Annotated in this window: 60 protein-coding genes (2 of these 60 running past the window's edge); 31 read left to right on the plus strand and 29 right to left on the minus strand. The window is 65.2% G+C overall.

Translation table 11 applies throughout. From position 1 onward, the window contains the following. A protein-coding gene (locus tag N6L26_RS06880) for a DUF1489 family protein (protein ID WP_263604882.1) crosses the window boundary here: on the plus strand, nt 1-58 show its 3' portion. Its footprint begins 332 nt before the window's first position; the window shows 58 of its 390 coding nt (coding positions 333-390); its start codon lies beyond the left edge, outside the window; it ends in the stop codon at nt 56-58. A gap of 68 nt (nt 59-126) precedes the next feature. Then, nucleotides 127-369, plus strand: coding sequence for a hypothetical protein (locus tag N6L26_RS06885; RefSeq protein WP_263604883.1), 243 nt, complete (start codon nt 127-129; stop codon nt 367-369). Between the two features lie 57 nt (nt 370-426). Here N6L26_RS06885 and N6L26_RS06890 read toward each other — a convergent pair whose 3' ends face one another. The 3 genes from N6L26_RS06890 to N6L26_RS06900 form a co-directional block, all read right to left on the minus strand. Continuing rightward, entirely contained in the window at nt 427-1,110 is a 684-nt protein-coding gene (locus N6L26_RS06890; RefSeq protein ID WP_263604884.1) for a DsbA family oxidoreductase, read from the minus strand. Then, nucleotides 1,107-1,889, minus strand: a complete 783-nt coding sequence (nudC, locus tag N6L26_RS06895; RefSeq protein ID WP_263607265.1) for an NAD(+) diphosphatase — start codon at nt 1,887-1,889, stop codon at nt 1,107-1,109. The genes N6L26_RS06890 and nudC overlap by 4 nt, the downstream gene beginning before the upstream one ends. A gap of 78 nt (nt 1,890-1,967) precedes the next feature. Further along, the gene (locus N6L26_RS06900; RefSeq protein WP_263604885.1) at nt 1,968-3,278 is read right to left on the minus strand and encodes a serine hydrolase domain-containing protein; all 1,311 of its coding nucleotides are present in this window, start codon (nt 3,276-3,278) and stop codon (nt 1,968-1,970) included. Nucleotides 3,279-3,389: 111 nt separating this feature from the next. Here N6L26_RS06900 and N6L26_RS06905 point away from each other — a divergent pair, with 111 nt between their 5' ends. After that, entirely contained in the window at nt 3,390-3,611 is a 222-nt protein-coding gene (locus N6L26_RS06905; RefSeq protein WP_263604886.1) for a hypothetical protein, read from the plus strand. Here N6L26_RS06905 and N6L26_RS06910 read toward each other — a convergent pair. Further along, nucleotides 3,608-4,642, minus strand: a complete 1,035-nt coding sequence (locus N6L26_RS06910; protein ID WP_263604887.1) for an A/G-specific adenine glycosylase — start codon at nt 4,640-4,642, stop codon at nt 3,608-3,610. The genes N6L26_RS06905 and N6L26_RS06910 overlap by 4 nt on opposite strands. 14 nt (nt 4,643-4,656) lie before the next feature. On the opposite strand from N6L26_RS06910, the gene N6L26_RS06915 reads away from it, so the two are divergent. The 5 genes from N6L26_RS06915 (at nt 4,657) to N6L26_RS06935 (ending at nt 11,575) form a co-directional block, all read left to right on the plus strand. Next, complete coding sequence (locus N6L26_RS06915; RefSeq protein WP_412071315.1) at nt 4,657-5,229, plus strand: DUF721 domain-containing protein; 573 nt, start codon at nt 4,657-4,659, stop codon at nt 5,227-5,229. Continuing rightward, nucleotides 5,226-5,933 (plus strand): DsbA family protein, encoded by a 708-nt coding sequence (locus N6L26_RS06920; protein ID WP_263604888.1) that lies wholly within the window; start codon nt 5,226-5,228, stop codon nt 5,931-5,933. The genes N6L26_RS06915 and N6L26_RS06920 overlap by 4 nt, the downstream gene beginning before the upstream one ends. 109 nt (nt 5,934-6,042) lie before the next feature. Then, nucleotides 6,043-6,783: a DsbA family protein gene (locus N6L26_RS06925; RefSeq protein WP_263604889.1), complete on the plus strand. Its 741-nt coding sequence runs from the start codon at nt 6,043-6,045 to the stop codon at nt 6,781-6,783. 27 nt (nt 6,784-6,810) lie between these two features. Next, a complete protein-coding gene (locus tag N6L26_RS06930) occupies nt 6,811-10,233 on the plus strand; it encodes an AAA family ATPase (RefSeq protein WP_263604890.1) in 3,423 nt (1,140 codons plus the stop codon). Between the two features lie 190 nt (nt 10,234-10,423). After that, on the plus strand, nt 10,424-11,575 hold the full coding sequence (locus N6L26_RS06935; RefSeq protein WP_263604891.1) for a GGDEF domain-containing protein: 1,152 nt from the start codon (nt 10,424-10,426) through the stop codon (nt 11,573-11,575). A 19-nt stretch (nt 11,576-11,594) separates the two neighbouring features. On the opposite strand, the gene N6L26_RS06940 is transcribed toward N6L26_RS06935, so the two are convergent. The 5 genes from N6L26_RS06940 to rpmF all read right to left on the minus strand — a co-directional run bounded on the left by N6L26_RS06940 (nt 11,595) and on the right by rpmF (nt 14,607). Further along, a complete protein-coding gene (locus tag N6L26_RS06940; protein WP_263604892.1) occupies nt 11,595-11,966 on the minus strand; it encodes a MerR family transcriptional regulator in 372 nt (123 codons plus the stop codon). Between the two features lie 8 nt (nt 11,967-11,974). Then, complete coding sequence (locus N6L26_RS06945) at nt 11,975-12,274, minus strand: integration host factor subunit alpha (RefSeq protein WP_197458094.1); 300 nt, start codon at nt 12,272-12,274, stop codon at nt 11,975-11,977. 126 nt (nt 12,275-12,400) lie between these two features. Next, a complete protein-coding gene (locus N6L26_RS06950; RefSeq protein ID WP_263604893.1) occupies nt 12,401-13,366 on the minus strand; it encodes a beta-ketoacyl-ACP synthase III in 966 nt (321 codons plus the stop codon). Further along, on the minus strand, nt 13,363-14,400 hold the full coding sequence (plsX, locus tag N6L26_RS06955) for a phosphate acyltransferase PlsX (protein ID WP_263604894.1): 1,038 nt from the start codon (nt 14,398-14,400) through the stop codon (nt 13,363-13,365). The genes N6L26_RS06950 and plsX overlap by 4 nt, the downstream gene beginning before the upstream one ends. A gap of 27 nt (nt 14,401-14,427) precedes the next feature. Then, on the minus strand, nt 14,428-14,607 hold the full coding sequence (gene rpmF / locus N6L26_RS06960) for a 50S ribosomal protein L32 (protein ID WP_253523415.1): 180 nt from the start codon (nt 14,605-14,607) through the stop codon (nt 14,428-14,430). A gap of 235 nt (nt 14,608-14,842) precedes the next feature. Here rpmF and N6L26_RS06965 point away from each other — a divergent pair, with 235 nt between their 5' ends. Next, entirely contained in the window at nt 14,843-15,241 is a 399-nt protein-coding gene (locus tag N6L26_RS06965; protein ID WP_263604895.1) for an MAPEG family protein, read from the plus strand. Nucleotides 15,242-15,495: 254 nt separating this feature from the next. On the opposite strand, the gene N6L26_RS06970 is transcribed toward N6L26_RS06965, so the two are convergent. Further along, a complete protein-coding gene (locus tag N6L26_RS06970) occupies nt 15,496-16,137 on the minus strand; it encodes an MBL fold metallo-hydrolase (protein WP_263607267.1) in 642 nt (213 codons plus the stop codon). A 120-nt stretch (nt 16,138-16,257) separates the two neighbouring features. On the opposite strand from N6L26_RS06970, the gene N6L26_RS06975 reads away from it, so the two are divergent. Further along, nucleotides 16,258-16,641, plus strand: coding sequence for a hypothetical protein (locus tag N6L26_RS06975; RefSeq protein ID WP_263604896.1), 384 nt, complete (start codon nt 16,258-16,260; stop codon nt 16,639-16,641). A 12-nt stretch (nt 16,642-16,653) separates the two neighbouring features. Here N6L26_RS06975 and N6L26_RS06980 read toward each other — a convergent pair whose 3' ends face one another. Beyond that, a complete protein-coding gene (locus N6L26_RS06980) occupies nt 16,654-17,283 on the minus strand; it encodes a helix-turn-helix transcriptional regulator (protein WP_263604897.1) in 630 nt (209 codons plus the stop codon). Between the two features lie 183 nt (nt 17,284-17,466). Between N6L26_RS06980 and N6L26_RS06985 the strand changes: the two genes are divergently transcribed. The 3 genes from N6L26_RS06985 to N6L26_RS06995 all read left to right on the plus strand — a co-directional run bounded on the left by N6L26_RS06985 (nt 17,467) and on the right by N6L26_RS06995 (nt 18,587). Continuing rightward, complete coding sequence (locus N6L26_RS06985) at nt 17,467-17,682, plus strand: hypothetical protein (RefSeq protein ID WP_263604898.1); 216 nt, start codon at nt 17,467-17,469, stop codon at nt 17,680-17,682. After that, nucleotides 17,672-18,025 carry a hypothetical protein gene (locus N6L26_RS06990; RefSeq protein ID WP_263604899.1) on the plus strand — a complete coding sequence of 118 codons (354 nt, stop codon included), beginning with the start codon at nt 17,672-17,674 and terminating at the stop codon, nt 18,023-18,025. Before N6L26_RS06985 ends, N6L26_RS06990 begins: the two co-directional genes overlap by 11 nt. A 154-nt stretch (nt 18,026-18,179) precedes the next feature. After that, entirely contained in the window at nt 18,180-18,587 is a 408-nt protein-coding gene (locus tag N6L26_RS06995; protein ID WP_263604900.1) for a hypothetical protein, read from the plus strand. Nucleotides 18,588-18,671: 84 nt separating this feature from the next. Here N6L26_RS06995 and N6L26_RS07000 read toward each other — a convergent pair whose 3' ends face one another. From N6L26_RS07000 to N6L26_RS07040, 9 genes are all read right to left on the minus strand, one after another. Continuing rightward, a complete protein-coding gene (locus N6L26_RS07000; RefSeq protein ID WP_263604901.1) occupies nt 18,672-20,105 on the minus strand; it encodes an aldehyde dehydrogenase family protein in 1,434 nt (477 codons plus the stop codon). A 24-nt stretch (nt 20,106-20,129) separates the two neighbouring features. Further along, nucleotides 20,130-21,785, minus strand: a complete 1,656-nt coding sequence (locus tag N6L26_RS07005; protein WP_263604902.1) for an acetolactate synthase large subunit — start codon at nt 21,783-21,785, stop codon at nt 20,130-20,132. Between the two features lie 103 nt (nt 21,786-21,888). Continuing rightward, nucleotides 21,889-22,827, minus strand: a complete 939-nt coding sequence (locus N6L26_RS07010) for a D-2-hydroxyacid dehydrogenase (protein ID WP_263604903.1) — start codon at nt 22,825-22,827, stop codon at nt 21,889-21,891. A 37-nt stretch (nt 22,828-22,864) separates the two neighbouring features. After that, nucleotides 22,865-23,176, minus strand: a complete 312-nt coding sequence (locus tag N6L26_RS07015; RefSeq protein ID WP_263604904.1) for an endonuclease domain-containing protein — start codon at nt 23,174-23,176, stop codon at nt 22,865-22,867. Beyond that, nucleotides 23,173-24,633 (minus strand): cysteine--tRNA ligase, encoded by a 1,461-nt coding sequence (gene cysS / locus N6L26_RS07020; protein WP_263604905.1) that lies wholly within the window; start codon nt 24,631-24,633, stop codon nt 23,173-23,175. Before cysS ends, N6L26_RS07015 begins: the two co-directional genes overlap by 4 nt. A 159-nt stretch (nt 24,634-24,792) precedes the next feature. Next, complete coding sequence (locus tag N6L26_RS07025; protein WP_263604906.1) at nt 24,793-25,464, minus strand: nitroreductase; 672 nt, start codon at nt 25,462-25,464, stop codon at nt 24,793-24,795. 173 nt (nt 25,465-25,637) lie between these two features. Beyond that, on the minus strand, nt 25,638-27,464 hold the full coding sequence (gene cobT / locus N6L26_RS07030; RefSeq protein WP_263604907.1) for a cobaltochelatase subunit CobT: 1,827 nt from the start codon (nt 27,462-27,464) through the stop codon (nt 25,638-25,640). Beyond that, the gene (fsa, locus tag N6L26_RS07035; protein WP_263604908.1) at nt 27,465-28,127 is read right to left on the minus strand and encodes a fructose-6-phosphate aldolase; all 663 of its coding nucleotides are present in this window, start codon (nt 28,125-28,127) and stop codon (nt 27,465-27,467) included. Nucleotides 28,128-28,189: 62 nt separating this feature from the next. After that, a complete protein-coding gene (locus N6L26_RS07040) occupies nt 28,190-28,900 on the minus strand; it encodes a DUF4197 domain-containing protein (protein WP_263604909.1) in 711 nt (236 codons plus the stop codon). A 50-nt stretch (nt 28,901-28,950) separates the two neighbouring features. Between N6L26_RS07040 and N6L26_RS07045 the strand changes: the two genes are divergently transcribed. Next, entirely contained in the window at nt 28,951-31,116 is a 2,166-nt protein-coding gene (locus N6L26_RS07045; RefSeq protein WP_263604910.1) for a primosomal protein N', read from the plus strand. A 56-nt stretch (nt 31,117-31,172) separates the two neighbouring features. Next, complete coding sequence (locus tag N6L26_RS07050; RefSeq protein WP_263604911.1) at nt 31,173-31,688, plus strand: CinA family protein; 516 nt, start codon at nt 31,173-31,175, stop codon at nt 31,686-31,688. Here N6L26_RS07050 and N6L26_RS07055 read toward each other — a convergent pair. Next, nucleotides 31,685-32,110: a winged helix-turn-helix transcriptional regulator gene (locus N6L26_RS07055; protein ID WP_263604912.1), complete on the minus strand. Its 426-nt coding sequence runs from the start codon at nt 32,108-32,110 to the stop codon at nt 31,685-31,687. The two genes, N6L26_RS07050 and N6L26_RS07055, sit on opposite strands and share 4 nt — an antisense overlap. A 41-nt stretch (nt 32,111-32,151) precedes the next feature. Here N6L26_RS07055 and N6L26_RS07060 point away from each other — a divergent pair, with 41 nt between their 5' ends. From N6L26_RS07060 to N6L26_RS07070, 3 genes are all read left to right on the plus strand, one after another. Then, entirely contained in the window at nt 32,152-32,748 is a 597-nt protein-coding gene (locus N6L26_RS07060) for an FMN-dependent NADH-azoreductase (RefSeq protein ID WP_263604913.1), read from the plus strand. A gap of 34 nt (nt 32,749-32,782) precedes the next feature. After that, a complete protein-coding gene (locus N6L26_RS07065; RefSeq protein ID WP_263604914.1) occupies nt 32,783-34,357 on the plus strand; it encodes a cryptochrome/photolyase family protein in 1,575 nt (524 codons plus the stop codon). Nucleotides 34,358-34,595: 238 nt separating this feature from the next. Beyond that, nucleotides 34,596-35,504, plus strand: coding sequence for an OmpA family protein (locus N6L26_RS07070; protein ID WP_263604915.1), 909 nt, complete (start codon nt 34,596-34,598; stop codon nt 35,502-35,504). A gap of 55 nt (nt 35,505-35,559) precedes the next feature. Here the strand turns inward: N6L26_RS07070 and N6L26_RS07075 are convergent, their stop codons facing one another. The 4 genes from N6L26_RS07075 to N6L26_RS07090 form a co-directional block, all read right to left on the minus strand. Then, the gene (locus N6L26_RS07075) at nt 35,560-36,318 is read right to left on the minus strand and encodes a siderophore-interacting protein (protein WP_263604916.1); all 759 of its coding nucleotides are present in this window, start codon (nt 36,316-36,318) and stop codon (nt 35,560-35,562) included. A gap of 77 nt (nt 36,319-36,395) precedes the next feature. Then, nucleotides 36,396-37,139, minus strand: a complete 744-nt coding sequence (locus tag N6L26_RS07080; RefSeq protein ID WP_263604917.1) for an isocitrate lyase/PEP mutase family protein — start codon at nt 37,137-37,139, stop codon at nt 36,396-36,398. After that, entirely contained in the window at nt 37,139-38,167 is a 1,029-nt protein-coding gene (locus N6L26_RS07085; protein WP_263604918.1) for a bifunctional transcriptional activator/DNA repair enzyme AdaA, read from the minus strand. Before N6L26_RS07085 ends, N6L26_RS07080 begins: the two co-directional genes overlap by 1 nt. Next, nucleotides 38,160-38,645: a DUF1203 domain-containing protein gene (locus tag N6L26_RS07090; protein WP_263604919.1), complete on the minus strand. Its 486-nt coding sequence runs from the start codon at nt 38,643-38,645 to the stop codon at nt 38,160-38,162. Before N6L26_RS07090 ends, N6L26_RS07085 begins: the two co-directional genes overlap by 8 nt. Nucleotides 38,646-38,748: 103 nt before the next feature. Here N6L26_RS07090 and N6L26_RS07095 point away from each other — a divergent pair, with 103 nt between their 5' ends. Together N6L26_RS07095 and N6L26_RS07100 are read left to right on the plus strand one after the other, a co-directional pair. Continuing rightward, a complete protein-coding gene (locus tag N6L26_RS07095) occupies nt 38,749-40,290 on the plus strand; it encodes a S1 family peptidase (protein ID WP_263604920.1) in 1,542 nt (513 codons plus the stop codon). Between the two features lie 80 nt (nt 40,291-40,370). Then, the gene (locus N6L26_RS07100) at nt 40,371-40,736 is read left to right on the plus strand and encodes a DUF6232 family protein (RefSeq protein WP_263604921.1); all 366 of its coding nucleotides are present in this window, start codon (nt 40,371-40,373) and stop codon (nt 40,734-40,736) included. Here N6L26_RS07100 and N6L26_RS07105 read toward each other — a convergent pair. Beyond that, entirely contained in the window at nt 40,733-41,563 is an 831-nt protein-coding gene (locus tag N6L26_RS07105; RefSeq protein ID WP_263604922.1) for a TauD/TfdA dioxygenase family protein, read from the minus strand. The genes N6L26_RS07100 and N6L26_RS07105 overlap by 4 nt on opposite strands. A gap of 206 nt (nt 41,564-41,769) precedes the next feature. On the opposite strand from N6L26_RS07105, the gene N6L26_RS07110 reads away from it, so the two are divergent. The 9 genes from N6L26_RS07110 (at nt 41,770) to N6L26_RS07150 (ending at nt 51,007) form a co-directional block, all read left to right on the plus strand. Further along, nucleotides 41,770-42,324 (plus strand): F0F1 ATP synthase subunit delta, encoded by a 555-nt coding sequence (locus tag N6L26_RS07110; RefSeq protein WP_263604923.1) that lies wholly within the window; start codon nt 41,770-41,772, stop codon nt 42,322-42,324. 12 nt (nt 42,325-42,336) lie between these two features. Then, nucleotides 42,337-43,866 (plus strand): F0F1 ATP synthase subunit alpha, encoded by a 1,530-nt coding sequence (gene atpA, locus N6L26_RS07115; protein WP_263604924.1) that lies wholly within the window; start codon nt 42,337-42,339, stop codon nt 43,864-43,866. A gap of 7 nt (nt 43,867-43,873) precedes the next feature. Beyond that, nucleotides 43,874-44,167 (plus strand): putative quinol monooxygenase, encoded by a 294-nt coding sequence (locus tag N6L26_RS07120; RefSeq protein ID WP_263604925.1) that lies wholly within the window; start codon nt 43,874-43,876, stop codon nt 44,165-44,167. 6 nt (nt 44,168-44,173) lie between these two features. Next, complete coding sequence (locus tag N6L26_RS07125) at nt 44,174-45,049, plus strand: F0F1 ATP synthase subunit gamma (RefSeq protein WP_263604926.1); 876 nt, start codon at nt 44,174-44,176, stop codon at nt 45,047-45,049. Between the two features lie 9 nt (nt 45,050-45,058). Then, nucleotides 45,059-45,394, plus strand: a complete 336-nt coding sequence (locus tag N6L26_RS07130; RefSeq protein ID WP_263604927.1) for a hypothetical protein — start codon at nt 45,059-45,061, stop codon at nt 45,392-45,394. A 32-nt stretch (nt 45,395-45,426) separates the two neighbouring features. Then, nucleotides 45,427-46,884 carry a F0F1 ATP synthase subunit beta gene (gene atpD, locus N6L26_RS07135; RefSeq protein WP_263604928.1) on the plus strand — a complete coding sequence of 486 codons (1,458 nt, stop codon included), beginning with the start codon at nt 45,427-45,429 and terminating at the stop codon, nt 46,882-46,884. Between the two features lie 4 nt (nt 46,885-46,888). Further along, complete coding sequence (locus tag N6L26_RS07140; RefSeq protein WP_263604929.1) at nt 46,889-47,146, plus strand: ATP synthase F1 subunit epsilon; 258 nt, start codon at nt 46,889-46,891, stop codon at nt 47,144-47,146. Between the two features lie 146 nt (nt 47,147-47,292). Then, nucleotides 47,293-48,792: an ArnT family glycosyltransferase gene (locus N6L26_RS07145; protein WP_263604930.1), complete on the plus strand. Its 1,500-nt coding sequence runs from the start codon at nt 47,293-47,295 to the stop codon at nt 48,790-48,792. Between the two features lie 97 nt (nt 48,793-48,889). Further along, nucleotides 48,890-51,007 carry a prolyl oligopeptidase family serine peptidase gene (locus N6L26_RS07150; protein WP_318173592.1) on the plus strand — a complete coding sequence of 706 codons (2,118 nt, stop codon included), beginning with the start codon at nt 48,890-48,892 and terminating at the stop codon, nt 51,005-51,007. On the opposite strand, the gene N6L26_RS07155 is transcribed toward N6L26_RS07150, so the two are convergent. From N6L26_RS07155 to glmU, 3 genes are all read right to left on the minus strand, one after another. Continuing rightward, the gene (locus tag N6L26_RS07155) at nt 51,008-51,244 is read right to left on the minus strand and encodes a hypothetical protein (protein ID WP_263604931.1); all 237 of its coding nucleotides are present in this window, start codon (nt 51,242-51,244) and stop codon (nt 51,008-51,010) included. It lies immediately after the preceding gene. A gap of 22 nt (nt 51,245-51,266) precedes the next feature. Beyond that, a complete protein-coding gene (locus N6L26_RS07160) occupies nt 51,267-51,773 on the minus strand; it encodes a hypothetical protein (RefSeq protein ID WP_263604932.1) in 507 nt (168 codons plus the stop codon). A 95-nt stretch (nt 51,774-51,868) separates the two neighbouring features. Then, nucleotides 51,869-53,227, minus strand: a complete 1,359-nt coding sequence (gene glmU / locus N6L26_RS07165; RefSeq protein WP_263604933.1) for a bifunctional UDP-N-acetylglucosamine diphosphorylase/glucosamine-1-phosphate N-acetyltransferase GlmU — start codon at nt 53,225-53,227, stop codon at nt 51,869-51,871. 60 nt (nt 53,228-53,287) lie between these two features. Here glmU and N6L26_RS07170 point away from each other — a divergent pair, with 60 nt between their 5' ends. Both N6L26_RS07170 and N6L26_RS07175 read left to right on the plus strand, forming a co-directional pair. Beyond that, complete coding sequence (locus N6L26_RS07170; protein WP_263604934.1) at nt 53,288-53,959, plus strand: HAD-IA family hydrolase; 672 nt, start codon at nt 53,288-53,290, stop codon at nt 53,957-53,959. A gap of 116 nt (nt 53,960-54,075) precedes the next feature. Next, nucleotides 54,076-54,431, plus strand: partial view of an SDR family NAD(P)-dependent oxidoreductase gene (locus tag N6L26_RS07175; protein WP_263604935.1) — the 5' end (the start) only. 574 nt of this gene lie beyond the right edge of the window; the window shows 356 of its 930 coding nt (coding positions 1-356); the start codon lies at nt 54,076-54,078; its stop codon lies beyond the right edge, outside the window.

Here is a 54,431-nt window from a genome sequence, read left to right on the forward strand (position 1 = left end):
TGGCGATGCGCTGCCCGGCAAGCTGGCGGGCAAGCTCGAACGGCTCGGATTGATCTGACCGCACGGCGGCGCAAAATGGAACATCCGGGCGGGCCAGCCCGTTGGTAGGGTAAAGGAGAAACACTTATGCCCGAACGCCAATCGCTTCACCCCGACAACGAAATGATCGCCGAGATGACCGAAAACGCGACCCCGTCGCAGCAAGGTTCCTCCGGCGGCGAAGTGAACCGCCAGGTCGGCAAGCGCGGCGAGTTGAACAGCGCGACCGATCCCGACAATCGCGAGCCCGAAACGGGTTCGGACAATCCCGCGCAGGATGCGCAGAAGGGCGACAAGACGCTTGCCGCCATGCAGGATTCGCGCGGCTGACCCCACGCCCGCAATCGATAACGCAGCGCCCCGCCCTCACCGGCGGGGCGTTTGCGTTCAGGCCGCGGTTTTCTCCGCCACGCGGCGCAATGCGTCGGCATAGGCTTCGGGCGGCTGCGCGCCCGGGATCATGAACTTGTTTTCCACGATCATCGCGGGGACGCCGGTGATGTTGAAATCCCACGCCGCCTGTTCCTCGGAGCGGACCTTGTGCGCGAACTCCTCGCTTGCCAGCGCGGCTTCGGCTGCCGCGCGGTCGAGGCCGACGCTGTCCGCCACGTCGAGCAGTACCGCATGGTCGCCGATCTGGCGCCTCCGGTTGAAATGCGCTTCGAACAAAGCAAGCTTCAATTCGGTCTGCTTCTCGGGGCCGTGCGCCTCGCCCGCCCAGGTCAGCAGCTTGTGCGCATCGAAGGTGTTCCACATCCACCGCGGCGGTTCGGGATCGTCGCCCTGGTAATCGAGCGATACGCCAGCATTTTGCGCGGCTTCGCGCATACGCCCCTGCACCGCCTTCGACTGGTCGGGGGTCGAGCCATATTTGCGCGCGATATGCGCGGTGCTTTCCTCGCCCTCGGGCGGCATGTCGGGATTGAGTTCGAAGGCATGCCAGCGGATATCCGCCTCGATCTCGCCCTCGAGCTGGGCGAGGCCCTTTTGCAGGCTGCCCCAGCCGACGAGGCACCAGGGGCACATGACATCGGACCAGATATCGATCCGCAAGGTTCTGGGTTCGCTCATCTTTCCATCCACCACTGTATCAGGTGATGCGCTATAGCATGCGGCGGCGGGGCGACGAAGGGGCCGTTCCCTTCCAGCGCCGCGCCGACCTGCTCGCGCGTGAAAAACTCGACTTCGGCCATCTCGGTCTCGTCGATCGTCAGCTCGTCGCTGTCGGCATGGCTGTGGCAGCCGATCATCAGCTGGCTGGGGAATGGCCATGGCTGGCTGGCGACATAGGTCACGTCGCGCACCCGCACCCCGGCTTCTTCCAGCACTTCGCGCGCGACGCCTTCCTCGATACTTTCGCCCGGCTCGACAAAGCCCGCGAGCGCGGAGAAACGCCCTTCGGGCCAGCCGAGGCCGCGCCCCAGCATCAGCCGGCCTTCATGCTCGACCAGCATGATCGTGACCGGGTCGGTGCGCGGGAAATGGCTGGCTTCGCAGGCGGTGCAATTGCGCTGCCAGCCGCCCTTGGCGAGCTTGGTATCGCCGCCGCACTGCGCGCAGAAACGGTGCCGCGCATGCCAGTCGGCCAGGCTGCGCGCGCCGCCATAGAGCGCCAGATCGTCGGGTTGCAGCGTCGACATCAGCGACCACAATTGCGGGTTGGCCATGCGCGGAGTGGCATCGCCGCGCGGCGGGACTGCGGCGAAACAGGCCTTGCCGTCATCCAGCCCGAGGAAGCACAATTCGGCATCTTCGGGCACGTCAGCCAATGTGCCCCAGACCAGCCGGTTGGCATCGTCGAGCGAGGGCATCAGCCCGTCGAGCGCGAGCACACGGGCCTTCCAGTTCATATAGCCGGCGAGCCGTTCGGGATCGGCGCGGACGTGATCGGCGCGGTCGAGGCGCGAGCCGGTGAAGGAAAGCACGTGTTAGCCCTTCGCCCCCTGCATCGCAGCCAGATCGCTCACCACCGCCTTGGGGAAGCCCTCGTGGATCGGATAGGCTTCGGACGGCATGTACTGGGTCATCAGATTGGCGCGCAGTCCCGCCTTGTAATTGACGAAAGCGACCGTGCCCGCGGCCCCGCCCCAGCCATACGAGCCATCGCTCACGCGGCCACCGGCACCAAAGCCCTGGCCTTCGATCCAGGTGCCTTCGGTGGTGGCGGTGTCGGGCAGCAGGTTCGACGTGCCCACGCGCACCGCCAGTTCGCCCATCACGCGCTTACCTTCGATCACGCCGTAGCCGAGCAGCATCTGGAGGAAGCGGTCGTAATCGCGCGGGCTCGACACCAGCCCCGCGCCGCCGAAGGGGAACGGTGGCTTGTCGAGATAGATCGACGCCTTGGCCGGATCCATCGGGATCGGGGTACCATTCATGATGCCGTAATTGGTAGTGAAGCGCCCGACTTCGCTTTCGGGGACGGTGAACCAGGTGCTGGTCATGCCCGTGGGTTCGAAGATCCGCTTACGCAGGAATTCGTCGAACGCCATGCCCGAGGCGACTTCGATCACGCGGCCCATCAGGTCGAGGCCGACCGAATAGCTCCACTTGCTGCCCGGCTGCAGCACCAGCGGCAGCGTGGCGAGCCGGTCGGCGAAGACATCGAGCCCCTCGACCGGGGTTGCGCGGCCGATACCGGGGATCGGGATGCGGCTGACCTGTCCGGGGATCAGCCCCTGGTCGGCATAGGCCTTGGTGATCGGCCCCTTCTGGACGATGCCATAGCCAAGCCCCGCGGTATGCGTGAGCAATTGGCGCACGGTGATCGGGCGTTCCGCCGGGACGACATCGGTGACCGACCCGTCATAGGTCTTCTGCACCTGCATGTTGGCATAGGCGGGGAGCAGTTCGGCAATCGGCTGGTCGAGCCGCAGCCGGCCATCATCGATCAGCATCATCGCGGCCATGCCGGTGATCGGCTTGGTCATCGAATAGATTCGGTAGAGACTGTCGGCATCGGCCTTGGCCGGGCCGCCCAGCGCGAGCGTGCCGCGGGCGATATATTGCGGATCGCGCGTGCCCCAGCCGAGCGTCGCGACCATGTTCGCCACCTTGCGCTCCGACACGTATTTGTCGACCATCGCGGTGACGGCCTGCCAGTTCGCCGCGCCGCCCTGCGCCAGCGCCATGCGGCCCATCGGATTGCCCGCCAGCGCCGCGCCGGCAGTAAGCCACGCACCCCCGCGCAGCAGCGCACGGCGGGAGACCTGGGGGGTGTCGAACTCGCGAAAGGCCATGCGTATCTCTCCGTATCAATATTTGCGCGCGTTTGTGCGGGACGCACACGGGAGCGTCAATTGCGAATCGAAACGCTTGTCAAAGCACGGTGTCCTATCTATGTAGGACACATGCTCAACATCCTCTCCATCCTGTTCGGGATCGTCTCGCTCGTGATCGTCATTCCGGCGACCATTCCGCTGCTCGGCTGGGCCAACTGGTTCGCGCTGCCGCTGATCGTGGTGGGCCTATTGGTGGGTCAGATGTCGTCGAGCAATGGTGGGCGCAATTTCTGCCTCGTCGTGCTGCTGATCGCGGCGATCCGTCTGTCGCTGGGCGGCGGGATTATCTAACCCACCAGCGCCAGCCGCGCGGCCTTGGCGAACAATGTCGGCAGCCCCGCTTCGTCGAGGCGGTCGAGCGGCCACCATTCGCCGCTGCCCCCGACCGCCGGCGCATCGCGCTGGATGTGTACCGACAGTTCGAGCGAGAAATGCGTGAAGGTGTGCCGCACCATTCCCGCGCTTTCCCACACGCCCTGGAGCGGCGCTTCGCCCGATCCGTCGCCGCGCGCGCTCCAGCCGTCATCGGGTAGCGCACGCATCCCGCCGAGCATGCCCGTGCCCGCGCGTTTGACCAGCCACACCGCCCCCTCGCGCTCGATCCAATAAGCGTGCCCCTGTCGCAGCGGCTTGGGTTTCTTCGCTGCCTTGACCGGCAGCCGTGCCGGATCGCCCGCCGCGCGGCCCCGGCAGGCCTGGCTGAGCGGACACAGCAGGCATTTGGGATCGCGCGAGGTGCAGATCGTCGCCCCGAGATCCATCATCGCCTGCGCGAAATCGCCCGCGCGGTCATCGGGGGTGATGGCATCGGCGGCGGTGCGGATCGGCTTGCGCGCACCGGGCAGCGGCGCCTCGATCGCGAATAGCCGCGCGACCACGCGCTCGACATTGGCATCGACCACCACCGCGCGCTGGCCGAAAGCGATCGCGGCAACCGCCGCGGCGGTATAGGCGCCCAGCCCGGGCAATTCGCGCAGGTCGGCTTCGGTCTGCGGAAACCCGCCACGCTGCGCCACCGCGCGTGCGCATTTCACCAGATTGCGCGCGCGCGAATAATAGCCCAGCCCCGCCCACGCCGCCATGACGTCTTCCTCGGGCGCGGCGGCAAGTGTCTCGACCGTCGGCCAGCGCGTGGTGAAGGCGTCGAAATAGGGTTTCACCGCCGCCACCGTGGTCTGCTGCAGCATCACTTCGGACAGCCACACGCGATAGGGCCAGCTGCCATCGGCGGGGCGCGGCGCACCGGGCCGCGCGCGCCACGGCAGGTCGCGCGCATGCGCATCGTACCAGTCGAGCAGGGTTTCGGAGACAGTAGCGGCCACGGCGCGCTTATGGCATGAGCTTTCGCACCATGGGAAGCGACACCACCAGATCCGGCACGCCGGGCCCGAACAAGGGCGCCAGCCGCCGCCAATATTCCCGCCCGCGCGGGGGCGGGGCCAAGCCGATCAGCGATTTGATGCCGCAAATCGGGCGCAGTGCCTTCCGCCGCTTCGGCTTCGTCCAGAGCTCGGTGGTCAGCCGCTGGCCCGAGATCGTCGGCCCGACCCACGCGCGCGTCTGCACGCCCGAGATGATCCGCTTCCCCCCCGGCGAGAAAGCCGAGGGGATCATGCATCTGGTGGTCAAACCCGCGCATGCGCCGCTGGTGCAGCAGGTGCTGCCCGAGATCATCGAGCGGGTGAACCGCTTCTTCGGCTATCGCGCGGTGGCGCGGATCAAGCTGCGGCAAGGCGAGGTTAAGCCGCCGCCCGACAGGGAAAAACCCAAGGCGCCGCCGTCGCTCAAGCCCATTCCGATGGAATTGGGCGACAGCTTGCGTGATATCGGCGACCCCGAACTGCGGACCGTGCTCGAATCGCTGGCGCGCAGCATGGGGTCGCAAGAGAATGGGAATGAGGACACGTGACGAAGAAAAAGCTGACATTGGCCGCGCTGGCGCTGGCCGGGGCCGGAACGCTGGCGATTACCGCGAGCGCGCAGGAACGGCTGATCCTGCCGGGCGGCAATTGGGCGGGCATGCTCGACCGGACCGATGGCGGGCACCGCTTCGGCAATCCCGCCGCCGAGACCAAGCTGGTCGAATTCATGAGCTACACCTGCTCGCATTGCGCGCATTTCGCGCGGCAGGGCGATGGCGCGCTCAAGCTGGCTTATGTCCCCACCGGCAAGATCAGCTATGAAATCCGCCATCTGATCCGCGACCCGGTCGATCTGACCGCAGCGCTGCTCACGCATTGCGGCGATCCGAAGAAATTCGGCCGCAATCACGAAGCGATCACCTATCGCTATGACGAATGGATCGAAAAGGCGCGCACCGCGACGCAGGCCCAGAAATCGCGCTGGCAGTTCGGCTCGCTTTCGGCGCGCTTGCAGGCGATCGCCAGCGATCTCGATTTCTACGACATCATGGAAACGCGCGGCTATTCGCGCACCGAGATGAACCGCTGCCTGTCGGACGAGGCCAAGGCCAATGCGATGGCCGACCGGTCCGCCGCCGATGCCGAACACTATGGCATCACCAGCACGCCCAGCTTCGTGCTCGACGGCAAGCTGCTCGAGGGCACACATGACTGGCCCGCGCTCGAAAAGCAGCTCAAGGACGCCATCTGACCGCAAGCGAACCGGTTTTCGGGGGAAAGCCCTGTGGATACGCCTGCCCCCGCCTTTTCACGGCTGCACCCCCGGGCCTAGCCTCTCCAGTCCAGACACGAGGATATTCATGACCAAGACCCTGCGTTTCGCCCTTGCCGCCCCGCTCGCCCTGGCGCTCGCCGCCTGTGGGTCGTCGGCCGAGGAAACCGGCGACATCGAAAGCGAAGCGATCGCCGCCATTCCCGCGCCCGAGGGCAGCGAATGGCGCACCACCGCGGTCATGACCGAAGACGGCGGCACGCTGGTCGGCAACCCCGACGCGCCGCTCAAGCTGATCGAATACGGCTCGCTCACCTGCGGCACCTGCGCGCGCTTCTCGATGGAGGGCGCCGAACCGCTGATGGAATATGTCGATAGCGGCGTGGTCAGCTTCGAACTGCGCCAGTTCGCGATCCACGGGCCGATCGACCTGATGCTGGGCCGGTTGACGCAATGCGGCCCCGCCACCGCGGTCATCCCGCTGTCGGACCAGGTGTGGGGCAATTTCGAAAGCATCATGGAACCGGTCCAGACCAACCGGGGCGCCTTCGAATCCGCGATGCAGCGCCCTATGGAAGAACGCTTCGTGGTCGCCGCCGAACAGCTCGGCTATCTCGATTTCTTCGCCGCGCGCGGGATCAGCGAAGACCAGGGCCGCCAGTGCCTGGCCGATGTCGCCAAGCTCGAGGAACAGGCCGATTACACGCAGCGCTACAGCCAGGAATACAACATCACGGGCACGCCGACCTTCAAGCTGAATGGCCGCGACGTCGATGCCAACACCTGGGCGGCGCTCGAACCCATCCTCCAGCGCGCCGGCGCCAGGTAAGTCCGGCGCCGGGGGGACAGGACGACGATGCGCATCTCGAAGCTCCGGTTAAGCGGCTTCAAGAGCTTCGTCGAACCTGCCACCTTGCATATCGAACCGGGGCTGACGGGTGTCGTTGGCCCCAATGGCTGCGGCAAGTCCAACCTGCTCGAGGCGATCCGCTGGGTGATGGGCGAAAATTCGCCCAAATCCATGCGTTCGGGCGGGATGGAAGACGTCATCTTCGCGGGCACGCAAAGCCGCCCGCAGCGCGATTTCGCCGAAGTCGTGTTGCAGGGCGCGGACGATGACGGCGACGAGATGGAAGTGGTCCGCCGGATCGAGCGCGGCGCGGGCAGCGCCTATCGGCTCAATGGCAGCGACGTGCGCGCCAAGGATGTCGCGCTGATCTTTGCCGATGCGGCGACCGGCGCGCACAGCCCGGCGCTGGTCAGCCAAGGCAAGATCGCACAGGTCATCGCCGCCAAGCCGACCGAGCGCCGCCAGATGCTCGAGGAAGCGGCGGGGATCGCGGGGCTCCACGTCCGCCGCCGCGATGCGGAAAGCAAGCTGCGCCAGACCGAGACCAATCTCGAACGGCTCGAAGACATCATGGCGGGGCTCGACAGCCAGATCGCGTCATTGCGGCGGCAGGCCAAGCAGGCCGAACGCTACAAGAAACTGTCGGACGAGATAAAAAGCGCCGAGGCGCGGCTGGTGTTTGCGCGCTGGCGCGAGGCCGCTGCGGCGGCGGAGGAAGCCAAGGCGGCCGCCACGCAGGCCGATGCGCGCGTGGCCGAAGCGCAGCAGGAAGCCGATGCGGCGCAGAAAGCGCAGCGCAGTGCCGCCGAGACGCTGGCCGAAGCGCGCGACGAACAGGCCGATCGCCGCGACGATGCCAGCGCGCATGGCCACCGCATGGCCGCGCTGAGCAGCCAGCTCGAAGCGGCGGAGCAGCGGCTTGCCGATCTCGACCGGCAACAGGCGCGGCTCGAAGCCGACCGCGGCGAAGCCGACCGGCTGACCAAGGACGCCGCCGAAGCGCTGTCGCGGCTCGAACGCGAGTTGGCGGCGAGCGAACAGGCGCTGGCGGGCGATGAAGAACAACGCCCCGCGCTAGAACGCGCGCATGAGCAGGCCGAGCGCGACAGCCGCGCCGCCGAACTCGCGCTGGCGCGGGCCACCGCCGACAACGCCGGGGTCGAGGCCGAATGGCGTGTCGCCGAAGCGGAGATCGCGCAGATCAGGACCCGTCTCGACCGCGCCGCTGCCGAAGGACGCCGAATGGCCGAGCGCCGCGCGGCGCTGGCGGGCGAGGATCCCGATGCCGATGTCGATGCCGCCAAGGCCGCAGCCGAAGACGCCGCCCAAACGCTGGCCGACCGGCGCCGCACGCTCGATGAGATGCAGGCGCGCAAGGCCGACCTGCAGGCCAGCCGCGACAGCGCCGCATCCGCCCTCTCCGAAGCGCGCGCCGAGCTGTCCGGCGTGCAACGCGAATGGGAAGCGCTCACCCGCGACCGCGAAGCGCGCGAACGCGCCGCGGCCAAGCGCAGCGGGCGGCAACAGGCGATCGATGGCGTGCGCGCGGCCAAGGGCTATGAACGCGCGGTCGCAGCGGCGCTGGGGCGCGACGGCAAGGCATTGCTCGGCCTGCCCGAAGGCGATGCCGAGGGGCGCTACTGGACCGGGGCCGCCGCGCCCTCGCCCGTCGCCGACAGCCTGTCCGCGCATGTCGAGACCTGCTCCGAGGAATTGCGCGCGCCGCTGGCGCTGATGCATGTGGCGGAGGCCGACGACGGGCGCACGCTCGCCCCCGGCCATTCGCTGGTCACCATGGATGGGCGGTTGCGGCGCTGGGACGGTCTCGTCGTGCATGGCGAAGGATCTGCCGAAGCCGCGCGGCTGGAAGCGGAAAACCGCTTTGCCGAGCTGGAAGAGCGCCTGCCCGCGCTGCGCGACGCGGCGAGTGCAGCGCAGGCGGCAATGGATACCGCGGGCGAGGAACTGGCGCGCTTGCAGCGCGATCTGGTCGGTGCCGAGCGCGAGCTGGCCGGAACCGCCGAGGCCGAGCGGCAGGCATTGCGCGCGCTCGACCAGGCCGAATCCGCACGCGAACGGCTCGCCGCGCGGCTCGAAGAACTGGACCGCAGCGAGGCCGAGCATGACGAGCTGGTCGCTGCGGCACAGTCCGATCTGACCGCAGCCGAGGCCAAGCGCGATGCGCTGCCCGATCCGGCGGCGGGGCGCGCCACGCTCGAAGCCGCCCGCACGCAGAACGAAGCCGCGCGCACCGCGATGCAGGCGCGCGCCGCCGCGCTGGCAGCGCACGACCAGGCGCTGGCGGTGGCGCGCGAACGCGCCTCGGCGCAGCGCAGCGACATGGCCAATTGGCAGGCACGCAGCGGCGATGCGGCGCGGCGGCTGTCCGAAATGGAAACCCGCGCCGAGGAGATCACGCAGGAGCGCGCGGTCACTGCGGCCAAGCCCGAGGGGCTGATGCGCGAGATCGAACAGGGCGACCAGGTACGTGAGCGGCTGACCCGCGAGCTTGCCGCCGCCGAGAAGGCAGTCGCCGAAGCCAATACGCTGGCGCAGGAGGCCGACCGCGGCTTCACCGCGACCAACGAAGCGCTGGCCGCAGCGCGCGAGAACCGCGCCGGCCTGTCCGCGCGTGCGGAAAGCCAGGACGGCCGCCGGATCGAGATGGCGCGCATTTCGGGCGAGCGGTTCCAGTGCCCGCCCCCGCTGCTGCCACAGCGCTTCGAATTCGACGAGGACGCGATCAAGTCGGCCGAGACCGAGAGCGGCGAAATGGACCGGCTCACCGCCAGCCGCGAGCGGATCGGCCCCGTCAACCTCGTGGCATCGGAGGAACTCGCGCGGATCGAGAGCGAGCATGGCGCGAATGTTGAGGAACAGGAGGAATTGCGCGAAGCGGTCAGCCGCTTGCGCGGTTCGATCGGCAATCTCAACCGCGAAGGCCGCGAACGGCTGCGGGCGGCCTTCGAACAGGTCAACGACCATTTCCAGCGGCTGTTCATGCGGCTTTTCGAGGGCGGCGAGGCGCATCTGGCGCTAATCGACAGCGACGATCCACTGGAGGCCGGTCTGGAGATCTTCGCGCAGCCGCCCGGCAAGAAGCTGCAATCGCTCACGCTGCTGTCGGGCGGCGAACAGGCGCTAACCGCGACCGCGCTGATCTTCGCACTGTTCCTGACCAATCCCGCGCCGATCTGCGTGCTCGACGAGGTCGACGCGCCACTCGACGATGCGAATATCGACCGCTTCTGCGACCTGCTCGATGCGATGACGCGCGAAACGCAGACCCGCTATTTGATCGTGACGCATAACGCCGTGACGATGAGCCGCATGCACCGCCTGTTCGGCGTGACGATGATCGAAAAGGGTGTCAGCCGCCTGGTCAGCGTCGATCTTGGCGGGGCCGAGGAATTGCTCGCGGCGGAGTGATCCGCGGCGGCCCATCGGGGCCGGCAGGAACCTGCCGTCCGGCACCTGACTAGGGGAAAACCCTTAGCGTGCGCTAACCCCCTCCCAAAGCGGCGTCGCTAAACATTCATCAACCATGAAAAATTTTAGGGAGGATGATCGCGCACCCGTCCAGGGGCGAACCGAGCAGGAGCTACCTGGGCCTGCCCAGATGCCCGGTCACGACCAAGTACAGCGCGCCGTCCTCAAGAGCCTGGTCGATACCGAACAGCGTTCGGTCATCGCCAATCTGTCGTGCTGGGTCGTCACCGCGATTGCCGCGATCTTCCTGCCGACCGCGATCTATTTCCTTTTCCCGCTGATCTTCCGGCTGGTTGCCATGGTCGGCACCCGTACCACCTTTGCGCGGCTGCGTTCCGCTCTCGACGAAGACCGCTCGTTTGCGCGCGAATACCGCCTGCTTGCTGTGGCGCTGGTGGTGGGCGGCGCGGCCTGGGGTTCCACCCTGCTGCCGATCCTCGCCTATCCGACGCTGCATCCCGCGCGCCTGCTGGTCGCGGGCGGCACGCTGGTCGGCATGAGCATTATCGTGACGATGCTGTCGCCCGCGCCGCGGCTCGCCACCTTCTTCGCGCTTGGGTTTCTCGGCGCATTCGGCGCGGGCCTGGTGATCACCGATACCCCCGACGGGCTGATACTGATGCTCGGCATGACGATCCTCTTCCTGATCTTCATCGCCTATTCGCATGCCTCGACTTTCAGCCAGACGCGCTCGGCGCAATTGCTGGTCGAGAACCGCCGGCTGAGCGACGATCTGCGCGCCTCGCTCGAACGCGCGCTGCACATGGCCGATCACGACAGTCTGACCGGCATGTTCAACCGTCGCGCGTTCTTCGCCCACACCAAGCAGGCACTATGGGCCAAGCGGCTGGTGATCATGATCGACATCGATCATTTCAAGACCATCAACGACCGCTATGGCCACGCCGTGGGCGACGTGGTGCTCAAGCGTATCGGGCGCGTGATCCGCACCGTTCTGGAAGAGGAAGTCGGCACGGAACATTACGCCGCGCGGCTGGGCGGCGAGGAATTCGCGGTCATGGTGCCCTGCGGCCCGACCTTCGAAAACCGCGCGCTTACCGATACGCTGCACCGGCGGATCGCGGGGATTGCGGAACAGATGGAAATCGAGGGGCTGGTGACTACCGCCTCGCTAGGCGTCGCGGTGATGGACCGGCAGCAGACGCTCGATGAAGCGCTGCACAATGCCGATACCGCGCTCTACCGCGCCAAGGCGCAGGGCCGAAACCGGACCGAATATGCTTTGATGTCAGCGAAAATGGCGGCGATCCAGAGCGCGTGACGCGCCTACGCCGAACCCGTCAGTCGAGCGCTGCCACCAGTTGGGCGCGCAATGCTTTCAGCCTGGCCAGCAGATCGCGGTCCACAGCAGTCGCCGGAGCGGTCGTCACCTGCTGCTGTGCTGCAGCCTGCGGATCGGGCGCGCCGCGCAGTGCGGCCTTGGCGCCCTTGAGCGTATAGCCTTCCTGATTGACCAGCCGGTCGATCCGCTCGACCAGATCGACATCCTCGGGACGGTAGTAACGGCGCCCGCCGCTGCGGGTGAGCGGTTTGAGCATGGGGAATTGCTGCTCCCAATAGCGCAGCACATGCGCCTTGATCCCGGTCGCCTTGGCGACTTCGCCGATGGTGCGCAGCGCGCCCGCTTCCTTGCCGTCGTCGAATGTCGCCATGTCTGTCCTCAGCCGTTCGCGATGCGCTCTTTGAGCAGTTGGCTGGCGCGGAAGGTCATCACGCGGCGCGGCGTGATCGGCACTTCGACCCCGGTCTTGGGATTGCGGCCGATGCGTTCCTTCTTGTCGCGCAGCACGAAGCTGCCGAAGCCCGAAATCTTCACATTTTCGCCATCCGCCAGCGCGTCGCACATCTTGCCGAGGATCGCTTCGACCATATCGAGCGATTCGGCGCGCGAGAGCCCCATCTTGCGGTTGATCGTCTCGGCCAGGTCGGCCCGGGTGAGCGTGCCCACGGAGCGCATCATATCCATACTATCCTTCCCCTCAGATGCGACCCTGATCGAGATGCGACCCCCTTCGAAGATTCGCCAAGCAATATAGGAGTTTGCTGCCAGTCTGGCAAATCGGCTGCGGCGCGTTTTCGCGCCGCGCTACATCCGTGCGAGCGAGGCGCCCCAGGTAAACCCGCCGCCCATTGCCTCGAACATGACCAGATCGCCCGGCTTGATCCGCCCGTCGCGCATCGCGGTATCGAGCGCGAGCGGGACCGAAGCGGCCGAGGTATTGGCATGGCGGTCGACAGTGACGACCACCTTCTCGGCCGGCAGGTCGAGCTTGCGCGCGGTGGCATCGAGAATGCGGGCATTGGCCTGATGCGGCACGACCCAGTCGATATCGGCGGCGCCGACGCCGGTTTCGTCGAGCACTTCGGTGAGCACATTGGCGAGATTGACCACCGCATGGCGGAACACCTCGCGGCCCTTCATCCGCAGCTTGCCCACGGTACCCGTGGTCGACGGGCCGCCATCGACATAGAGCATGTCCTTGTGCTGCCCATCGGCATGGAGCCGGCTGGCAAGGATACCGGGTCCGTCATCGGCGACATCCTGCGCTTCGAGCACAACCGCACCCGCACCATCGCCGAACAACACGCAGGTGGTGCGATCGTCCCAGTCGAGGATGCGGCTGAAGGTTTCGGCGCCGATCACCAGCGCCTTGCGCGCCATGCCGGTCCGCAGCAGCGAATCGGCGGTGGCGAGCGCATAGAGAAAGCCCGAGCAGACCGCCTGCACATCGAAGGCGACGCCGCCGCCGCATTCGAGCGCGGCCTGCACCTGCGTGGCAGTGGCGGGAAAGGTATGGTCGGGCGTCGCGGTGGCAAGGATGATCAGGCCGATCTCGCCGGCCTCGACACCTGCTGCCTCGAGCGCCTTGCGCGCGGCGTCGATCGCCAGCGTGCTGGTCGTCTCGTCAGGATCGGCGATATAGCGCTGGCGGATGCCGGTGCGTTCGACGATCCACTCGTCGCTGGTATCGACCTTGTCGGCCAGGTCCGCATTGGTGACGCAGGTCCGCGGCAGCGCCGAGCCCGTACCGGTGATGACCGAACGGATCATTTGCCCGCCACGCTCGACGGTTCGATCGCGCCGAGATCCTGCTTGATGCGATTGGTGATATCGTCCTCCAGCAGCCGCGCGGCGACTTCGACCGCATTGGCGACGCCCTTGGCATTGGCGCTGCCGTGGCTTTTGACCACCACGCCGTTGAGGCCGAGGAAAACCGCGCCATTGTGATTGTTCGGGTCGAGATGGTGCCGGATGAGTTCGGTTGCCGGTCGCGAGACGAGGAAGCCGACTTTCGAACGGACGCTGGAGGTGAATGCCTGGCGCAGCAGGTCGGTGACGAAGCGCGCCGCGCCCTCGATCGCCTTCAGTGCGATATTGCCCGAAAAACCGTCGCACACCACCACGTCGCATTCGCCGCGGTTGATCTTGTCGGCTTCGACATAGCCTTCGAATTCCATCGCCAGCCCGGTGGCGGCGCGCAGCGCTTCGGCGGCGGCCTGGATATCCTCGGTGCCCTTGGTTTCCTCGGTGCCGATATTGAGCAGGCGGGTGCGCGGGCGTTCACGCCCGGTGACGATGCGCGAATAGGCGGCGCCCATGATCGCGAACTGGACGAGGTTGCGGGCATCGCATTCGCGATTCGCTCCGAGATCGAGCATGACCACGTCATCGTCGGTCAGCGTGGGGAGGAGCGCGGCCAGCGCCGGACGGTCGAGTCCGGGCATGGTGCGCAGCGCAAGCTTGCTCATCGCCATCAACGCGCCGGTATTGCCTGCGGAAACCGCGGCGCCGGCATCGCCCTGCTTCACCGCATTGACCGCAAGGCCCATGCTGGTGGTCTTGGCCCGGCGCAACGCGCGGCTCGGCAGCTCGTCGCCGCCGACCACGTCGGTGCAATGCAGGATTTCGGACGCCCCGGCCATGCCGGGATGCGTGTCGAGTGCGGCCTTGATGCGCGTTTCGTCGCCAACCAGCAGGAACTGGAACTTGTCGTGACGCCGACGCGCAAGCGCGGCGCCTTCGACCATCACGCGCACGCCTTCGTCTCCGCCCATCGCATCGACGGCGATACGCGGCAGGCTCATGGCGCTTCTCCGGCTTGGCTGACGGTCTTAAAGACCGACGGCGATGATTTCGCGGCCGTTATAATATCCGCAGTGCGAGCACAGATTGTGCGGGCGCTTGAGTTCGCCGCAGTTCGAGCACTCATGATGGGCCTCGACCTTGAGCGAATCATGTGCACGGCGATTGCCGCGGCGGTGGGGCGATACTTTCCTCTTGGGGACGGCCATGGCGGCACCTGTTCCTCAAACAATTACAGTCAATTTCGGTGGCCGCCCTAGGGGAAGCTCCGGCACCGCACAAGAGCGCGTGAACCCGAATATCCCGACCGTGACGGTGAAGGCGGGCGCTATAGCGAATTTCGCAGGCGATGCAACCCGTCTGTTGGCGTTGCGCGGCACGCGGCATCGCCCTAGCACCGCAACCGTATTCCGTATCGTACGGATCGCATGGGGAGAGACGAATATGGGCATTATCCTGCCGGTTACGCTTACCGCGGCCGCCGCCGCCGCCATCATCAATATCTGGCTCAGCATTCGCGTCGGACAGATGCGCGCGCAGAAGAAGGTTTCGATCGGCGACGATGCCGGGGGCCCGCTGACCGCGCGCATGCGCGCGCAGCTCAATTTCGTCGAGAACACCGCCTTCGTGCTGGTCCTCGTTGCGGCAATCGAACTGGCCGCCAGGGGCGGCGAATGGCTCGCCTGGGTGGTCGCGGCCTACATGCTCGGACGCGTGGCGCACGGGCTCGGCATGGATGGCGGCGCGCTGGCACGTGGCCGCCCGCTTGGAGTGCTCATCACCATGCTGGTCCAGCTGGGCCTCGCCGTAGTGGCAGTCCTGATCACGCTGGGCGTGATGTAAGCGAAAGGGCGTGAGGGGAGCGCGGATGCGCTTCCCTTGGCGCTTGGTTTTCTGAGGTGCGGTCAGGACATCCGTCCTGACCTTGCTGTTCCGTCCCCCATTTTTTCAGTGCGCTAGCGGCATCCGCCGCTAGCTTGCGGCGGCACCAGCCCACGCCCCCTCCCGGCCACCCATAGAATACCGTGCCGTGGGTGGCCGGGAGGGGACGTGGGACGGAACAGCAAGGGTCGGACGGATGTCCGGACCCGCACGCCTCAAGAAAGCGCGTAATCGCTCACGAAGGCGTTGGTCTGGCGTTCCTGGCCAAAGGTGCTGGTCGGGCCGTGGCCGGGGATAAAGGTCACGTCATTGCCCAGCGGCCACAGCTTCTGGGTAATCGCGTCGATCAGGTCCTGGTGGTTGCCCATCGGGAAATCGGTGCGGCCGATGCTGCCCTGGAACAAGACGTCGCCGACCACGGCGAACTTGCTCGGCCGGTGGAAGAACACCACGTGGCCGGGCGTGTGGCCGGGGCAGTGGATGACCTCGAGCGTGAGGTCGCCGACGGTGACGGTGTCGCCGTCATCGAGCCAGCGATCGGGTTCGAACACTTCGGCCTGCATGCCGTATTTCGCGCCGTCTTCGCCGAGTCGGCTGATCCAGAAGCGGTCGGCCTCGTGCGGGCCCTCGATCGGCAGGCCGAGTTCCTTCGCCAGCACGCCCGCCTCGCCGCAATGGTCGAGGTGGCCGTGGGTGATGAGGATCTTCTCCAGCTCGACCCCGCTTTTGGCGACCGCTGCCTTGAGCTTGTCGAGATCGCCGCCCGGATCGATCAGCGCGCCCTTGTTGGTCGCGGTGCACCAGATCAGCGAGCAATTCTGCTGCAGCGGGGTTACGGGAACGATGCCCGCCTTCATCGGCGGGGTAGCGGGCGTTTGCGGGGTGTTTTCCATCAGCCGTGAAAATGGTCCGGTTTATGATCGAAAACAAGGCGCATGTCCGGCTTTGTGCTATCGGGCAGGCAAAGGAGAGTTACTGTGCGAATAGTCGAAGCGATGGCCCTGGCGTCCCTCTTGCTGGCAGGCTGCCAATCCGCCGGCCCCGTCGCGGCACCCGCGCCCGCGCCGAACACGGCCGCCGCCGATGCCAATGACGACGCGGTGCCCGACTATGTCACCGCGATCTGCGGCGAATGCCACGCGGTGAAGGACAATGCGGTATCGGTGAACCCGCAAGCGCCCGGCTTTGCCGATATCGCCAACAGCCCCGGCCTGACGCGCGACACGCTGGTGACCTTCCTGTCGGATGCACACAATTACCCGATGCAGATGGATGTCGACTTGGTGGAAGAGGATATCGAGGTGATCGCCGACTACATGCTCACGCTGCGCTCGGACGATTACGTCAGGCGGCCCTCGTAGCAGCCTGGCGGGTCACAACCGTCCCCCCTTCCACACCACGCGGCCGATGACTTCGACTTCTTCGCGGGCGAGGTCGATCGGGGCGTAGCTGTCGTTGGCGCTGATCAGCGCAATGCGGCCCGGCGCACTCGCCTGCACCTGCTTGACGTGCAGCGCATCGCCGATGCGCACGACGTGGATGCCCTCGCCCGAACGCTTGTTGCGGTCGACAAAAATCTCGTCGCCGCTGCGCAGGGTCGGTTCCATGCTGTCGCCCTCGACGCGGATCGCGGTGAGATCGGCACCCTCCAGCCCCATTTCGCGCAGCCAACGGCGGCTGAAGCGGAAGCTGTCGAAGGAAATTTCCTCCGCCGAGAACGCGCCGGGACCCGCCGAGGCGTCGAGCGGGAGGCGGGGTACGGTGATAAACTCGTCCGGGGTGGAGGCGCGCGCATGGGTTGGATCGGCACCCAGCGCGACCTCGGACACGCCGAAGAACTCGGCCAACCGCCGTCGGTCCGCCTCCTCCAGCTTGCGCGGCGAACCCTTGCGCACGAATTGCTGGAGATAGCTGGGATTGCGGCCGAGCATGGCAGAAAGCGAGGCGAGGCTGGTGCGCCCGGCCTCGGCCAGTTCGACCAGCTTCGCGCGGTCCGGCGTCATTCCGTCACTCATAAGACCGTGCCCTCAAGCCCGCCATCATCCAACCCGCGTCACGCAGGACGGAGCATGCGAGAAACTTCCTATAGCATAGGATTTTTCCTAGACAAGTAGGATTTCGACTGGAACGAATCGAGAACACGGCGAGCGATTCGCCTGTCTGACCAGCCCATTGGGGAGCACGCCATGCTGATCCGATCCGTCGAGAAATTCCTTCGCCAGCACGAGATGGCGGCCACCAAGTTCGGCCGCCTTGCCGCGCATGATCCGCGCTTCGTGCTCGATCTGCGCATGGGCCGCGAACCGCGCGACCGCACCGAGCAGCGCATCCGCGGCTTCATGGCCGGTTTCGAAGCCGCGCGCGAAGCAGCGCCCACGCCGGAGACCGCGCATGTCGGATGAACACGCCCCGCCCCGCCCGCCGCGCGCACGCCGCACCGCCGCCGATCGCCTGCGCGCCGCGCTCGCCGACCTCCACGCGCATCGCGGACAGGTGCTAACGCATACCGAGAAAGGCTGGGCGAGCATCACCTTCGCTGGCACGCGGCACAGCCTTGCGATCCTGTTTGCAGGCGAGGAGGCGGTGGCCGCCGGCGAAGAGTTCGTCGCTGCCCTGCCCGATCATGAGTTCGCAATCCCCGGCCAATTGGTCGCCGATGCCGGCGTGGTAGAGGTCGAACACCGCCTTCTCCCAGAACCGCGGCTGGTGGTGCAATGCGAATTGCTGCTGCTGGAGGAGAGCTGACTGAACTCTCGAATGTCAGCTTTTGTCGCACGACGCGTATCACGGAAGCGGCTGGGATTGGGTGGGAAGCTGATCAAAAATCCGCCTTTTTTAGGTTTACTAGTTTTCAGCCAGATCTACTAGCTTCCGTAGCTCAGCCGGAAAGACCAAAAGAATGATCGGATTCTCGCTAATTCTTGCAGCAGAGGTAATGGTTCAGACGTTTGAACCGTTGCCTGCTGAGCCTTGGAAAGAGACGTTCACGGCGCAATGCGGCGAAATGTTATTCGAGATTGTTCGACCAATATACCCTTCGGGCTTGAAGCCGATCGTTACGCTCAATGGCAGAGACATGGCGGATATTTCGGGACTCTCCGAAGAATTGGACGAACGCGGCGCAGCCTATCGAATGTCTTTTCTCTGCTCACAAAATGCCGATTCGCTTACATTCCGTTGGGTACGTGGAACATTTGAAGATGGTGAAAGCATTGCCTACCACTCAGGAAGTGTTTCCTTTGACAATAGCGGTGTTTTGGACGTGATGTCTTGGCCAGCAACCGAGGAAGACTTCTGGTATCGCTAGCCGACTGATGGCGGCTTTGGGGTCGTCAGCCGAACGACCGCTTTCAGGCGGCCAAAGCCGAAACCTGCCCTTCCCCACTCCTCATCACCCCCGCCGGATCACCAGGTTCCGGATCTCGGTCATGTCCTCCATCGCGAACTTGATGCCTTCGCGGCCCAAACCGCTGTCCTTCACGCCGCCATAGGGCATGTTGTCGACGCGGTAGCTGGGGACGTCGTTGATCACCACACCGCCGACCTCGAGCCGGTCCCAGGCGTCGAACATCTTGAACAGGTCGCGCGTGAAAATGCCTGCCTGCAGCCCGAAGGTGGAGCGATTCACTTCGGCCAGTGCCTCGTCGAAGTCCGCAAACTTCTGCAGGATCGCGAGCGGGCCGAAGGCTTCTTCGTTGAGCGCCTTGGCGTCCTTGTGCACACTTTCGAGCAGCGTGGCTTCGAGCATGTTGCCCTTGCGCCCGCCGCCCGTCAGCAGCGTCGCGCCGCCCGCGACCGCTTCGTCGATCCAGCCCTTGAGGCGTTTGGCCTCGCCTTCCGAGATCATCGGGCCGATGAAAGTGTCGCGGTCCTTGGGATCGCCCGCGACCAGCGTCTTCGTCTTGGCGACCAGCATATCCTTGAAGCGGTCGTAGACATCTTCGTGGACGATGATCCGCTGCACGCCGATGCAGCTCTGCCCGCTCTGGTAGAAGGCGCCGAAGACAATCCGTTCGAGCGCGTCGTCGAGATCGGCATCGTGATCGACCACCACCGCGGCGTTACCGCCCAGTTCGAGCACGACCTTCTTCTTGCCGCAGCGCGCCTTGAGATCCCAGCCGACCGCAGGCGACCCCGTAAAGCTCAGCAGCTTGAGTCGTTCGTCCACGGTGAACAGGTCCGCCCCGTCGCGGCTGGCGGGCAGGATCGAGAACGCGCCTTCGGGCAGGTCGGTCTCGGCGAGCACTTCGCCCATGATGATCGCGCCGAGCGGGGTCTTGCTGGCGGGCTTCATGACGAAGGGGCACCCCACCGCGATCGCGGGCGCGACCTTGTGCGCGGCGAGGTTGAGCGGGAAGTTGAACGGCGAGATGAAGCTGCACGGCCCGATCGGATAGCGTTTCCAGATCGACTGATAGCCCTTGGCGCGCGCGGAGATATCCAGCGGCATGACCTCGCCAACCATGCGCACCGACTCTTCCGCCGCAATGCGGAAGGTGTCGATCAGCCGGGTGACCTCGCCCTCGCTATCCTTGATCGGCTTTCCCGCTTCGACACACAGCGCATAGGCAAGCTCGTCGAACCGTTCGGTAAACCGCTCGACGCAGTGCTGCAGCACCGCCTGGCGTTCATAGCTGGCGAGCTGTGCCATTGGCTCGGTCGCGCGCACTGCCCCGGCAATCGCCTCGTCGATGATCTCGGGGCTGGCGAGCGCGGTATGGAAGGCCACTTCGCCGGTGAACTTGTCGGTTACCGCCAGATCTTTGTTGGGCTGCTGCGCCTGGTTGTTGAGATAGAGCGGGTAGGTGTCTTCGAGCGTGGGCATGTCGTCTCCTTCACCCGGTCAATCTCAGAGCTTCGCACTCAGTTCCTTGATATCGTGATTCAATATCCGGTCGTTCTCCGAGTAATCGACCGGGCAGTCGATCAAATGGACCCCCGGCGTGTCGCGGCAATGCGCGAGCAATTCGCGCAAATGGTCGCTGCTTTCGACCCGGTGGCCATGCGCGCCGTAGCTTTCGGCATATTTGACGAAATCGGGATTGCCATAGGTCAGGCCGAAATCCTCGAACCCCATATTGGCCTGCTTCCAGCGGATCATGCCGTAGGCATCGTCGCGCAGAATCAGCACGATCAGGTTCAGCTCCAGCCGCACCGCGGTTTCCATCTCCTGGCTGTTCATCATGAACCCGCCGTCGCCGCAGATCGCCATGACCTTGCGGTCGGGATAGAGCATCGCGCTCATCATTGCGCTGGGCAGCCCCGCCCCCATCGTGGCGAGTGCATTGTCGAGCAGCACGGTGTTGGGCTGCGAGGCGCAATAGCCGCGCGCGAACCAGATCTTGTAGACGCCGTTGTCGAGGCAAATAATTCCGTCATCGGGCATGCAATCGCGCACCTGCTGGACGAGATGCGGCGGGAAGATCGGGAAGCGCGTATCCGCCGCGAGGCTTTCGGTATGTTCGAGCTCGGCGCGGTGATAGCGCTTGAGCTCCGCGCTTTGCCAATGGTCCTGCCGGGTGATGTCTTCCTTCATCTGCCAGATCGCATTGGCGATATCGCCGATCACCTCGATCTGCGGGAAATAGACCGGATCGACCTCCGCGCTGCGGTTGCTGACATGGATCACCGTGTGGCCGTTGTGGCGCATGAAGAAGGGCGGCTTCTCGATCACATCGTGGCCGACATTGACGATGACGTCGGCTTCTTCGATCGCGCGGTGGCAGAAATCGCCCGCCGACAGCGCCGCACAACCGAGGAACAGCGGGTGCCGCTCGTCGAGCACGCCCTTGCCCATCTGCGTGGTGACGAAGGGGATGCCGGTTTTCTCGATGAATTCGGCGAGCATCTTGCCGGTCATCTTGCGGTTGGCGCCCGCACCGATGACGAGGATGGGGTTGCGCGCCGCAGTCAGCGCGGCGACCGCCTGGTCGACCGCCTTGGGTTCGGCGCTGGGCCGCCGCGCAACGCTGCGCGGGATCGGCGTCGAATCGGTCGGTTCCTCGGCGATATCCTCGGGCAGTTCGAGATGGACCGCGCCGGGCTTCTCTTCTTCCGCCAGGCGATAGGCTTCGCGCACGCGGCTGGGGATATTGTCCCCGGCATGCAACTGGCGGGTATATTTGGTGATCGGTTCCATCATCGCGACCACATCGAGGATCTGGAACTGGCCCTGCTTCGATTTCTTGATCGGCTTCTGGCCGGTGATCATCATCATCGGCATGCCGCCCAATTGCGCATAGGCGGCGGCGGTGACGAAGTTGGTCGCGCCGGGGCCGAGCGTGGCGATGCACACGCCGGTCTTGCCCGTGTGGCGGCCATAGGTCGCGGCCATGAAGCCGGCGCCCTGTTCGTGACGCGTGAGCACCAGCTTGATCTGGCTGGAGCGGCTGAGGCTGTCGAGGAAGTCGAGGTTTTCCTCGCCCGGGACGCCAAAGATATACTCGCAGCCCTCGGCTTCGAGACATTCGATAAACAGGTCGGACGCCTTGCGTGGCTCGGTCATACGCGATTCCCCCCTTCGCGGCCCGCACAGGCAGGCATGAACAGAAATACGCGACCCGAGTCTTCCCGGCTTTCTGCAGGCCTAACAGAGGCCTGCGGGCGTGTCAGTAGCCGAGGCCCAGATCCATCTGCGGCTGGACCGGCTCGCCCTGCTGCCAGCGTTCGAGGTTCTCGATGAAGCGGTCCGCGCTGCGCTGGAACATCTTGGTCTGCGCGCGGCCCGACAGGTGCATGGTGACCTGCGCATTCTCGAGGTCCCACAGCGGGTGATCCTCGGGCAGCGGTTCGGGTTCAGTCACGTCGAGCAACGCGGCCTCGATCTGGTCCTGCTTCAGCGCCTCGACCAGCGCCGCCTGATCGACCACATCGCCGCGCGCGATATTCACCAGCACGCCATTGGGCCGCATCGCGGCAAGCTCCATCGCGCCGATCATGTGGCGGGTTTCGTCGGTCGAGGGGACCGCCAGCACGACCCAGCCGAACTCGCCCAGCTTCTCGCGCCATTCGCCCGGCCTCAGCGCGCCGTCGGCGCCCGAGCGGCGCACCGGCACCACCTTCATGTCGAACGCCTCGAGCCGCGTCTTGATGAGCGATCCGATCGCGCCCATCCCCAGCAGCAGCACGCGCTCGCCCGCCAGTTCGCGCTTGCCCGGGCTGTCGAGCAGCCATTCGTGCCGGTCCTGCGCGCGCACTACCTCGCGATAGCCCTTGGCATGCGCGAGCATCAGCATGACGACATATTCGGCGATGGTGATCGCATTGATGCCAACGCCATTGGTGACCACCACGCCGCGTTCCTGGAGCAGGTCGAGCGGCATGAAATCGAGCCCAGCGTAGATCGAGTTCATCCATTTGAGCCCGGTCGCGGCGCGCGCGATCTCGATCATCGGCTCTTTTTCGTTGAGGTCGAACCAGCCGATCTCGGCCTGCGGAGCGAACTCCAGCGCCTGCTCCTTGCTCGTGAACCAGAGCGGCTCGACCCATTCGGGCAGGCGCGGTTCGACCAGCGGGCGGATCATGGCGGACAGGACGGCTTTGGTCATCGAATTCTCCCTCGATGCCTCCATTGCCGGTCAGGCGCTATTTCGCAAACCGTTCCTTGCGGCGGGTGGCAATGTCGAGGATCGCGGCGGCCACTTCGCCGGCATTGCGCAGGACATGGCTGGGCGGGACCTGCATGATGTCGACCCGGTGGCGTTCCTGCCAGCGTTCGCGCGCGCCGTTCTGATTGGCGCGGAAGGGATCGTCATCGACCTCGATCGCGAGATGCGCGGCGGCGCAATAGAATGGCAGAGTGAAGCCCTCGGCCGCATGATCGCGGGCGAATTGCAGGCCGGGCGGTGCGTCCTTGAGATGCTCCCACAGAAGCGTCTGTGGATCGGCCTTGCTCATAGTTTCCATTCCCAGCCCAGTGGGTCGCCATCCATAACCTCGACGCCCTGTTCCGCAAGGCTGTCGCGGATGGCATCAGAGGTGGCGAAGTCCTTGGCCACGCGCGCTTCCTTGCGGCGCAGGAGTTCGGCTTCGATTTCCTCTTCGGTGATGGCCGCGTCCTTTGGGCGAATTCGTAGTTCGCAGCGTTTGATCTTCAGCAATTGAAGGCCCAACAGGGGGTCAAGCAATCTGACCGCTTCCAATTTTTTCCCACTGGTGAAGAAACCGGCGCCAAGTAGTCCATCCAATTTGGAAAGCAGCAGGGGCGTGTTCAAATCGTCGCTAATTGCGGCGTCGAATTCCTCTTTTTCTTCGTTGGTTAGCCGCTTCAAATCTTCACTTTGCTCAGGCTTGGCACGAAGCTTCTCGACCGCCATCACCATGCGCTTCAGGCGGGTCAGGGCTGCGCCCAGCCCTTCCCACGAAAACTCCAGCTCGCTGCGGTAATGCGCCTGCAGGCACATCATGCGGTAGGCGAGCGGGTGATAGCCCTTGTCGATCAGCAATTGCAGCCGCAGGAACTCGCCCGACGACTTGCTCATCTTGCCGCTGCGCTCGACGAGGAAATTGTTGTGCATCCAGATCTTCGCCCCCGAATGCGTCGCCTCGTCCAGACCGCCGCAGCCGCAGAAGGCCTGGTTCTGCGCGATCTCGTTAGGGTGGTGGATCTCGCGGTGGTCGATCCCGCCGGTGTGGATATCGAAGGGGAAGCCGAGCAGCTTTTCGCCCATGACCGAGCATTCGAGATGCCAGCCGGGTGCGCCCATTCCCCAGGGGGACGGCCATTCCATCTGCCGCGTCTCGCCAACCGGGGTCTTGCGCCAGATCGCGAAATCGGCGGCGTTGCGCTTGCCCGCAACGGTGTCGATCCGGCCCCTAGACTCTTCGGCGCCTTCCTCGGTCACCGCCCGCGCGAGACGGCCGTAGTCCGCGACGGTCGAGACATCGAAATAGAGCCCGCTGTCGAGCTCGTAGCAATGCTGGTCGGCAATGCTCTTCGCGAAGTCGATCATCTCGTCGATGTAATCGGTGGCCACCGACCACTTGGCAGGCTCGCGGATATTGAGCGCCTTCACATCGGCCCAGAACGCCTCCGTATAATGCCGCGCGATGTCCCAGATCGACTGCGCCTTGGCCGCAGCCATCTTCTCCATCTTGTCCTCGCCCGCATCGCCATCGTCGGTCAGGTGGCCGACATCGGTGATGTTGATGATGTGGGTGAGGTCGTAGCCCTTCCAGCTCAGCGTGCGTCCCAGCACATCGGCGAAGACATAGGCGCGCATATTGCCGATATGCGGGTAATTGTAGACCGTCGGCCCACAGGTATAGACGCGCGCCTCGCCGGGATGGACGGGAGTGAATTCCTCCAGTTCGCGGGTCAGCGAGTTGAACAGCTTGAGCGGCGTGTCGGTCATGCGAAGCGCAATGGCGCGGAGGCGGGGGCCGGTCAACACGCAGTCATTGCGAGGAGCCGGAGGCGACGTGGCAATCCATCTTCCGACCTGGCTTATTCCGGTAATGCCGGGTGATGGATTGCTTCGCCTTGCGGCTCGCAATGACTGCTGGTCGGGGTACTACCACCCCTCCCAGCGCACGCTTTCCTCGATCCCGGCGCGCCTTACGGCGAAATTGTTCACCGCGGCTTCTTCGTCGCGGTAACCGATGGCGACACCGCAGAAGAAGGTGTGATCCTCGGGGATATCGACCATTTCGCGGATCTGCGGCGAATAGACCGCCCAGGCTTCCTGGAAACAGGTGTCGAGCCCTTCCTCGCGCGCGAGCAGGCCCACGGTCTGCAGCCACATGCCGATATCGCTCCATTGCGGCGGGCCCATGTATTTGGGCGTGTGGACCAGCATCAGCACCGGCGCCCCGAAGGCGCGGAAATTGTTGGCGAACCACATCAGCCGCTTGCCCTTCTCCTCGCGGGAGATTGCGAGCGCGCCGTACATGTCCTCGCCCACCCCGCGGCGGCGCTGTTCATAGGCGCCGTCGAGTTCGGGCGGATAGACGTGATATTCGGGCGCAAACGCCTCGCGTCCCTTGGGCAGGTCCTGCGCCACGCGGTCGAACAGTGCCTGCATCGGCGCGCCGGTCAGCACGATCCCATGCCATGGCTGCGTGTTGCCACCCGAGGGGCTGCGCTGCGCCTTTTCGAGAATACGGGTAAGCGTTTCGCGCTCGACCGGCTGGTCGGTAAAAGCACGCACGGAGCGGCGCGTCTGGACGGCGTCGGTAACGTTCATTGTGATTTTTCTCTCCTCGTCGCCTGCAAGCAAGCGTCCCCCAAATTTGCGGCTTTGACTTGCCCCCAGGCCGTCGCCCCCGCGAAGGCGGGGGTCCCGCTCACTTCCTCGCCAGCTTCACAGTAGCGGGATCCCCGCCTGCGCGGGGATGACGATGCGCGAACAGGCGCGGCCTATTTCTCAATCTCGAACAGATCGGCCAATTGCTCGATAATCGTCCCGCCAAGCTGTTCGACATCCATGATCGTCACTGAGCGCTTGTAGTAGCGCGTGACGTCATGGCCGATGCCGATCGCGGCAAGCTGCACGGGTGACTGTTTCTCGATCCAGTCGATCACCTTGCGCAAATGGCCTTCGAGGAAACCCGCCGGGTTGACCGACAGCGAGCTGTCGTCGACCGGAGCGCCGTCGGAGATCACCATCAGGATGCGGCGGTCCTCGGGGCGGCGCAGCAGGCGGTCGTGCGCCCACATCAGCGCTTCGCCGTCGATGTTTTCCTTGAGCAGGCCTTCGCGCATCATCAGGCCGAGATTGCGGCGCGCGCGGCGCCAAGGCTCGTCGGCCTTCTTGTAGAGGATATGGCGCAGATCGTTGAGCCGGCCGGGATTCGCGGGCCGCCCGTCGGACAGCCACATCTCGCGGCTCTGCCCGCCCTTCCACGCGCGGGTGGTGAAACCGAGGATTTCGGTCTTCACGCCGCAGCGTTCGAGCGTGCGCGCGAGGATATCGGCGCTGATCGCGGCGATGCTGATTGGCCGCCCGCGCATGCTGCCCGAATTGTCGATCAGCAGCGTGACGACCGTGTCCTTGAACTCGGTATCGCGTTCAATCTTGTAGCTGAGCGCGTGGCCGGGGCTGACCACCACGCGGGTCAGCCGCGCGGCATCGAGCATGCCCTCTTCCTGGTCGAAATCCCAGCTGCGGCTCTGCTGCGCCATGAGGCGGCGCTGGAGCCGGTTGGCGAGCCGGGTGACGACGCCCTGCAGCCCCGCCAGCTGGCTGTCGAGATAGGCGCGCAGCCGGTCGAGTTCTTCATTGTCGCACAGCTCGGCGGCCTCGACTTCCTCGTCGAACTTTTCGGTATAGGCCTTATAGTCGAAGCCTTCGGGAAAGTCGGTCCACGGGCGATTGGGGCGGACAGGCTGCATGCCTTCCTCGCCATCGTCCGATGGATCGCCGTCGGACATTTCCTGTTCGCCCTCGACATCCTGATCGGCGTCGCCCTCGGCCTCGCCGTCGGTCACTTCCGAACGCGCGTCGGCGGCGTCGGGTTCGGCCCCGCCTTCGTCTTCCTCGTCGGTCTCGTCCTGGTCCTCGGGGTTCTCGCCTTCCTCGTCCTCGCCATCTTCGGCATCGGTTGGTTCGGGGGTCTCGGGCAGCGTGAGGTCAAGATCGCGCAGGATGTCGAGCGTCAGGTTCTGGAACGCGCGCTGGTCGTCGAGCACATCGGCCAGCCCATCCATGTCGGTGCCGATCTTGGCGAGGATATCCTCGCGCACCAGATCGACCGCCGCGCGCGCGCCCTCGGGCACGGCTGCGCCGGTCAGCGCCTCGCGCAGCATCAGCGACAGCGCGGTGGGCAGCGGCACATCGGCGGCCGCATCGGCCCGCACGATTGGATCGGCGGCAGTGCGCATTTCGACCGCCGCGTCGAGATTCCCGCGAATGCCCGCATAGCGCGTCGACCCGATCGCCTCGTAACGCACCTGTTCGATCGCGTCGTAGCAGGCGCGCGCGATCGGTTCGGGCGGCGCGCCCTTGCCATGCAGCGCTTCGCTATGATGCCGCAGCCGCAACGCGAAACTGTCGGCAAAGCCGCGTGCCTCGATCGCCTGCTCGCGCGGAAGATTGCGCCCGGGCAATGGCACACGGAAGTTCTTGCCCGACTGGGTCGGCGCATCCGCGCTCCACGCAACCTCGACCTCCGCCTCATGCGCGAGCGCGCGGCTGGCGCCGGTCAGCGCCTGCTTGAAACGGTCGAGAGGGGTCTGTTCGCTCACTTATGCGGTGGGGATCGACTGGCCCGTCTTGTCCCAGTCCTTGAGGAAGCCCTCGATGCCCTTTTCGGTCAGGACATGCTTGAACAGGCCCTTGATGACCGCGGCCGGCATGGTCGCGACATCGGCACCGATGCGCGCGCTTTCGAGCACATGCACCGGATTGCGGATCGAGGCGACGAGGATCTCGGTCGAGAAATCGGGATAGTTGTCGTAAATCAACCGGATATCGCGGATCAGCGCCATGCCGTCGAAGCCGTTATCGTCATGCCGCCCGACGAAGGGTGAAACGAAGCTGGCCCCGGCCTTGGCCGCCAGCAGCGCCTGGTTGGCGGAAAAGCACAGCGTCACATTGACCATCGTGCCATCGCCGGTCAGCTTCTTGCAGGTCTTGAGCCCATCGATCGTCAGCGGCACCTTGATGCAGACATTGTCCGCGATCTTGCGCAGCGTCTCGGCCTCTTTCATCATCGTTTCGTGATCGAGCGCGACCACTTCGGCACTGACCGGACCATCCACGATATCGCAGATTTCCTTGGTCACTTCCATGAAGTCGCGGCCCGATTTGGCGATCAGCGACGGGTTGGTGGTGACGCCGTCGAGCAGGCCGGTGTCGGCCATTTCCCTGATGTCGGCGATATCGGCGGTGTCGACGAAGAATTTCATGCGCGAAGGCTCCGGGGGATTTGCGATTCCCGGAAGGCCTTAGCGCCCGATATGGCCTGCGGCTAGTACTGCGCGCCTGTGCCGAACACACCGATGATCAGCGGATCGCGCGTGGCCTGCGGGTTGCGGCGGATCGCCGCTTCCTCGACCCCGATCTCGCGCCAGATGGTGGTATCGATAGTGCCGGCGAAGCGCGTAACCGCGCCCGCCAGATCAACCCCGGCGAGGCCCTGCACCAGTTCCGCCACCAACGGATCCTGCGCCACCCGCAGCGCATCGCCCAGTTCGGGTACCATCGCCTCAACCAAGCTGCGGCCCATCGAATCGCGCAGGAAGCTGGTCGCGGCGGTGGGTCCGCCGCGCACGAGGTCGATTGCGTTCTGGATACCGATGGTGCGTACCGCATCGGTGACTAGCGGTGCCGCGCGCTCGGCGCCTTCATAAGCGACATCGCCAAAGGCGTTCTCGAGCCGGCTCTTGAACAATGCGGAGGTCAGGATGCGCGACAGCACATCGCCGCGTGTGCCCAGCAGCTCGCTGAAGCCGACCTGTGCGACCTGTTCGTCCCAGAAGCCGCCACCTTCGAGCATTCGCCCGAAAGCGCGCTCGCTCGACAGGAACAGGATGCGCTGGACCGCATCGACCATGCCGAAACCGGGAATGGTCGAACAGGCGGGCAGCAGCAGCAGCCCGCCGCCGGCCATGGCCCCGCCGAGAAAGCCGCGCCGTCCGGTGGGTTTGACGAGAATATCGGTCATATCGGTAGTCCTCATTGTATCCTGCCCTTGTTTCGCAGCCATCGTGCCGCCCATATGGCCGGGCCATGAACCGCGTGCGCTGCCTCGTCCTCAATGCCGCTCTCGGCCCGCTCGACTACAAGGTGCCCGAGGGCATGGATGTCGCGGCGGGGGCCGTGGTCGAATGCCCGCTGGGCCCGCGCACGGTAATCGGGATCGTATGGGAAGCTGAACGGCTCCCGGGAACCGAGGTTCCGGTCGAGAAGCTTCGCAATTTGCGCGGGGTGCTTCCCGTGCGGCCGCTTTCCGCCGCGCTCAGGCGGCTGATCGAATGGACCGCGGACTATTACGTCGCCTCGCTCGCCAGCGTGGCGCGGATGGCGCTGGCCTCGGGAGGCGCGCTCAAGGGCCCCGCGACGATGACCGAATACTGCCTGACCGGCGGCATGCCCGAACGCATGACCCCGCAGCGCGAGGCGGCGATAGGCGCGCTGGAAGGCGAGCAGGCGACGATCCGCGAGCTGGCGGGTATTGCGGGGGTTTCGGAAGGCGTCCTGCGCGGGCTGGTCAACCAGGGCGTGATCGGCCCGATAGAGGTCGATTGCGACCGCCCTTACACTGAGGCGCGGCCCGATTTCGTCGAGATCGCGCTGAGCGCCCAGCAGCGCGAGGCGGCGGACATCTTCTCCGACGCGGTGCGCAAGGCGGATTTTGCCCCCTTCCTGCTCGACGGGGTAACCGGATCGGGCAAGACCGAAACCTATTTCGAACCCGTCGCCGAGGCGCTGCGGATGGGACGGCAGGTGCTCGTCCTGCTGCCCGAGATCGCACTGACCGAAAACTTCCTCCACCGCTTCGAGGAGCGGTTCGGTGCGCCGCCGGTGCTGTGGCATTCCTCGCTCAAGTCGACCGAGCGTCGCCGCGCCTATCGCGCGGTGTCCGAAGGCAGCGCGCAGGTGGTGGTCGGCGCGCGCTCGGCGCTGTTCCTGCCCTTTGCCCGGCTTGGCCTGATCGTGGTCGACGAAGCGCATGAGACCAGCTTCAAACAGGAAGAGGGCGTGCGCTACAATGCGCGCGACGTCGCGGTGATGCGCGGGCATTTCGAGAAGGTGCCCGTGGTGCTCGCCAGCGCCACCCCAGCGCTCGAGAGCCTGCAAATGGCCGAAAGCGGGATCTACGCCAAAATCGACCTGCCGAGCCGCTACGGCGGGGCCAAGCTGCCCACGATCGAGACGATCGACCTGACCGAGGAAAAGCCGCCGCAGGGCATGTGGCTGGCGCAGCGGCTGGTCGAGGGGATCGAGGAGCGGCTGGAGCGCGGCGAGCAATCGCTCTTGTTCCTCAACCGACGCGGCTATGCGCCGCTGACGCTGTGCCGCAATTGCGGCTTTCGCTATCAATGCCCCAATTGCAGCGCCTGGCTGGTCGAGCACCGCTTCACCAATCGGCTCGCCTGCCACCATTGCGGGCATGAGGCGCCCGCCCCCAAGGCCTGCACCGAATGCGGCGAGCCCGATTGCCTCGTGGCCTGCGGGCCGGGGGTCGAACGCATCGCCGACGAGGTCGCCGAACGGCTGCCACAGGCGCGTGTCTTCGTCGCCACCTCGGACACGCTCAATTCGCCCGGCCGCGCGGCGGAGTTCATCGCTGCGGTCGAAGCGCGCGAAGTGGACGTGATCGTGGGCACGCAATTGGTCACCAAGGGGTTTCATTTCCCCGAGCTGACGCTGGTCGGCGTGGTCGATGCCGATCTGGGTCTTGAGGGCGGCGATCTGCGCGCGGGCGAGCGGACCTACCAGCAGGTCGCGCAGGTGGCGGGGCGCGCGGGGCGCGGCTCGAAACCCGGCGAAGTGCTGATCCAGACCCGCCATCCCGAAGCGCCGGTGATTGCCGCACTGGCCGCTGGCGACCGCGATGCCTTCTACGACGCCGAAACCGAGATGCGGCGCGAGGCGGGCGCCCCGCCCTTCGGTCGCTGGGCCTCGATCATCGTCTCGTCCGAAACCGATGCCGAGGCGCGCGATGCCGCCAATCGCATCGGCGGACACCGGCCCGATGTGGCCGAATGCCTGATCCTCGGCCCCGCGCCCGCCCCGATGGCGCTGCTGCGCGGGCGCTATCGCTATCGCTTCCTCATCAACGCCCGTCGCAGCGTGCAATTGCAGCAGGTGATCCGCCGCTGGCTGGGCGCAATCGACCACCCGCCCGGCGTGCGCGTGGCGGTCGATATCGACCCCTACAGCTTCGTCTAGGCGCGACGCGCGCAAGTTCGGGAACCCGGAGTTTCGGCGGGACGTTTGCCCGCCGTATGGCCGAAGAACTCGAAGCTGCCCTCCCCGACGACGTCTGCCGGCTGGCCGAGCGGATCCTTGCCGCCGCCAAGGACCGCGGTTGGCAACTGGCCACCGCCGAAAGCTGCACCGGCGGCTTGCTCGCCGCACTGTTCACCGACGTCCCGGGTTACAGCCACGTGTTCGACCGCGGCGTGGTGTCCTATTCGGATGGGGCCAAATGCGATCTGCTGGGTCTCGCAAGTGACATGGTCGAGAATTGCGGCGCAGTCAGCCGCGAGGTCGCCGAGGCGATGGCCGCAGGCGCGCTCGAACGATCGGAGGCACAGCTGGCAGTTTCGATCACCGGCTTCGCCGGCCCCGGGGGTGAGAGTGACGAGGAGGGCCTCGTCCATTTCGCGCTCGCGGGCACCGACGGATCGTTGATCCATCGCGAAGAACATTTCGGGCCGATAGGCCGCGACGGGGTGCGAATTTCCGCGCTGCGCGCCGCGCTCGACATGCTGCGCGAAAAGCTCGATCTTTCGACCTAGTCCTGTTCGCTGTCGTAGACCGCGCGGGCGGCCTCGACCTTGCCGATATTGGCAATCGCCCAATTGCCCAGCCGCGCCACCGGGTCGCACAGCGAGCGGCCCAGCGCCGTCAACGCATAATCGACCCGCAGCGGCACGCTGGGAGTGACCGTGCGGTTGACCAGCCCGTCACGCTCCAGCCCGCGCAGGGTGCGCGTCAGCATGCGCTGCGAAATACCCGGGATGTCGCGGCGCAATTCGTTGAACCGCCGCGACCCGTCGGCCAGCCCCATGACCACGCGAACCGACCATTTGTCGCCGACACGCGCGAGGATGTCGTTTACCGCAGTGCATTGCGGCGCGTCGTGAACCTCAAGGGTCACATCGGTGTTCCTATCGGACAGCAAGGTGCCTTCTTGCGCGGGGTGGGGTACAGTTTCCATATGGCCTCCAGGTTATCAACAGTAACTATGGAAATCCTCTTATGCAAATCCTTCGTATCGACAGTTCGACCACCGGCGATCAATCGATCAGCCGCAAGCTGACCGACGAACTGCTTGCGCATTTCACTGCCGAGCATCCCGACGCCAAGGTCGTCACGCGCGATCTCGTGGCCGAGCCGCTGCCGCATATCGACCCGATCACCACCAGCGCGATCCGCACGCCGCCCGAAACGCATGAGGAAGCGGTTGCCGCGGCCTATCCCGAACAGCGTGCGGTGCTCGACGAATTCCTTGCCAGCGACGTGGTGATCGTCGGCGCGCCGATGTATAATTTCACCATTCCCAGCCAGCTCAAGGCATGGCTCGACCGGCTCGGCGTGCCCGGCGTGACCTTCAAATATAGCGAGAAGGGCCCCGAAGGCCTTGCCGGCAGGCGCAAGGTCGTGGTCGCATCGGCACGCGGCGGCGCATATTCGACCGACCAGATGGCGGAGAACCAGGAAAGCCTGCTGACCACCTTCTTCGGCTTCATCGGCGTGGACGATCTGCACTTCGTCCGCGTCGAGAAGGCGGGGTTCGGGCCCGACGCGATCGAACAGGGCATGAATGCGGCGAAGCAGGAAATCGCCAAGCTATAAGGCACCATCACTGGGGCGGGACATTCTACCAAGGATGCCCCGCCCCAACGACCAACCCGTCCTCGTCCCCATCCTTGGCGACCAGCTGACCCGCGACCTTGCCAGTCTTCGCGGGCGGACCAAGGACGATACCGTCATCCTGATGATGGAGGTGTGGGACGAGGCGACCTATGTCCGCCATCACCAGCAGAAGATCGCGTTGATCTTTTCCGCCATGCGTCATTTCGCTGCGGAATTGCGCAATGCGGGCTGGAGCGTCGACTACACCGAACTCGGCGATCCGGACAATGCGGGCAACTTCACCGGTGAGGTCGCGCGCGCGATTGAACGGCACGACCCACGGCTGGTCAGCGTAGTCGAAGCGGGCGAATGGCGCGTCAGGCAGGACATCGAGCAATGGGCAGACAAGTTCGCCGGCGATGTCGAGATCCTGCGCGACGACCGCTTCATCTGCACCCAGGCCGAGTTCGACGAGTGGGCGCAGGATCGCAAGACGCTCCGCATGGAATTCTTCTATCGCGAAATGCGCCGCAAGACCGGGCTGCTGGTGGACGAGGACGGCCAGCCCGCAGGCGGCGAATGGAATTACGACAGCGAAAACCGCAAGCCGCCCAAGGAGGGCCTGGCGGTGCCTGAACGTCCCAGGTTCGCACCTGACAGCATGACGCAGGAAGTGATCGATCTGGTCTCGGAGCGCTTCGGCGATCACTTCGGGACGCTCGACGGGTTCGGCTGGCCGGTCACACGCAACGAGGCCGAGCAGGCCGCCGATGCGTTCTTCGCCGAGCGGATCGAATGCTTCGGCCCCTATCAGGACGCAATGGTCGCGGGCGAAGACGACCTGTTCCATTCGATGCTGTCGACCAGCATCAATCTCGGCCTGCTCGACCCGCTCGATCTCTGCCAGCGCGCGGAACAGGCCTATCGCGAGGGGCGCGCGCCGCTCAACAGCGTCGAGGGGTTCATCCGCCAGATCATCGGCTGGCGCGAATATGTGCGCGGGTTCTACTGGCACCAGATGCCGCACCTGCAGCGCGCCAATGCACTCGACGCGCGGCGCGGCCTGCCCGAGTTTTACTGGACCGGCGAAACCGAGATGGCCTGCCTCGCCGATTGCATCCGTTCGACCCGCGACAATGCACACGCGCATCATATCCAGCGGCTGATGGTGCTGGGCAATTTCGCGCTGCTCGCGGGGATCGAACCGCGCGCGGTGCAGGACTGGTACCTGGTGGTCTATGCCGATGCTTATGAATGGGTCGAGCTGCCCAATGTCGCGGCGATGATCCTCTATGCCGATGGCGGCAAGCTGGCGTCGAAGCCCTATGCGGCGAGCGGCAATTACATCAACAAGATGAGCAATTACTGCGCGGGCTGCACCTATTCGCCCCACAAGAAGACCGGCGACGGCGCCTGCCCCTTCAATCCGCTCTACTGGCATTTCATGGACCGCCACCGCGAGCGGCTGGAGCAGAACCACCGCATCGGGCGCATCTATGCGACGTGGGACCGCATGGGCGAGGACCGCCAGCGCGAGTATCTCGATAGCGCCGAGGCATTTCTCGACACGCTCGTACCCGCGCACCCCGGTTGGGCCCGAACGCCGTAAGCGTCGGTTCATCGCAGTTCGCGCCCTGCCCATCCTTCCGGCGCAGGATTTGCCCCCGGCGGTTCATTTGCGAGACAGGCTGGGGGCAACACCAGCCCCCGCCTGCGGCCCCGCGCCGCCCAGCCAAGCCAATTTCCAGAGAAGGGGGCTGATTGACCGCACAGGCACAATTGGGGAGAAAGCGGCCTTCCACACCCGCTGGACGGCCTGTGTCGGTTCGAATTGAAGGAGTATGAATATGACTGCCATGACCAAGAGTTCGAAGACATTCGCAGCGCTTGTCGCGCTCGCCCTCCCCCTGGCCGCCGGTGCACAGGCGCAGGAACTCGATCCGCAGGCTGGCGCGCAAAGCGCAGGCGAACCGATGACCGTTGTCGGCACCGCGCCCAGCGACCTGTCCGGCATGCCCGATGGCCCCGAAATCGAAGGCGTGATCTCGGCGCGCCAGGACAACAAGATTCAGGTTACCAGCGCTGATGGCATGCGCACCGTCGTAGCTATCAGCCCGGCCACCGAAATCCGCAGCAGCGGCGGTTTCCTCGGTCTGGACAAGGACCAGCTTACCGACGCCGACTTGCTCAATGGCCTGCCGGTCGACGTCGAAACCGTCGAATGGGCGGATCGCGGGCTGATCGCGACGAAGATCGCGCTCAAGAGCAAGCACCTCGACACCGCGCGGATGATCCATACCGGAACCGACCAGCGCTTCACCGCCAACGAGGCTGCAACCGAAGCGCTGCGCGGACGCGTCGCGAACATCGACCAGTACAACGTCAAGGGCACGACCAACGTCTATTTCGACACTGCCAAGCACAACCTTTCGCAGCAGGCGCGCTACGAACTGTGCCAGGCGGCCGAGCAGGCGAAGTCGACGGACAACGCACTGATGCTGGTGGTCGGTTACACCGATTCGGTCGGTGATTACGATTACAACCAGGAGCTGAGCGAGAAGCGCGCGGCGCGGGTGACCAATTTCCTCCAGCAGGAATGCGACTGGGCGCCCTACCGGATGCTGACCCCCACCGGCATGGCCGAGGCCGATCCGGCAGCGGACAACACCACCGAACAGGGCAAGGCGCAAAACCGCCGCGTGGCGGTGAATATTCTTGTCAGCAAGAGCGTCGACGGGATGAACTCGGGCCTCTGATCGGGCTGCGAATTCGGATCGTGCGGGGCGGGCCTTGGGTCCGCCCCGTTTCGATTCAGGCAGGCTGAGCGGCGGCGTCCTGCTGTTTGGCCAGCTTGTGCTCGTCCTCGATCATGCCGTGTTTCCAATAGCTGGACAGGTAGAGATCGGCAGGCGCGAGAGCGAGTTCGCCGCGCAGATATTCGCGCAGCTGCTTCATCCCCGAAAACTCGCACGCCGCCCATGCCGCGAGCGAACCTGCGGGCCGCGCGACATTGCGCAGCGCATCAACCAGCAGGCCCGGCCGCTGGCCCGGTTCGGGATTGACCAGCCAGACGATCTCCACCCCCTTGGGCGCAGCGATGTCCTGCCGGTCGCGTTCGTCCTGGATCTCGATCGCGGCAAACCCGCGCGCATCGGCTGGCAATCCTTCGAGATTGACCCCGATCGCCGGCAGCGCGGTCATATCGCCCGCCACGAGATAGAAATCGCGGCCTTGCGGCAACGGCTTGGGCAGGCCCGGCCCGCCCACCGCGATCCGATCCCCCGGCTGAGCCGCCAGCGCCCAGCGGGTCGCGGGTCCGGCAGCCTCGCCCCCATGCAATGCGAAGTCGATCGCGATCGCATCGTCGGCTTGGTGGCGGATGGTATAGGTGCGGATGACGGGTTTGCTGGTCTCAGTGGCCGGGGCGAGCATGAGCTTCACATAACCGCCCGCGAAACCGGGCGGAAACTCGGCCATCCCTGCGCCTCCGAGTGACACGCGGATCATCGAGGGCGAAAGGGTCTGGCGCGAGAGGACGGTAAGCGTCCGCGGGGAAGGTCTGCTGCTCATCCCTGTCAGTTAATGCGAATGATTCGCAAAACAAGGGTTGTCGCGAAATCTGCTTTCCCCTCGGCTGAATGTCTGCCCTACCCCTGTCGATAGACAGCTTCCGCCTGCGCCTTGAGCCAGTCCATCGCTGCGGCCCACGGCCCGTGACCATAGCTGATCCGCGCCACGCCCAACGCGGCCAGCTCGGCAGTCGTACCGCGTCCCGGCGCCCACAGCACGTTGACCGGCAGCGGCGATGCCTCGCAGATCACGCGGATCGTCGCATGGTCGCCGAGGAACGGAACGAACAGGCTGCGCGCGCCCGCTTCGGCAAAAGCTGCGGCGCGTGTCAGCACGTCTTCGACCAAGGCAGGAGTGTGCTCCTTAGGCTCGCGTCCGAGATAGACGTCGGTGCGCGCATTGACGTGAATGCCGGTGCCGGCCGCGGCGGCAATCCGCTCTGCCGCCTGCGCCACCGGGAGCAGCGCGGTTTCGCCGGGCATGCGGTCTTCCATATTGATCGCGCTCGCACCCACATCGCGCGCCGTGCCCACCGACTTGCCGACCGCGGCGGGCGTATCGCCATAGCCGGCCTCCATGTCGATGCTCACCGGCAGGTCGGTGACCGAAAGGATGCCGGTGAGGTTTTCGAGCGCGATCTCGAGCGGGAGCGTCTCCCCATCGCTGAACCCGTTGGCCTCGGCCACGCCCCAGCTGCCCGTCGCGATGGCTTTCGCCCCCGCGCCAGCCACGGCGCGGGCGCTGCCGGCGTCCCAGATATTGTACAGCACCAGCGGGTCGCCCGGCACATGCAGCGCGGTGAATGCGTCGATCCTGTCCATCACTTGGTCTCCCGCTCGAGCAGTTCGCGCTTGATGTCCTGCCCGTAGGCATAACCGCCCAGATCGCCGCCCTTGCGCACCACGCGGTGGCACGGGATCAGCACCGCGACATTGTTGCGCGCATTGGCGCTGCCCGCGGCGCGCACCGCCTTGGGGTTGCCCGCGGCAGCGGCGATCTCGGCATAGGTTCGCGTTTCGCCCGGCGGGATCGCGCGCAGCGCTTCCCAGCATGCTTCCTGGAAGGCGGTGCCTTTCACATCGAGCGGGATATGCGCGAAATCGCCCGGTGCCTCGACGCTGGCGACCACGTCGGCGAGCAGTTTGCCGAAGGCCGCGCCGCCTTCGACCAGATCGGCCCCGGGGAAGCGCCGGCGCAATTCGCTGTCGTCCTCGCCGAAGGACAGGCGGCATACGCCCTTGTCGGTCGCCGCGACCAGCATCGGACCCATCGTGGTGTCGACCACCGCCCAGTGGATCGTCACCCCTGCCCCGCCATTGGCCCATGCGCTTGCCGTCATGCCCAGCCGTCCTTTCGTATTCTCGTAAAAGCGCGAGGCCGACCCATAGCCCGCCTCGTAGATCGCGCCGGTCACGCTTTCGCCCTCCGATAGCGCGTCGCGTGCGCGTTCCTCGCGCAAGGCGCGGGCATAGGCGGCGGGCGAGAGACCGATGGCGCGCTTGAACACCCGCTGGAAATGCGCAGGCGAATAGCCGGTAAGCTGCGCCAGCGCGGTCAGCGGGGGCGCATCCTCGGCCTGGCGGATCTCGTCGATCGCCGCGAGCACTGCCGCCTCGTCACGCCCGACATCGTCGGGCCGGCACCGCTTGCAGGCGCGCAAGCCCGCAGTCCGCGCCTGCGCACCATCGACAAAGAAGCGCACATTGCCGCGATCCGGGTGACGCGCGGCGCAGGACGGGCGGCAATAGATACCCGTCGTCAGCACGCCGGTGACAAAGCGCCCGTCGAAGCTGCGATCGCGCCGCTTAACCGCCGCCCAGGCGATATTCTCGGAGATGGCATCAGTCATGGTCGGCCCCATCATAGCGCTCGATCCGCGCTGCGAAACAGCCATGCATCGCATTGTGCGCATCGATATAGGCGACCCTGTCATCGGCCAACAGTTCGCGGACGACCCGGTCGACATCGTCCTGCAGCGCCAGCGAGGCGGTGTGGAGACAGCCGCGGGCATCGTAGCCGCGCAGCGCAATCGGCCGGCCGCGCAGGATCGGCGGCAGTTCGTCGATATAGTCCGCCGCTTCGCGCGCATCCTTGCGCACATAGATCGCAAAGGCATTGCGATAGGGAGTGTCGACCGCGTGGTTGGTGAAATGGGTGAGGACCAGTTCATCGCCCGGATCCGCATCGCGCAGGCTCACCCGGCAGGGATAGCGCCCCTCCTCCCCCGCGATTACCTTGTGCGTGAGCGACTGCGCTAGTGCTGCTTCGTCGCTGGCGAAAAGCCCGGCGAACTGGCCGGGCTCGAGGCCGTGGATACGATAGGTCATCGATGGCTCCTTGCCGAACTCTCCGCAGCCTTCTGCCCATGCCGCCGCTGGCGGGCATCCCGCGGCTTGCGGTCAAAGCGAATGATCGTCACAAGACCGCCCGATGGGACGCATTCCAACCTTGCTCGCCGCGCTGTTCGCGCTGCTCGTACCGGTGCTGGCGCAGGCCGAACCGGCGGATATCGATGCCGCTGCCCGCGGCGTGGTGCGCGTGGTCATCATCGGCGAGGATGGCGAGGAACTGGTCCCGATCAGCCACGGCACCGGCTTTGCAGTCGCGGGCGACAAGGTGGTGACCAATGCACATGTGCTGCGCGACGCCTTGCGCGATGACGCGCTGCGGATCGGCATCATCCCCAACGGTGGCGGCGAGGCGGTATATGGCCAGCCGATCGCGGTCAGCCCGCGCAACGACCTTGCATTGATCCGCATCACCGGCGCCTTGCGGCTGCCCCCGCTGGCGCTGGCCGGCGGCGTCCCGCCCGATAGCGGCGAAGTGACCAGCGTCGGCTATCCGATGAATGTCGACCGCGCGCAGGGACTGGACCTGAGCGACATCTTCCGCAGCCAGCCCCCGGTCAAGAGCCGCGGCTATGTCTCGGGCGCGCGGCCCAGCCGCCAGTTCGACACCATCCTGCACACCGCACCGATCGCGCGTGGCAATTCGGGTGGCCCGCTGCTCGACCCGTGCGGCCGCGTGGTCGGGGTCAACAGCTTCGGCGCAGACAATGACGGCGGCGATGCCGAGTTCTTCTTCGCGGTTTCCAATCGCGAACTGCTGCCCTTCCTGCGCGCCAATGATGTCGAACCGCGCGTCAACGGCAGCACCTGCCGGTCGATGGCCGATCTCGACGAGGCCGAGCGCGAGCGGCTGCAGCGCGAACAGATGGCCGCGCGCGCCGATATGGCGCAGCGCTCCGAAGTGCAGCGGAGCAAGCGCGAGCGCGCGCTGCTCGAGGCCGAACAAGGCGTAATCGTCGAGCGCGAGGACCGCGTGTTCCTCGCCTTCGTGCTGCTGCTGGTCGCCTTTGGCCTCGGCCAGTGGGCGCTGACGTTATCGCGCGCCGAGCCGCGCGACGACAAGCGACTGCGGCTGGTCGGCGCGGCGACGCTGGTGGTCGTGCTGGTGGCGCTGGCCGCCTATCTCACTCGCCCCGGCCTCGACGAGATCGACCGCCGCGTCGCCGCCGCCATGGCCGATGACGCGGACGATTCCGCAGGCGGCGACACATCCGCGACCGGCGCGGCGGCGCTGCTGTGCAGGCTGGTTCCCGAACGCAGCCGCGTGACCAGCGCCAAGGTCGAGGATATCGAGTTCGACTGGACCGCCGATGGCTGCGTCAACACGCGCACGCAATACGGCTTTGCCGGGGGCAGCTGGAGCCGGGTCTTCGTGCCCAATTCCGAAGACGCGGTATCGGTCAACAGCTTCGACCCCGACCGCCGCATCTTCCGCACCGAACGCTATCTCCTCCCGCGCGGTGCGATGAGCGAAGCGCGCGAGGCACGCGGCAAGTATTCAGCGCCCGAATGCGGGAGCGACAATGCCGCTGCGTTGCTCGGCGAACTGCAAGGCGAAGTGCTGGCCCAGCTTCCGCGTGAAGCGAACGAGCGGCTGGTTTACGAATGTAGCGCGCGGAGGTAGAAGGTGGACCTTCTCCTCCAATATTCTTGACTTGAATACTCTGTCGACCTCATTGTTTCTCTCCACGAGGGGGAAAACATGTGAGCGAAGAAAAGATTTTTTTTGACAATGGCCACGTCAAAGTGACCAATTCTCGATTTATCGTCGCAGAACAAACGCATGCAATGAATGGTGTGACATCAGTTGCGAGCCATCGGCAAGACCCCAACAGAACCGGTCTCGTTGTTGGCCTACTTCTCGGCGTCCTTATGATATTTTTTGGTGCGTTCCTCATCGGCTTTTTAGTCGCTGCCGTCTGCGGCTTTTCGCTATACAAACAGAAAGCCACACACGCTGTTGTCCTACGAAGTTCGTCAGGAGAGACTGAGGCTTTGTCCAGTACTGATGGTACGTTTATCAAAGACGTCGTCACCGCATTGAACGACGCGATCGTACATCGCAATTAGGCCGCCAGCGGTTCGCCGGTCAGCGTGATGCGGTGCATCTCGCGGGCGTGGCCCTGGTAGTCGTTCATCGCCAGGTGCCAGGTGGTGCGGTTGTCCCAGATCGCCACCGCGCCCGGTTCCCACGCCACGCGGCAGGTGTTCTCCGCCGCGGTCGCCGCATCGCACAGCCGCTGGAGCAGCGGCAGGCTTTCCTCGCGCGACTTCCCGACGATATGCATGGTGAAAGCGCTGTTCACATAGAGCAGCTTGCGCCCCGTCTGCGGGTGGCGGATCACGATCGGATGCGTCGCGCCGGTCTTGAGCGCCTGGCCGCGCAGGTCGCTGCCCATGTCGGTATTCGCGTAGAGACCGCCCTCGTCATAGATATGGTCGGCGGTATGGAACGCCTCGAGCCCTTCGATCTCGGCCTTGAGATCGTCGGGCAACGCGTCATAGGCTTCGCCCATATGCGCCCATAGCGTGTCGCCGCCGCTGGGCGGCAGCGTCCGCGCGACGAGGATCGAACCCATCGCGGGCACCTGGTCGTAGGAATGGTCGGTGTGCCACCCCCCGCCGATATTGGTGACCTGGTCGGCGCGCTTGCGGACCACGGCGATCTCGGGATGCTGCTCGGTCAGCGGGAAGTAATTGTTGATGTCGATCCCGCCCCAGCGCCGGGCGAAAGCGATATGCGCCTCGGGCGTGAAATCGTCCTGCCCGCGAAACAGCGCAACACCGTGCGTATAGATCGCCTGCTTGATCGCAGTGAGCGTATCGCCCTCCGCCTCGGCCAGATTCACATCCTCGACTTCGACCCCGCATTTGGGGGCCAGTGGCACCATTCTCATCGCTCTCTCCCGCGTGACTGGTTTTGTTATGCCACCTATCCTACGCAGCGTGCACCAAGAGTCCAGTGCGGCGGTCCGGAGTCGGCTTGCCATTGCGAGGGGGCTTTGCTAGGCGCGCGCCGACCTTGCCGGGGTGACTCTCGTTCGCCCGCGACCGGCCTGGATCGCACAGACTTTTCTTCCGGACCCGAGAGGACCTCAAGCGCGTGGATATTTCCGCCGGTATTCAGGCTAGCCTGGCAGGGCGTTACGCTTCGGCCCTGTTCGACCTCGCTAGCGAAAACGGAACCGTGACCGCGGTCGAAACGGACCTCGACAAGATCGAGGCCGCGCTCGCCGAATCGGCCGAGCTCGCCGCTGTCACCACCAACCCCAAGGTTTCGCGCAGCGACGCCAAAAAGGCGCTGTGGGGCGTTTCGGCGATCCTCGGCGTGTCCGAGCTGACGCAGAACTTCCTCGGCGTGCTGGCGCATAACCGCCGGCTGAACCAGCTGCCGAAAGTGATCCGCGCCTTCCGCGCGATCGCCGCCGCGCAGCGCGGTGAAGTCACCGCCGAAGTGACCAGCGCGCATGCGCTGACCGATGCGCAGCTGGCCGATCTCAAGGCCAAGTTGACTGCCCGCGAAGGCCGCACCGTCAAGCTTTCCACGAAGGTCGAGCCCGATCTGCTCGGCGGCCTCGTCGTCACCATCGGCTCGAAGCGCATCGACGCCTCGATCCGCACCCGTCTCAATTCGCTTTCGCAAGCCATGAAGGCTTAAAGGACACACATCATGGATATCCGCGCCGCAGAAATCTCCAAGGTCATCAAGGACCAGATCGCCAATTTCGGAACCGAAGCCGAAGTCAGCGAAGTCGGCACCGTGCTGTCGGTGGGTGACGGTATCGCCCGCATCCACGGTCTCGACAACGTGCAGGCCGGTGAAATGATCGAATTCGCCAACGGCGTTCAGGGCATGGCGCTGAACCTCGAGGCCGACAATGTCGGCGCGGTGATCTTCGGCTCGGACCAGGAAATCGGCGAAGGCGACAGCGTCAAGCGGACCAACACCATCGTCGACGTCCCCGTCGGCAAGGGCCTGCTCGGCCGCGTGGTCGATGCGCTCGGCAACCCGATCGACGGCAAGGGCCCGATCGAATCGACCGAACGCCGCCGCGTCGAAGTGAAGGCACCGGGCATCATCCCGCGCGAATCGGTCAGCGAACCGGTGCAGTCGGGCCTCAAGGCCGTCGACGCGCTCGTTCCCGTCGGCCGCGGCCAGCGCGAACTGATCATCGGCGACCGCCAGACCGGCAAGTCCGCCGTCGCGATCGACACCTTCATCAACCAGAAGGAAGCCAATGCGGGCGACGACGAAGGCAAGAAGCTTTACTGCATCTATGTCGCCGTCGGCCAGAAGCGCTCGACCGTCGCGCAGATCGTCAAGCAGCTCGAAGAAAACGGCGCGATGGAATATTCGATCGTCGTCGCCGCGACCGCTTCGGAGCCCGCTCCGCTGCAGTATCTCGCACCCTACACCGGCTGCGCGATGGGCGAATTCTTCCGCGACAACGGCATGCACGCCGTGATCGTGTATGACGATCTTTCCAAGCAGGCCGTCGCCTATCGCCAGATGTCGCTGCTGCTGCGCCGCCCGCCGGGCCGCGAAGCCTATCCCGGCGACGTGTTCTACCTCCACAGCCGCCTGCTCGAGCGTGCGGCGAAGATGAGCAAGGCCGAAGGCGGCGGTTCGCTGACCGCGCTGCCGATCATCGAAACGCAGGCGGGCGACGTGTCGGCCTACATCCCGACCAACGTGATCTCGATCACCGATGGTCAGATCTTCCTCGAAACCGACCTGTTCTACCAGGGCATCCGTCCGGCGATTAACGTCGGCCTGTCGGTCAGCCGCGTCGGCGGTGCCGCGCAGACCAAGGCGATGAAGAAGGTCTCGGGCTCGATGAAGCTCGACCTCGCACAGTACCGTGAAATGGCGGCCTTCGCGCAGTTCGGCTCGGACCTCGATGCCGCGACGCAGAAGCTGCTCAACCGCGGTGCGCGCCTGACCGAGCTGCTCAAGCAGCCGCAGTTCAGCCCGATGCCGTTCGAAGAGCAGACCGTGTCGATCTTCGCCGGTACCAATGGCTACATCGACGATGTGCCGGTCAACCGCGTGACCGATTACGAAGCCCAGATGCTGAGCTTCATGCGCGCCGAACATGCCCCCGTGCTCGAAGAAATCCGCACTACGGGCAAGTTCGAAGACGACACCAAGACCAAGGTCGTCGACGCGCTCAAGGCCTTCGCGAAGCAGTTCGCCTGATCGCACGATGAGCTACACTGTCTTCGCCACCATCCGGGTCAAGTCGGAGCATATGGAGGCCGCTTGCCAAGCGGTGGCCGCCATCGTGCCGATGACCCGTGGCGAAGATGGTTGCATCGCGTTCGAGCCGCGCCGCGCCGCGGACGGTTCGAGCACGATCATGATTTTCGAAGAGTGGGCGGATCGCGATGCATTCGATTTCCATCACGCTCAGGAATACACCAAGGACGTCTTCGCTCGATACGAAAACTGGCTCGCTAGCGCGCCGGAACTCGTCGAAGTGAAGTCGCTGGAAGGCTGAACGAACATGGCTAGCCTCAAAGAACTCAAGGGCCGTATCAACTCGGTCAAGTCGACCCAGAAGATCACCAAGGCCAAGCAGATGGTCGCGGCTGCGAAGCTGCGCCGGGCGCAGGCCGCGGCCGAAGCTGCGCGTCCCTATGCCGAACGGCTGTCAGGCGTGATGGCATCGCTGGCCGGCAAGGTCAGCGGCGACAGCGCTCCGCGCCTGCTGCGCGGCACGGGTTCGGACAAGCGCCACCTGCTGGTGGTGGTCAACACCGACAAGGGCCTGTGCGGCGGTCTCAACGCCAACATCGTCAAGGCCGCCAAGGTCAAGGCACGTGCGCTGATCGCAGAGGGCAAGGAAGTGCGCTTCTACCTCGTCGGCAAGAAGGGCCGCGCCCCGATCAAGCGCGACTATGCCGAACGGATCGAAAAGTGGTTCGACACCTCCGAAGTCCGCCAGCCGGGCTTCGAGGAAGCCGAAGCGATCGCCGACGACCTGATCGCGCGGTTCGAGCAGGGTGAATTCGATGTCGCCCATCTCGTCTACCCGATCTTCAAGTCGGCGCTGGCGCAGGACCCGACCGTGGACCAGCTGATCCCCGTCCCCTCGCCCGAAGGCGATACCGGGACCGCGGGCGATGCCGTGGTCGAATACGAGCCGGGCGAGGAAGAAATCCTCGAGGAACTGCTGCCGCGTTACGTCAAGACGCAGCTGTTCGCTTCGCTGCTGGAACGCGAGGCGTCCGAACAGGGTGCGTCGATGACCGCAATGGACAATGCCACGCGCAATGCCGGCGACCTGATCAGCAAGCTGACCATCAAGTACAACCGCAGCCGCCAGGCCGCCATCACCACCGAGTTGATCGAAATCATCGCCGGTGCGGAAGCTCTCTAAGGATCCGATGTGAACAAGCTTGCCCTCCTCCTCCCCCTCGCGCTGCTGTCTGCCTGCGGTGAAGAACCCGCCGCGCAGACCGCGCCCGAACAGGTCGTGACGCCCGAGCCGATCGAGACGCTGCCCGCGCCCGACCAGGCGCTGCTCACTGCGAAATACGCCGAAGCCTGCCCCGAAGACGAGGCGGTCAACACCGCCATGTGCAAGCGCGCCGGCATGGGTTCGCCCGATGTCGTGTGCGAATTCGGCCTCGGTGACGACGAATATCTTCGCAACAAGGCGACCCTTACTGCTGGCGAAGGCGAATGGGCCTTTGCCGATCCGGAAAATGTCTGCGTCGGCTAAGGCGCATTAAACCCCAAGTCAGGACATAGATCATGGCCACCGCACCCGTACTCAACCAATCGCCCAACGGCACCATCAGCCAGGTCATCGGCGCTGTCGTCGACGTGCAGTTCGAAGGTGAACTGCCCTCCATCCTGACCGCGCTCGAAACCAAGAACGGCGCCAACACGCTAGTCCTCGAAGTCGCGCAGCACCTCGGTGAAAACACCGTGCGTACCATCGCGATGGACGCCACCGAAGGCCTCATCCGCGGCCAGGAAGTCGTCAACACCGGCTCGCAGATTTCGGTCCCCGTCGGCCCGAAGACGCTCGGCCGCATCATGAACGTCATCGGCGAGCCGATCGACGAACGTGGCCCGGTCGGCGCCGACCAGTCGATGCCGATCCACGCCGAAGCCCCGCTGTTCGTCGACCAGTCGACCGAAGCGGCCATCCTTGTCACCGGCATCAAGGTCATCGACCTGCTCGCGCCCTATGCGCGTGGCGGTAAGATCGGCCTGTTCGGCGGTGCCGGCGTCGGCAAGACCGTGCTGATCCAGGAACTGATCAACAACATCGCCAAGGGCCATGGCGGCGTGTCCGTCTTCGCCGGCGTGGGTGAACGTACCCGCGAAGGTAACGACCTCTATCACGAATTCCTCGACGCCGGCGTTATCGCCAAGGACGCCGACGGCAATGCCATCTCGGAAGGTTCGAAGGTTGCGCTGGTGTTCGGCCAGATGAACGAACCGCCGGGCGCACGTGCCCGCGTCGCACTGTCGGGCCTGACGATGGCGGAATATTTCCGCGACGTCGAAGGCCAGGACGTGCTGTTCTTCGTCGACAACATCTTCCGCTTCACGCAGGCGGGTTCGGAAGTGTCGGCGCTGCTCGGCCGTATTCCCTCGGCCGTGGGCTACCAGCCGACGCTGTCGACCGACATGGGCAATCTGCAGGAACGCATCACCTCGACCAACAAGGGCTCGATCACCTCGGTCCAGGCCATCTACGTGCCCGCCGACGACCTTACCGACCCGGCCCCGGCGACCTCGTTTGCCCACCTCGACGCCACCACCAACCTCAACCGTGCGATTTCGGAGCTGGGCATCTACCCGGCAGTCGACCCGCTCGATTCCAGCAGCCGCGTTCTTGAACCACGCATCGTGGGCCAAGAGCACTACGAGACCGCGCGCAAGGTCCAGGAAACGCTGCAGAAGTACAAGAGCCTGCAGGACATCATCGCCATCCTGGGCATGGACGAGCTGTCGGAAGAAGATAAGCTGACCGTGGCCCGTGCGCGCAAGATCCAGAAGTTCCTGTCGCAGCCGTTCCACGTTGCCGAGGTGTTCACCAACATCCCCGGCCAGTTCGTGCAGATCGAAGATACTGTCGCTTCGTTCAAGGCAGTCGTCGACGGCGAATACGATCACCTGCCCGAAGCCGCCTTCTACATGGTCGGCGGTATCGACCAGGCGGTCGAAAAGGCCAAGAAGCTGGCCGAGGACTTGTAAGCATATGGCCCTCCACTTCGAACTCGTCACACCGGCCAAGCTGGTCCGTTCCGAAGACGTCCACATGGTGGTCGTCCCCGGCGCGGAAGGCGAATTCGGCGTGCTCGAAGGCCATGCGCCCTTCATGTCGACGATCCGCGACGGATCGGTGCAGGTCTACAAGACCGAAGGCGCCGCGCCCGAACTGGTCGAAGTCCGCGGCGGTTTCGCCGAGGTCGGCGAGAACGGCCTGACGGTCCTCGCGGAACACGTCGAGGCTTGAGGCCTGCGTCCCATACCGAACACGAAGGGCGGCCCTGCGGGGTCGCCCTTTTCGTTTGCGCGCCCTATCGCCGAAAGCGCGTGGTTTAGGCTAAAGTTTACCACGCTGCGTCACAGAGCATGGCGACAGGTGGGGGCCAGCACGCCATGAAGGCGCAAATCGTGAAGTCCAGTGATCCGCAAACCGGTTTCCGCTCGCGCGTCGACGCGGTCAGCGTGGTGCTCTTGCTGACAGTATGCGCACTGGTGATCCGCCTGCCGTTCCTGGGTGATGCCAATGCCGATATCGACGAGCAGCTCTATTCGCTGATCGGCAACGCCATGCTCGATGGCAAGCTGCCGTTCGTCGATCTGTGGGACCGCAAGCCGTTCGGCCTGTTCCTGCTTTATGCGCTGGCGCACGCGATCGGCGGCCCATCGCCGCTGGCCTACCAGCTGTTCGCGACCGGTTTCGCAGTGCTCGGCGCCATGCTCACGCGGCACCTGGCGCTGACGCTGGTCGACCGGACCGTCGCGATGGGGGCGGGTGTCCTCTACCTCATCCTCATGGCGCTATACGGCCCCCATTCGGGCCAGACCGAGATTTTCCATGTTCCCGCCATGCTCGGAATGGCAATCCTGGTGCGCGATCCCGACCATCCGCAGGCGATCCGCCGCGCGCTCGCGGCGATGCTGATCGGCGGGCTGGCGCTGCAGATCAAATATACCGTCGTGCCGCAATGTGCGTTCTTCGGCCTGTGGGCGCTGTGGGGCCAGTACCGGCGCGATCGGTCACTTGTCCGGCTCGCCGGGCTGGGCGCCGCCTTTGCCGCTCTCGGGCTGCTGCCAACGGCGCTGGTCGGCCTGTCCTATCTAGCGATCGGCGAATGGGACGCCTTCTGGTTTGCCAATTTCGTCAGCTTCTTCGACCGCCTGCCCTCCCCCGCGGGGCGTTTCTCGGCGCACTGGCTGTACCAGCTCCCGCTTGTCGCGCTCGCGGGTCTGGGGGCCTATGCGGCGCTACGGATGGGTATCCCGACCGACAAGCGCGCCTATGCCTTCTATGCCGCCTGGCTGGTCGCCTGCCTCGCCACGGTGTTCCTGCCCTCGACCGTCTATGCCTATTATTACGCCGCGCTGGTCCCGGCGACGATCCTGCTCGCGCTGCCCTTCCTCAACCGGCTGGGACCGCTGCGACTGGCGCCGATGCTGGCCGCAATCGCGATCTGCTTTTCGCTGCTCTATTACGGCACCCGAATGGATGCGACGCAGCGTTCGCGCACCGGCATGGCGCAGCTGGTGGCCACCATCAGCCCGCTGGTCGATGATAGTACGCGCTGCCTGTGGATTTTCGATGGCCCGACTGCGCTCTACCGCGAAACGGGCAGCTGCCTGCCGACGCGGTTCATCTATCCCGACCACCTCAACAATGCGCTCGAACGCGATGCGCTGGGAGTCCGGCAGATTGACGAGGTCCGCCGTATCCTGTCGCGGCAGCCGTCGGTGATCGTGACTGCGGACACTCCCTTCACTACTCAGAACGAAGAGGTGAAGCGGCTGGTGATGCGGACCGTGACGCGCGATTACGAACGCCGGATGCACACGCGTATCCGTGGCCGGACGATCTCGGTCTGGGTGCTGCGCGACCCGCCTGCCGAAGTCGATTGAGGGGTCGCCGCCGGAAGGATTTCGACAAAACGCCCCGCCCCCTTACTCCTTCATCCCGCCTTTGCGCATAAGGCGTCCACGACTCAGGAGACAGACCTTGAAACTCGTATCCGCGCTGGCCATTGCCGCTGCCATGACGCTTGCACCCCAAACGCCCGCCGCCGCGCTGGACGGCATCCCCGGCCCCGAAGAGGACAGCTACATCTGGCTCGAGGAGGCGCGCAGCGATGAAGCGCTCGACTGGGTGCGCAGCGAGAACGAACGCACGATGGATCTTATCGCGGGCGACCCGCGGTTCGACACGGTCAAGGCCGAGGCGCTGGCGATCTACGACAGCGAGGATCGCATACCCTATGTGACGATCCGCCCCGACGGTCTGTATAATTTCTGGCAGGACAAGCAGAACCCGCGCGGGCTGGTACGCCGCACCACGCTGGCCAGCTACCGCACCGACAACCCGCAGTGGGAAACCGTGCTCGATGTCGATGCGCTGGCCGAAGCCGAAGGGCGCGAATGGGTCTACAAGGGCAGCACCTGCCTGCCGCCCGCAGAGCGCATGTGCATGATCGCGCTGAGCGACGGCGGCGAAGACGCCACCGTGCTGCGCGAGTTCGACATGACCACCAAGAGCTTCGTCGAAAACGGCTTCCTGCTCGACCAGAAGAGCCAGGGCGGGATCGAATGGATCGATGCCGATACGCTGCTGGTCAGCCGCGATTTCGGCGAAGGCACGCTGACCGAGAGCCAGTATCCGCGCACATCGCGCATCTGGAAACGCGGCACCACAATCGAGGACGCGCAGGAAATCTGGCGCGGCGAGGAAGCCGATGTCTGGTCCGGCGCCACGCTGCTCCGCGACCACACCGGCACCGCGCATGGCTATTACGCCTTCCGCGCGACCAGCTTCCACGAAACCGAATATTTCTGGCAGCATGACGGCGAATGGCTGCGGCTCGACATGCCGCTCAAGGCGGCGCCCTACGGGCTGATCGACGGCCAGTTGCTGTTCTCGACCGATGTCGATTGGGACACGCAGGGGCAGACCTTCCCCGCCGACGCACTGGTGTCGGTCGATCTGGAAGCGTTCAAGGCCGATCCGAATGGTGCGACGAAAACGCTCGTCTGGGCGCCCGAGGACAAGCAGACCAAGCAAGGTGCCTCGAACACCTCCGAAAGCCTCTATGTCAGCCTGCTCGACAATGTCCGCGGCCGCGTGCTCAAGTTCGACCATGTCGATGGCGCGTGGGTCTCGAGCGAGATCGAGCTGCCCGACAATTCGACGCTCGATGTGGCTGCCGCATCGGAAGGGTCGGACGAAATCATGTATTCGGTGACCGACTTCCTCACGCCCTCGACGCTGTATTATTCGGACGGCAGCGGCGCGCCCGAAGTGATCAAGACCTCGCCCAGCTATTTCGATGCCGCGGGCATGGAGGTCGAGCAGTACGAAGCGACCAGCGCCGATGGCACGATGATCCCCTATTTCCTCGTCAAGCCGAAGGGTATGGTGATGGACGGCACCAATCCGACGCTGCTGACCGGTTACGGGGGTTTCCAAGTGCCGCGCCTGCCTTCCTATCTCGGTTCGATCGGCAAGATCTGGCTCGAGCGCGGCGGCGCCTATATCCTCGGCAATATGCGCGGCGGCGGCGAATTCGGCCCCGGCTGGCACCAGGATGCGATCCGCGAGAACAAGCAGCGCACCTGGGACGATTTCATCGCGATCGCCGAAGACGCAATCGCGCGGGGCATCACCACCGCCGACCATCTCGGTATCCAGGGCGGATCGCAGGGCGGCCTGCTGGTGGGCACTGCCTTCACGCAGCGCCCGGACCTGTTCAATGCCGCGATCGTCCAGATCCCGCTATTCGACATGCTGCGCTATCACGTGATCGGGCGCGGGGCGTCGTGGACCGGCGAGTATGGCGATCCGCGCATCGCGGAACAACGCGCCTGGATCGAACCCTATTCGCCCTATCAGAAGCTGCTCGAGAACAAGGCCTATCCGGCGCCGTTCTTCTGGGCCTCGACCGCCGATGACCGCACCCATCCCGCGCATGCGCGCAAGGGCGCCGCGCGGGTCAAGGAACTGGGGCAGGAGTATTATTACTTCGAGGACATGACCGGCGGCCATTCGGGCGGCGTGGACAATGAACAGCGTGCCAAGATTCAGGCGCTGCAGATGGTCTATCTGCTGCAGCGGCTGGCGGACTGATCAGCGCGGCCGGCGCGTCGGGGCGTGGAAATCGGGGGGCTTGTCGGCCACCCATTCCACGAACCGCGCGAGGGCCTCGTCGGCCAGCAGTTCTTCGCGGTCAGCGCCGATCCGCGCGAGCTGCGCATTGGTGAAATTGGCATGGATCGCGCGGTGGCAGATCGGGTGGAGCGGCACCGTCTCGCGCCCCTTCTTGGCCTTGGGCACGAGGTGATGCTGTTGGACCTTGCGCCCCAACGCGCGTCCGCACAGCCAGCAGCTATCGGGTTCGGCGGTCGGCGCGGTCGGTCTCCCAGCTGAACAGCTCGTCGGCACGCGGGAAATGGGCTTCGGCAAGATCGTAGTCGATCGATACGATATCCGCATCGTCGCATAACTGGAGGCCGATCACCTTCTCGCCGTCGAGTACCATCACGCCGTCGCTGATCGCCGGGTTGTTCGGCTCTCCGGCGGCGAAATTGGTCCGGACCACGCGGCTGAAAACGATATAGCGCGTCGTCCCGCTGGCAAAGGCAACCTGCGCCTCGCCCCCGCCCGAATAGGGCACGCTCGCCCAGCGGCCGCCGCGCAGGACGAGTTCGGGCGTGCTTTCGCCGAAGCGATATTCGGCTTCCCGCTCGCCCGTGCCGCAAATCGCGATCCGCTTGCCGCTGGCGACCTTGCAGGAAAATATCCGCTCTTCCTCGGGAGCGCATCCGACCGTCTTGCCAAGCGGACTGGTGGGAGCAGGTGCCGCGGCAGGCGATAGCGCGGCCGCCGGGGCCACCACCGGCTTGCCGCGCTCCCGCGCCGGTCCAGGCTCGTTTTCCGCGGTCCCGCCCCCACAGGACGCGAGCAACAGGGTGAAAACTGGCAGCGCTCTCACTTCTTCGCCGCCGCCTTTTTCTTCTTCATCGCGTCGTGAAAGCGATCCGCCCAGCCCGGTTTGACCACCTGCTCGCCGCGGACCATGCGCAGATCGCCATCGCCGACATCGCGGCTGACCGCGCTGCCCGCTGCCACGATCGCATCCGCCCCGATCCGCACCGGAGCGATCAACGCGCTGTTCGAACCGATGAAGGCGCGGTCGCCGATCACGGTCTTGTGCTTGAAGTAGCCATCGTAATTGCAGGTGATCGTGCCCGCGCCAATATTCGCGCCCGCGCCGACCTCGGCATCGCCGAGATAGGTCAGATGGCTGGCCTTGGCGCCTTCGCCCAGCGTGGCCTGCTTCATTTCGACGAAATTGCCGACGAAGCTGTCCTTCTCCATCACCGCACCGGGGCGCAGACGGGCATAGGGACCGACCGAACACCCCTCGCCCACGCGCGCGCCCTCGAGATGGCTGAAAGCGCGGATCCGCGCGCCGCTGGCAACGGTGACGCCGGGGCCGAACACGACATGCGGCTCGACCGTCACATCGGACGCGAGCGCAGTGTCCCAGCTGAAGAACACCGTTTCGGGTGCAGTCAGCGTGACGCCATCGGTCATCGCTTCCTCGCGCTTCAACTCCTGCCATTGCGCTTCGGCTTGGGCGAGTTCGGCGCGGCTGTTGATCCCGGCGACTTCGTCCGCATCGGTCTCCACCACCTTGACCGTGTCGCCGCGTGCAATCGCCTCGGTGGCGACATCGGGGAGGTAGTATTCCCCTTGTGAGTTGTCGTTGCCGACCGCGTCGAGCAGCGGCCACATATCGTCCGAATGCGCCACGATCAGACCCGAATTGCACAGGTCGCAGGCGCGTTCGTCCGCGGTCGCATCCTTGAACTCCACCATGCGGGAAACCGTGCCATCGCCGTCGGCGATGATGCGGCCATAGGCGAGCGGATCGGTCGGACGGAAGCCCAGAACCGCGACCTTCGCACCATCGGCGAGCGCCGCGATCAGCCGTTTTACGGTCTCGCCGCGCACCATTGGGCAATCGCCGAAGCACACGAGGATATGGCCGGAAAAGCCTTCGAGCGCCTCGCGTGCCTGCAGCGCGGCGTGGGCAGTACCGAGCTGCGGTTCCTGCAAGGCGGTGGCAACGTCACGCCCTTCCAGCGCAGCGTCGAGTTGCTCGCGCTTGTCGCCGACCACCACCACCGTGCGCTTGAGATCGAGCTCGGCAAAGCTGTCGAGCAGGTGAAGCAACATCGGCCGCCCGGCGATCGGGTGCAGGACCTTATGCAGGTCGCTTTTCATGCGGGTTCCCTTGCCTGCAGCAAGGATGACGGCGGCGAATTCGCGGGAAGTGTTCATGGGCGGTGCCTTGCCACCATTCGCTTGCAGTTTGAAGAACCTTCCGCCACCGCCGCTGCCATGAGCGACCTGCCCTTTTCCATCATCGGTTTCGATCTCGACGGAACGCTGCTCGAAACCCACCGCGATCTTGGCGCGGCAGTCAATCATGCGCTGGACCTCGGCGGCTTCGCGCCGGTCCCGGCGGACCACGCCAGCGACCTCATCGGCGGCGGCGCAAAGATAATGCTGCAACGCGCGGTGGACGAGCAGGGCGGCCTGCCCGACGACGAATTCCGCAAGCTCTACAAGGCGATGCTGGCCTATTATGCGGAACACAACGCGGTCCATACGCAGGCCTATCCGCATGCGCGCGAGACGCTTGACGCGCTACGCGAGCGCGACATCGTGATGGCGGTGGTGACCAACAAGTTCGAAAGCTTCGCCCGCCAGATCCTGACCACGCTCGATCTCGCCGACTACTTCGCTGCGATCATCGGCGGCGATACCATGGGCAAGGGCCGCGCCAAGCCGGCGCCGGACCCGATCTTCGAAGCGCAACGGCGCGGCGGCGGCGGCAGCCTCGCCTTTGTCGGCGATAGCTCGTATGACGTCGCGGCAGCGCGCGCAGCCCGCGTTCCCGTAATCGGTGCGCGCTACGGTTATTGCGACAAACCGCGCGGCGAGCTGGGTGCCGATGCGGAGATCGAGTCGCTGGCGGAACTGGTTCCGGCGCTGGCTGCGCTGGGCTGAGCGGCCCGCCGCTACGGAACGGCGGCCCGCCATACCCGGTGTTGCAAGTGCGAAGCGAACGTGCCACCCAGCGCCGCGATTGACCTTTACGTAAACGACAAAGCAGGAGCAGCCCCATGAGCATCGATTTCAAGGACAAGGTAGCCATCGTAACCGGCGCAGGCGGCGGTCTGGGCCGTGAATACGCGCTCGAGCTCGGGCGCCGCGGTGCCAAGGTCGTAGTCAACGACCTCGGCGGTTCGCGTGACGGCACCGGCCATTCGGACATGGCGCTGCAGGTGGTCGAGGAAATCGAGAAGGCCGGCGGTGAAGCGGTTTCGAACGGCGGTTCGGTGACCGAGTTCGACCAGATGGAAAAGATGGTCGCCGACGCCAAGCAGAAATGGGGCGGCGTCCATGTCGTCATCAACAATGCCGGCGTGCTGCGCGACAAGACCTTCGCCAAGATGACGATGGACGATTTCGAATTCGT

It is taken from the genome of Qipengyuania sp. SS22 (genome assembly GCF_025736935.1).
Taxonomy (GTDB): domain Bacteria; phylum Pseudomonadota; class Alphaproteobacteria; order Sphingomonadales; family Sphingomonadaceae; genus Qipengyuania.

What these genes read in the sequence shown, in the direction of transcription:
- N6L26_RS06885 (WP_263604883.1), top strand. Translation starts at nt 127, where the DNA reads ATGCCCGAACGCCAATCGCTTCACCCCGACAACGAAATGATCGCCGAG.
- N6L26_RS06890 (WP_263604884.1), bottom strand. Translation starts at nt 1,110, where the DNA reads ATGAGCGAACCCAGAACCTTGCGGATCGATATCTGGTCCGATGTCATG.
- nudC (WP_263607265.1), bottom strand. Translation starts at nt 1,889, where the DNA reads ATGAACTGGAAGGCCCGTGTGCTCGCGCTCGACGGGCTGATGCCCTCG.
- N6L26_RS06900 (WP_263604885.1), bottom strand. Translation starts at nt 3,278, where the DNA reads ATGGCCTTTCGCGAGTTCGACACCCCCCAGGTCTCCCGCCGTGCGCTG.
- N6L26_RS06905 (WP_263604886.1), top strand. Translation starts at nt 3,390, where the DNA reads ATGCTCAACATCCTCTCCATCCTGTTCGGGATCGTCTCGCTCGTGATC.
- N6L26_RS06915 (WP_412071315.1), top strand. Translation starts at nt 4,657, where the DNA reads ATGAGCTTTCGCACCATGGGAAGCGACACCACCAGATCCGGCACGCCG.
- N6L26_RS06925 (WP_263604889.1), top strand. Translation starts at nt 6,043, where the DNA reads ATGACCAAGACCCTGCGTTTCGCCCTTGCCGCCCCGCTCGCCCTGGCG.
- N6L26_RS06930 (WP_263604890.1), top strand. Translation starts at nt 6,811, where the DNA reads ATGCGCATCTCGAAGCTCCGGTTAAGCGGCTTCAAGAGCTTCGTCGAA.
- N6L26_RS06935 (WP_263604891.1), top strand. Translation starts at nt 10,424, where the DNA reads ATGCCCGGTCACGACCAAGTACAGCGCGCCGTCCTCAAGAGCCTGGTC.
- N6L26_RS06940 (WP_263604892.1), bottom strand. Translation starts at nt 11,966, where the DNA reads ATGGCGACATTCGACGACGGCAAGGAAGCGGGCGCGCTGCGCACCATC.
- N6L26_RS06945 (WP_197458094.1), bottom strand. Translation starts at nt 12,274, where the DNA reads ATGATGCGCTCCGTGGGCACGCTCACCCGGGCCGACCTGGCCGAGACG.
- N6L26_RS06950 (WP_263604893.1), bottom strand. Translation starts at nt 13,366, where the DNA reads ATGATCCGTTCGGTCATCACCGGTACGGGCTCGGCGCTGCCGCGGACC.
- plsX (WP_263604894.1), bottom strand. Translation starts at nt 14,400, where the DNA reads ATGAGCCTGCCGCGTATCGCCGTCGATGCGATGGGCGGAGACGAAGGC.
- rpmF (WP_253523415.1), bottom strand. Translation starts at nt 14,607, where the DNA reads ATGGCCGTCCCCAAGAGGAAAGTATCGCCCCACCGCCGCGGCAATCGC.
- N6L26_RS06965 (WP_263604895.1), top strand. Translation starts at nt 14,843, where the DNA reads ATGGGCATTATCCTGCCGGTTACGCTTACCGCGGCCGCCGCCGCCGCC.
- N6L26_RS06970 (WP_263607267.1), bottom strand. Translation starts at nt 16,137, where the DNA reads ATGAAGGCGGGCATCGTTCCCGTAACCCCGCTGCAGCAGAATTGCTCG.
- N6L26_RS06980 (WP_263604897.1), bottom strand. Translation starts at nt 17,283, where the DNA reads ATGACGCCGGACCGCGCGAAGCTGGTCGAACTGGCCGAGGCCGGGCGC.
- N6L26_RS06985 (WP_263604898.1), top strand. Translation starts at nt 17,467, where the DNA reads ATGCTGATCCGATCCGTCGAGAAATTCCTTCGCCAGCACGAGATGGCG.
- N6L26_RS06990 (WP_263604899.1), top strand. Translation starts at nt 17,672, where the DNA reads ATGTCGGATGAACACGCCCCGCCCCGCCCGCCGCGCGCACGCCGCACC.
- N6L26_RS06995 (WP_263604900.1), top strand. Translation starts at nt 18,180, where the DNA reads ATGATCGGATTCTCGCTAATTCTTGCAGCAGAGGTAATGGTTCAGACG.
- N6L26_RS07000 (WP_263604901.1), bottom strand. Translation starts at nt 20,105, where the DNA reads ATGCCCACGCTCGAAGACACCTACCCGCTCTATCTCAACAACCAGGCG.
- N6L26_RS07005 (WP_263604902.1), bottom strand. Translation starts at nt 21,785, where the DNA reads ATGACCGAGCCACGCAAGGCGTCCGACCTGTTTATCGAATGTCTCGAA.
- N6L26_RS07010 (WP_263604903.1), bottom strand. Translation starts at nt 22,827, where the DNA reads ATGACCAAAGCCGTCCTGTCCGCCATGATCCGCCCGCTGGTCGAACCG.
- N6L26_RS07015 (WP_263604904.1), bottom strand. Translation starts at nt 23,176, where the DNA reads ATGAGCAAGGCCGATCCACAGACGCTTCTGTGGGAGCATCTCAAGGAC.
- cysS (WP_263604905.1), bottom strand. Translation starts at nt 24,633, where the DNA reads ATGACCGACACGCCGCTCAAGCTGTTCAACTCGCTGACCCGCGAACTG.
- N6L26_RS07025 (WP_263604906.1), bottom strand. Translation starts at nt 25,464, where the DNA reads ATGAACGTTACCGACGCCGTCCAGACGCGCCGCTCCGTGCGTGCTTTT.
- fsa (WP_263604908.1), bottom strand. Translation starts at nt 28,127, where the DNA reads ATGAAATTCTTCGTCGACACCGCCGATATCGCCGACATCAGGGAAATG.
- N6L26_RS07040 (WP_263604909.1), bottom strand. Translation starts at nt 28,900, where the DNA reads ATGAGGACTACCGATATGACCGATATTCTCGTCAAACCCACCGGACGG.
- N6L26_RS07045 (WP_263604910.1), top strand. Translation starts at nt 28,951, where the DNA reads ATGAACCGCGTGCGCTGCCTCGTCCTCAATGCCGCTCTCGGCCCGCTC.
- N6L26_RS07050 (WP_263604911.1), top strand. Translation starts at nt 31,173, where the DNA reads ATGGCCGAAGAACTCGAAGCTGCCCTCCCCGACGACGTCTGCCGGCTG.
- N6L26_RS07055 (WP_263604912.1), bottom strand. Translation starts at nt 32,110, where the DNA reads ATGGAAACTGTACCCCACCCCGCGCAAGAAGGCACCTTGCTGTCCGAT.
- N6L26_RS07060 (WP_263604913.1), top strand. Translation starts at nt 32,152, where the DNA reads ATGCAAATCCTTCGTATCGACAGTTCGACCACCGGCGATCAATCGATC.
- N6L26_RS07065 (WP_263604914.1), top strand. Translation starts at nt 32,783, where the DNA reads ATGCCCCGCCCCAACGACCAACCCGTCCTCGTCCCCATCCTTGGCGAC.
- N6L26_RS07070 (WP_263604915.1), top strand. Translation starts at nt 34,596, where the DNA reads ATGACTGCCATGACCAAGAGTTCGAAGACATTCGCAGCGCTTGTCGCG.
- N6L26_RS07075 (WP_263604916.1), bottom strand. Translation starts at nt 36,318, where the DNA reads ATGAGCAGCAGACCTTCCCCGCGGACGCTTACCGTCCTCTCGCGCCAG.
- N6L26_RS07080 (WP_263604917.1), bottom strand. Translation starts at nt 37,139, where the DNA reads ATGGACAGGATCGACGCATTCACCGCGCTGCATGTGCCGGGCGACCCG.
- N6L26_RS07085 (WP_263604918.1), bottom strand. Translation starts at nt 38,167, where the DNA reads ATGACTGATGCCATCTCCGAGAATATCGCCTGGGCGGCGGTTAAGCGG.
- N6L26_RS07090 (WP_263604919.1), bottom strand. Translation starts at nt 38,645, where the DNA reads ATGACCTATCGTATCCACGGCCTCGAGCCCGGCCAGTTCGCCGGGCTT.
- N6L26_RS07095 (WP_263604920.1), top strand. Translation starts at nt 38,749, where the DNA reads ATGGGACGCATTCCAACCTTGCTCGCCGCGCTGTTCGCGCTGCTCGTA.
- N6L26_RS07105 (WP_263604922.1), bottom strand. Translation starts at nt 41,563, where the DNA reads ATGAGAATGGTGCCACTGGCCCCCAAATGCGGGGTCGAAGTCGAGGAT.
- atpA (WP_263604924.1), top strand. Translation starts at nt 42,337, where the DNA reads ATGGATATCCGCGCCGCAGAAATCTCCAAGGTCATCAAGGACCAGATC.
- N6L26_RS07120 (WP_263604925.1), top strand. Translation starts at nt 43,874, where the DNA reads ATGAGCTACACTGTCTTCGCCACCATCCGGGTCAAGTCGGAGCATATG.
- N6L26_RS07125 (WP_263604926.1), top strand. Translation starts at nt 44,174, where the DNA reads ATGGCTAGCCTCAAAGAACTCAAGGGCCGTATCAACTCGGTCAAGTCG.
- atpD (WP_263604928.1), top strand. Translation starts at nt 45,427, where the DNA reads ATGGCCACCGCACCCGTACTCAACCAATCGCCCAACGGCACCATCAGC.
- N6L26_RS07140 (WP_263604929.1), top strand. Translation starts at nt 46,889, where the DNA reads ATGGCCCTCCACTTCGAACTCGTCACACCGGCCAAGCTGGTCCGTTCC.
- N6L26_RS07145 (WP_263604930.1), top strand. Translation starts at nt 47,293, where the DNA reads ATGAAGGCGCAAATCGTGAAGTCCAGTGATCCGCAAACCGGTTTCCGC.
- glmU (WP_263604933.1), bottom strand. Translation starts at nt 53,227, where the DNA reads ATGAACACTTCCCGCGAATTCGCCGCCGTCATCCTTGCTGCAGGCAAG.
- N6L26_RS07170 (WP_263604934.1), top strand. Translation starts at nt 53,288, where the DNA reads ATGAGCGACCTGCCCTTTTCCATCATCGGTTTCGATCTCGACGGAACG.